Origin of the sequence: Nostoc sp. (assembly GCF_036917465.1) — a bacterium.
Classification (GTDB): domain Bacteria; phylum Cyanobacteriota; class Cyanobacteriia; order Cyanobacteriales; family Nostocaceae; genus Nostoc.
The window spans coordinates 57,672-100,744 of record NZ_JBALDL010000079.1 but is presented as its reverse complement, the minus strand read 5'-3'; the positions used below and the strand labels follow the sequence as shown (position 1 = coordinate 100,744).

At 41.4% G+C, this 43,073-nt stretch carries 36 protein-coding genes (1 of these 36 only partly in view); 19 read left to right on the top strand and 17 right to left on the bottom strand.

What is annotated here, in order from left to right:
• Positions 1–46: 46 nt before the first annotated feature.
• From V7K38_RS19255 to V7K38_RS19225, 7 genes are all read right to left on the bottom strand, one after another.
• Positions 47–730, bottom strand: a complete 684-nt coding sequence (locus tag V7K38_RS19255; RefSeq protein ID WP_334859995.1) for a hypothetical protein — start codon at positions 728–730, stop codon at positions 47–49.
• Positions 727–1,545, bottom strand: coding sequence for a PD-(D/E)XK nuclease family protein (locus tag V7K38_RS19250; protein ID WP_334859994.1), 819 nt, complete (start codon positions 1,543–1,545; stop codon positions 727–729). Before V7K38_RS19250 ends, V7K38_RS19255 begins: the two co-directional genes overlap by 4 nt.
• 529 nt (positions 1,546–2,074) lie before the next feature.
• Positions 2,075–3,082: a phycobilisome rod-core linker polypeptide gene (locus V7K38_RS19245; RefSeq protein ID WP_334859993.1), complete on the bottom strand. Its 1,008-nt coding sequence runs from the start codon at positions 3,080–3,082 to the stop codon at positions 2,075–2,077.
• A gap of 516 nt (positions 3,083–3,598) precedes the next feature.
• Entirely contained in the window at positions 3,599–3,937 is a 339-nt protein-coding gene (locus V7K38_RS19240; protein WP_334859992.1) for a CpeR family transcriptional regulator, read from the bottom strand.
• Complete coding sequence (locus V7K38_RS19235) at positions 3,931–4,560, bottom strand: chromophore lyase CpcT/CpeT (RefSeq protein WP_334859991.1); 630 nt, start codon at positions 4,558–4,560, stop codon at positions 3,931–3,933. Before V7K38_RS19235 ends, V7K38_RS19240 begins: the two co-directional genes overlap by 7 nt.
• A 58-nt stretch (positions 4,561–4,618) precedes the next feature.
• Positions 4,619–5,155, bottom strand: coding sequence for a phycobiliprotein lyase (locus V7K38_RS19230; protein ID WP_334859990.1), 537 nt, complete (start codon positions 5,153–5,155; stop codon positions 4,619–4,621).
• Between the two features lie 474 nt (positions 5,156–5,629).
• On the bottom strand, positions 5,630–6,223 hold the full coding sequence (locus V7K38_RS19225) for a phycobilisome protein (protein ID WP_334859989.1): 594 nt from the start codon (positions 6,221–6,223) through the stop codon (positions 5,630–5,632).
• Between the two features lie 99 nt (positions 6,224–6,322).
• Here V7K38_RS19225 and V7K38_RS19220 point away from each other — a divergent pair, with 99 nt between their 5' ends.
• Together V7K38_RS19220 and V7K38_RS19215 are read left to right on the top strand one after the other, a co-directional pair.
• On the top strand, positions 6,323–6,985 hold the full coding sequence (locus tag V7K38_RS19220; RefSeq protein ID WP_334859988.1) for a HEAT repeat domain-containing protein: 663 nt from the start codon (positions 6,323–6,325) through the stop codon (positions 6,983–6,985).
• Between the two features lie 139 nt (positions 6,986–7,124).
• Positions 7,125–7,325, top strand: a complete 201-nt coding sequence (locus tag V7K38_RS19215) for a hypothetical protein (RefSeq protein ID WP_334859987.1) — start codon at positions 7,125–7,127, stop codon at positions 7,323–7,325.
• A 159-nt stretch (positions 7,326–7,484) separates the two neighbouring features.
• Here the strand turns inward: V7K38_RS19215 and V7K38_RS19210 are convergent, their stop codons facing one another.
• A complete protein-coding gene (locus V7K38_RS19210; protein ID WP_334859986.1) occupies positions 7,485–8,324 on the bottom strand; it encodes a pentapeptide repeat-containing protein in 840 nt (279 codons plus the stop codon).
• Positions 8,325–8,464: 140 nt separating this feature from the next.
• On the opposite strand from V7K38_RS19210, the gene V7K38_RS19205 reads away from it, so the two are divergent.
• The 8 genes from V7K38_RS19205 to V7K38_RS19170 all read left to right on the top strand — a co-directional run bounded on the left by V7K38_RS19205 (position 8,465) and on the right by V7K38_RS19170 (position 18,165).
• Positions 8,465–9,016: a phycobiliprotein lyase gene (locus tag V7K38_RS19205; RefSeq protein WP_334859985.1), complete on the top strand. Its 552-nt coding sequence runs from the start codon at positions 8,465–8,467 to the stop codon at positions 9,014–9,016.
• A 162-nt stretch (positions 9,017–9,178) separates the two neighbouring features.
• Positions 9,179–9,913 carry a 15,16-dihydrobiliverdin:ferredoxin oxidoreductase gene (locus V7K38_RS19200; protein ID WP_334859983.1) on the top strand — a complete coding sequence of 245 codons (735 nt, stop codon included), beginning with the start codon at positions 9,179–9,181 and terminating at the stop codon, positions 9,911–9,913.
• Positions 9,914–9,975: 62 nt separating this feature from the next.
• A complete protein-coding gene (locus V7K38_RS19195) occupies positions 9,976–10,722 on the top strand; it encodes a phycoerythrobilin:ferredoxin oxidoreductase (RefSeq protein WP_334859982.1) in 747 nt (248 codons plus the stop codon).
• A gap of 1,197 nt (positions 10,723–11,919) precedes the next feature.
• Positions 11,920–13,149: a sedoheptulose 7-phosphate cyclase gene (locus tag V7K38_RS19190; protein WP_334859981.1), complete on the top strand. Its 1,230-nt coding sequence runs from the start codon at positions 11,920–11,922 to the stop codon at positions 13,147–13,149.
• A 4-nt stretch (positions 13,150–13,153) separates the two neighbouring features.
• The gene (locus V7K38_RS19185; protein ID WP_334859980.1) at positions 13,154–13,987 is read left to right on the top strand and encodes an O-methyltransferase; all 834 of its coding nucleotides are present in this window, start codon (positions 13,154–13,156) and stop codon (positions 13,985–13,987) included.
• 114 nt (positions 13,988–14,101) lie between these two features.
• On the top strand, positions 14,102–15,130 hold the full coding sequence (locus V7K38_RS19180; protein ID WP_334859979.1) for a D-alanine--D-alanine ligase family protein: 1,029 nt from the start codon (positions 14,102–14,104) through the stop codon (positions 15,128–15,130).
• A gap of 10 nt (positions 15,131–15,140) precedes the next feature.
• The gene (locus V7K38_RS19175) at positions 15,141–16,574 is read left to right on the top strand and encodes an ATP-grasp enzyme (RefSeq protein ID WP_442940785.1); all 1,434 of its coding nucleotides are present in this window, start codon (positions 15,141–15,143) and stop codon (positions 16,572–16,574) included.
• Positions 16,575–16,818: 244 nt separating this feature from the next.
• The gene (locus V7K38_RS19170) at positions 16,819–18,165 is read left to right on the top strand and encodes an ATP-grasp domain-containing protein (RefSeq protein ID WP_334859978.1); all 1,347 of its coding nucleotides are present in this window, start codon (positions 16,819–16,821) and stop codon (positions 18,163–18,165) included.
• 300 nt (positions 18,166–18,465) lie between these two features.
• Here the strand turns inward: V7K38_RS19170 and V7K38_RS19165 are convergent, their stop codons facing one another.
• Together V7K38_RS19165 and V7K38_RS19160 are read right to left on the bottom strand one after the other, a co-directional pair.
• Positions 18,466–18,822 carry a hypothetical protein gene (locus V7K38_RS19165; protein ID WP_334859977.1) on the bottom strand — a complete coding sequence of 119 codons (357 nt, stop codon included), beginning with the start codon at positions 18,820–18,822 and terminating at the stop codon, positions 18,466–18,468.
• Positions 18,823–18,905: 83 nt separating this feature from the next.
• The gene (locus V7K38_RS19160) at positions 18,906–19,802 is read right to left on the bottom strand and encodes an ATP adenylyltransferase family protein (RefSeq protein WP_334859976.1); all 897 of its coding nucleotides are present in this window, start codon (positions 19,800–19,802) and stop codon (positions 18,906–18,908) included.
• A gap of 238 nt (positions 19,803–20,040) precedes the next feature.
• On the opposite strand from V7K38_RS19160, the gene V7K38_RS19155 reads away from it, so the two are divergent.
• Together V7K38_RS19155 and V7K38_RS19150 are read left to right on the top strand one after the other, a co-directional pair.
• Positions 20,041–21,306 (top strand): HhoA/HhoB/HtrA family serine endopeptidase, encoded by a 1,266-nt coding sequence (locus tag V7K38_RS19155; protein ID WP_334859975.1) that lies wholly within the window; start codon positions 20,041–20,043, stop codon positions 21,304–21,306.
• A 384-nt stretch (positions 21,307–21,690) separates the two neighbouring features.
• Complete coding sequence (locus V7K38_RS19150) at positions 21,691–22,053, top strand: hypothetical protein (protein ID WP_334859974.1); 363 nt, start codon at positions 21,691–21,693, stop codon at positions 22,051–22,053.
• 303 nt (positions 22,054–22,356) lie between these two features.
• On the opposite strand, the gene aroF is transcribed toward V7K38_RS19150, so the two are convergent.
• From aroF to rpsO, 3 genes are all read right to left on the bottom strand, one after another.
• A complete protein-coding gene (gene aroF, locus V7K38_RS19145; protein WP_334859973.1) occupies positions 22,357–23,415 on the bottom strand; it encodes a 3-deoxy-7-phosphoheptulonate synthase in 1,059 nt (352 codons plus the stop codon).
• A gap of 477 nt (positions 23,416–23,892) precedes the next feature.
• The gene (locus V7K38_RS19140) at positions 23,893–24,363 is read right to left on the bottom strand and encodes a PAM68 family protein (RefSeq protein WP_094331028.1); all 471 of its coding nucleotides are present in this window, start codon (positions 24,361–24,363) and stop codon (positions 23,893–23,895) included.
• Between the two features lie 12 nt (positions 24,364–24,375).
• Positions 24,376–24,645 (bottom strand): 30S ribosomal protein S15, encoded by a 270-nt coding sequence (gene rpsO / locus V7K38_RS19135; RefSeq protein WP_196526018.1) that lies wholly within the window; start codon positions 24,643–24,645, stop codon positions 24,376–24,378.
• Positions 24,646–24,901: 256 nt separating this feature from the next.
• On the opposite strand from rpsO, the gene V7K38_RS19130 reads away from it, so the two are divergent.
• Complete coding sequence (locus V7K38_RS19130) at positions 24,902–28,492, top strand: AAA-like domain-containing protein (protein ID WP_334859972.1); 3,591 nt, start codon at positions 24,902–24,904, stop codon at positions 28,490–28,492.
• Between the two features lie 114 nt (positions 28,493–28,606).
• On the opposite strand, the gene V7K38_RS19125 is transcribed toward V7K38_RS19130, so the two are convergent.
• Positions 28,607–30,271: an alpha-amylase family glycosyl hydrolase gene (locus tag V7K38_RS19125; protein WP_334859971.1), complete on the bottom strand. Its 1,665-nt coding sequence runs from the start codon at positions 30,269–30,271 to the stop codon at positions 28,607–28,609.
• 481 nt (positions 30,272–30,752) lie between these two features.
• A complete protein-coding gene (locus V7K38_RS19120) occupies positions 30,753–33,107 on the bottom strand; it encodes a ComEC/Rec2 family competence protein (protein ID WP_334859970.1) in 2,355 nt (784 codons plus the stop codon).
• Positions 33,108–33,256: 149 nt separating this feature from the next.
• Here V7K38_RS19120 and V7K38_RS19115 point away from each other — a divergent pair, with 149 nt between their 5' ends.
• On the top strand, positions 33,257–33,454 hold the full coding sequence (locus V7K38_RS19115; RefSeq protein ID WP_334859969.1) for a hypothetical protein: 198 nt from the start codon (positions 33,257–33,259) through the stop codon (positions 33,452–33,454).
• Positions 33,455–33,679: 225 nt separating this feature from the next.
• Here the strand turns inward: V7K38_RS19115 and V7K38_RS19110 are convergent, their stop codons facing one another.
• Positions 33,680–34,633, bottom strand: a complete 954-nt coding sequence (locus V7K38_RS19110) for a heme o synthase (protein WP_334859968.1) — start codon at positions 34,631–34,633, stop codon at positions 33,680–33,682.
• Positions 34,634–34,835: 202 nt separating this feature from the next.
• The gene (locus tag V7K38_RS19105) at positions 34,836–35,750 is read right to left on the bottom strand and encodes a COX15/CtaA family protein (RefSeq protein WP_334859967.1); all 915 of its coding nucleotides are present in this window, start codon (positions 35,748–35,750) and stop codon (positions 34,836–34,838) included.
• Positions 35,751–36,271: 521 nt separating this feature from the next.
• Here V7K38_RS19105 and V7K38_RS19100 point away from each other — a divergent pair.
• The 5 genes from V7K38_RS19100 to V7K38_RS19080 all read left to right on the top strand — a co-directional run.
• Entirely contained in the window at positions 36,272–37,363 is a 1,092-nt protein-coding gene (locus V7K38_RS19100; protein ID WP_334859966.1) for a cytochrome c oxidase subunit II, read from the top strand.
• Between the two features lie 88 nt (positions 37,364–37,451).
• Complete coding sequence (ctaD, locus tag V7K38_RS19095) at positions 37,452–39,188, top strand: cytochrome c oxidase subunit I (protein ID WP_334859965.1); 1,737 nt, start codon at positions 37,452–37,454, stop codon at positions 39,186–39,188.
• Positions 39,189–39,345: 157 nt separating this feature from the next.
• Entirely contained in the window at positions 39,346–39,972 is a 627-nt protein-coding gene (locus V7K38_RS19090; protein ID WP_334859964.1) for a cytochrome c oxidase subunit 3, read from the top strand.
• A 1,008-nt stretch (positions 39,973–40,980) separates the two neighbouring features.
• Positions 40,981–42,255 carry a serine/threonine-protein kinase gene (locus V7K38_RS19085; RefSeq protein ID WP_334859963.1) on the top strand — a complete coding sequence of 425 codons (1,275 nt, stop codon included), beginning with the start codon at positions 40,981–40,983 and terminating at the stop codon, positions 42,253–42,255.
• 254 nt (positions 42,256–42,509) lie between these two features.
• Positions 42,510–43,073 carry the 5' portion of a PstS family phosphate ABC transporter substrate-binding protein gene (locus V7K38_RS19080; protein ID WP_334859962.1) on the top strand. Its footprint extends 513 nt past the window's final position, so only the first 564 of its 1,077 coding nucleotides appear in the window; it begins with the start codon at positions 42,510–42,512; its stop codon lies off the right edge, out of view.

The window sequence follows — 43,073 nt, the reverse complement described above, 5'->3', positions numbered from 1 at the left end:
GATGCGGCATTTGCAGAAGTGACGATAGAAAATTTAGTGGGTTGGTTTACTCACTGCTGCTACTGTACTTCATAAGACTGATAATTGCTATATCACCAGAAAGAGAGCGAACATTCAGATCAATTAAAAGCTTCTCTGGATTATCCTTTTCGGGATGATTAAGATAAAAATCAGCCAAGCTTTTTGTTAACAAAAACTTACTTTTAAAGGTTAAAGTAATAGCAGCTTGTAAAGTTCCATCTATTTCGATAGTTTCTGCCCAGAATTTTGCCTCACGTCTTACTTGCACACCATTTTTAGACAAAGCAGTTATGGATGAAAAGGGATATGGTTTAGATGTCTTTAATACCTGATAAGCGAATAGAGAAATAACATTTGCTGAGACTGTTTTAGTAAGTGGAACTTCTTGAAACTGCCAAGTGCGATCGCTAAAGTCTTTTATTCCTTCCACAGCAATTTGTTCTAGTATAGATTCCCAGTCTCTCCCAAAACACTGCAAATACTGCATAGACTTCTTGCATTGATCAAGAGCATAAAAATATGGCTTATCCCAAACAACGACTATGTGAGGTAAAATCCGACTAAGATGGAAGCTCAAACTAATGCCTTCCTCCTGTTCAATATCAGGTTTAAGCTGAAAGCATATAATATTAAGATTTGAAAAATTTAAACGGAAAATCTCGCTAGAGGAAAGAGTTTTTATTTCACGAATAGTTGTGGTAGCAATCACCTAGAAACCTCACTTACAGAAAATTCACAAACTGAATTAAAGGTACAGTACCTACAGGCAATACCAGGATTAGGAGGGAATATTGTGGCAAAATCATTTGGGTTTTTGCCATGATGCATTTTTTCTATCTCATACCGTTTTGCTATATCTGCTAACTCTATCTGCACAAATTTAAGTTGTTCAGGAGTGGCTGTAATGATGTCAGATGCCAAGTCAGTTTCTAAGTTGTAGAAAGACGCAACAGATGGTTGTTGCGGATAGAGATAGCTAGCTGCTAATAGGTAGACGTAAGCCTGTCGTCGGTCAAAGTCTGATTTACCTGTCTTGAAATCTAAAATATGAATAGTACCATCTTGCTGTTTCAAAGTGCAGTCAGTTGGTGCATATAAAGCGAAAGAATAATTACCTTCTTCGATAGTGATCGGTATAGGAAATCCCTCATCACCTTTGCTAAACTGAATAATTTGCTTGCCAACTAAAATAGGTTTTTTATAATAGTTGTTCAGAATGCCAATGATCCGCTCTTGAACTTCCTCTGACTCCTGATTTAATTTTAGAATAGCTGCAACTTGTTCCACACCCTCAGACTGTGACAAAAGTTGGGGGTCTTGATAAAATTCATAAATTCCCGCTTGTGCTAATTTACCAATTCGCTGATGTTTGTTGTCTTCCAACAGAGCTTTAACTTGAGGTTCTTTCTGACGAACCTTGTTAAAGCCTCGCTTCATATCACAAAACAAGGATTCTTTACCTACTCGTGAATCTGATAAAGACCAAAGATTATAACTTGCAGATGGTAGCCAAACTTGTCCCATAAGTTTCAATTTCCTATGATGAAAGCTGGCATTTGGTGTACCTGGTCTAAATCTCGAATCATAGACAGAATTTCTCTGTTTTTAATTAACAAGAGACTATACACCATCTTATGGTTAGTGGTCAAAGCTTTTAGGAAAAAAACTATATGCTATATCTGTAAATAGACTTTTTACCAATAATTATTTATATAATTCCATCGCTCATACTATGCCTGTGTATGTTCGTACTTTACGTTTTGTTGCAACTTGTGGGGTGGCGCTCCTTATCATTTCATCATGCGATCGCACCCCATAACTAAACTAGAAAGTAAGATGCTCAGAATAGCTTGTAAACGCCACAATAACTACAGGTAAATTAAAAATCGACTTGACTGATGAGCAATTTTCCAGATGTGTCAGAAAAACCGCGATTATCGATTTGAGCATACACCATCAGGGAATTATTGATTTTATGCGATCGCTACATTGTTAACTTTTGGTGCGCTAGCCTTTGGCATAACGCACCCCAGAAAACTAAACAGTAAAGAAATCAACCATTAAAAACGCGACTGCGCCACTTATTCAACCGGGCTTCCCCAATTATGGCAGACCGTCGAGCATCAGCAACTTGCTCTTGCAAACAGGCAATATGTTTTGCTTGCGCGTCAGTTTGCTGTTGCAAAGATGTATATTCACCTGTACTACTTACGTAACTTGAAGTCTGCCAACTACTACTGAATTTTGTTGTCCCGATGTTGGCAAAGGGTCTTAAGTCTGCTAGTTGTTGTTGCAAAGTTGCAATCTGGCTTTCTTGCTCTTGAATTTTTTGCCGCAAGCCTTGTTCAGCTTCTGTGCGAGCAGCAATAAACGTATTCACTGGAGCAGCAGTTTCTGGTCTTGGCTTGAATACTTCAGCAAGTATTGCACTCACATCCGTAGGTTTCAGTTTACCGTAAGGAGTGTTCGTAATTAGCGATCGCACCAGTTGAGGTTCATTATTTGTTGCTAGGTTCTTATCACTGCTGGAATTGCTCCGCAATAGTTGCAGCATATTGCTAAATTCCAGTATCTTTTTGCCCGTCTGGGTTTTGTAACCCCGGTAATATGGCACTATATTCTCCCCAAAGGCATCTAAATACTCGTCGCTATCTAGATAAGAATCAATATCTGCCTCAAAACCCTGTTCATCAAGAATATTACTGTGATCTATAGTCTCAGAATAGTCATCGGGAGCGCGACCTAGCAAGTGTTTGAAGTTTAGTTCAATGGCACGGTAGCGGTAAACGTTATTAAAAAATCTGGAGCGATACAACTCTGATTTGGCAAGCTGACGGACAAACTCACGAACATCAATTATAGCTTGCTTGAGTTGAGATTCAGGAACGATCAGCCGTTCACTTTCCATTATGTAGGCATTACCCAACACTTGCCGATAAACTGCCCTAATGATGATTTCAATGTCATCAGGTGAAGCATTAGTCCACAGTTCAATGGGTTCTGCTTGAGGAAAGGCTTGATATTGGCGTTGTCTGGTTTGGTCATCTACGAAAGTCTGCATAGGGTTTATGTGGGTAGGAAGAACTAATGGTTTTGAGGACGTTTGCTAGAAATCTATATTTTTAAAGGTAATGGGAACTAAGTATTTGTTAATGCTTGCGTGGTAAAGCTAATACCAAGTTCTTTCTGAAATCGCACTACGTAAAATTACAGGCTGTAGAGGTAGTTCAGGAATTACCCTAAGAAGAAAATCTTTTTTCGGCTATTGTTGGCGTAATACCAATTTGGAAAATTATTGCAATAGATGGAATTATAGAACTCTTTCAGAAAAATAATTTTCAATCCAAAATGGTATAAGTCCTGAAATTTGAATTACTTTTACAGTCAAGATTAATTTATCAAGTTTTGGAGACTTTTTTAGTTACATTTTCTAACAAACTTAGACGGCTAACTGTTAATAAGTAACAGCTAATTATCGTGAACAATTAGCAATTAAACATTAACAATTAGCCGTCAACCCCCTTAAGGAGTATTTAAAATTCAAAATGTCAAAAGGATGTCCGCAGTATATTAACTCTCAAGCCCGCTCATCAAATCTAGTATAGAAACCACCGTATTTTATCCAGTATTGTTTCAAAGTATGATGCGGGGTATGTAAACTAGCTTTTGCCTGATATAAAATTACTTGGCGATGATCGCCCATCCAGATTTTATTAATGGGGTCAACGGATATTACTGTTCCTCCTAAAGAAGCAACACATTCAGAAAATCTCTCAATCGTTGTATACTCTAATGTCTCGAATATAAAAAAGTTACCCGAACAAATTAAGTGGCGGCTGCGAATCCAGCAACGCATCTTTTTTTCAGCCTGTGGAGGTAACATTTTATATTTAACAGATTCAAGATGAATCAACATAATGCTTTCACTGCAAGTAATTCATCAGCAAAACTTTCCCTTTTTTCAAACTGCAAAGGGCCAGCAGTTGAACCCCATATTTGCTTATGAGTTTCAATATCTATACCTTTATCTAGACTTATCCAAGTATGCTCGGTTATTTCTACTTCGCTAACCAGATATGTCTGGCATCCATTACGGTTAATCAGACATTGATTACCAGGTTCCACGCTACCCCGAAAAATTTCACCCTCTCGTTGGAAAACCATTGAACAGTTATAACGCCGTTCGATACACTCTGGGGTGATGGTTTTGAGGATATCTAATTCACGAGCAGCACCTGCATAAAGCATCTGGTCTTTCAATCTGTAGTTTTCGATATAAATGCGATCACCACAATCGACTAGTCTATGTACTCCCTGGCGATAGGGTGTCCATAAATCGTGGTCATAAGCCTGTTCTGAATAAAAACCGATGGCAGAAAAAAATTCAATCGGTAAAGGACGGAAAAAAATGTGAATGTGGGCGTAAAGTTGCGGATTTGCAAAAGATTGCTTGTAGTTGCTAAAATCTCCCGCCATCCAACAGGCTAAGGTGAGCAAATCGCTAGCGTTGGTGCTAGATTCACTGGGCGCTATTGTCATCTTCAACCTCAGTAGTGACAAAACTAGATGATTACTTCTATGTTGTAACTTGATATTGTTAATTGGTTGAATTAGACAAAGAGCGAATCTCTGAAGAAAAAGAAGCTGTTGTCACGCCTTTACCATCACCGGTTTTAATTGTCGCTACCCGAAATCGCAGGTTTGGGGTAGCAAACCAAATTCGTTCCTCAGCAGCAGCAAGTTCATACTCTGTCACCAGGGTAAAAATACCATCTTCACTTAAATGATATTTAGCCATTGCGGGAATTGTTTCGGCATACCCTTTGTCACGTAAAAGTTTGCCTCTATAAGGATTTTCTCTATCTGGAATTGGTACTAATACGGTACTACCAGAGATTGGTTTATCGTCCCAGTCTGACTCACCCTCCCAAGTCATCCGAAAGGGATGGGTAATACTGCCGGGGTCAGTGTTATACAATTGGCAGATTGCTAGTACAGCCGGATCGTCGTTAGATAAAGGCTCAATGTCAATGTTAGACAGTACTTGTTCAAAGTGGGCGAATGCTAAATGATGACCACTACGCTGCGATCGCCATCGTCCAATTGAAAGTTCAAAAAATTCAGTAATTTCCATTAGAAAAGTGATTTTAAAAAGTAGCTTACAACCCAAGATATCTCTTGGTTAAATAGTTATTCTCCCAGTCTATATACTAGCTTTCTTGACCACAATTGCATTTGAGCAATTGGGAATTGACAAAATTCCCTCCTGTCTATGACTAAGGAGTGGACATGGAGATTTTAAATCTTTATTAGTCTTAATGATTTAAGTTTTTAAATCGTTAATGCCTTTATATATTCTGATACGATGCTGAAACCATATTTGTTAAAATTTGTTAAGTAAAATAAGACTTTAGAGAAATTTCAGCTTGTTTTTAGTATTTTATTTGCCATTGAAATACAGGTGATGATATTCCTGTTTTCCCTTGAGCAAAAGTATTAATCGTACTGAGTCATCAAGTTTATCTTGGTAAGTGGGCAAGAATAAATCAAACTATGTTACGTAATGCAAAGTTAATTAAGTTGGCTTTTAGTAAGCGTATTGAATTGCTTACGACAAACCTGATCGAATTTGGAAAATAGCCAGTTGGCTGATTAAATGGTCAAAATGGGGAGCAAGAGTTTCCTGCTGATTGGCTGGACACCGCTTCAAACTAGCAGCCTTGATGCTTTTTAAGCCTAATAGCATTGCATTTAGTGGAACGTGTAACTCCTGATAAAGCAAGTTCATATAGTGCAGTCCTGTGGGATTCGTATACTCAGCGTGTCCACCTGCTATGCCATAAGTAATGCAGCGAAGAAAATGCCAAAAATCGCGCCAGCAAGCTTGAGCGCGCTCAGGCGGGTAAAGTCCACCTCCAGGCTGAATAATTTCAGGATAGGTTGCTAAAACCTGCTCTCTAGCTTCATCAACGATTTCGGCGGCGCGATCGCGTAACAATACAGCAACAGGAATAAACTCAGAATTATCTGGTGACAAGGTTGTAATCTGCAATAAATCTTCGTCACTCAGATAGCGGAAAGCATCATCCGCAGCTTGGAATATGGCGATCGCTGCTGTTGAATGGGACTGTTTCCACTCAGCAAAGCTGATAATTCTCGCTTTGGCGATTAATTCTTTGGCGGTTTCGCTTAATTGAGTCATTAGTTTTGGGAATTGGGAATTGATTAAATCTTCCCAAATGCGATCGCCATTTCTTGGCATCTGTAAAATAAAGTAAAGATAGCTCTACCAAATGCACCTATGGAAATCGATCAAATCCAAACTGAACTGAAGAACCCAGATTTTCACAATCGTTTGAAGGCGATCGCAGCCCTCAATGATTATGAATCAGAAGTTGCAGTTCCTCTGCTAACAACTAAACTTCATGACTCAGAATTTTTGGTGCGTTCTTTTGTAGCCAGGGGTTTGGGTAATCAACAATCAGCAGATTCTTTTGCTGCTTTGATGCAAATTATGAAATTTGACGATACTCCTAATGTACGGGCTGAGGCGGCAAATTCGTTATCGCTATTTGGCAGAGTCGCAGTTTCTCATCTAGTTGTGGCATTTTATCAGGATGACCACTGGCTAGTTAAGCGGAGTATTTTAGGTGCGATCGCCGAAATGGATTGCCCTGAAGAACTATTTGATATCTGCGTTCAAGGTTTAAAAGATGAAGATTTCACAGTTCAGGAATCTTCTGTTGATGGACTCGGCTTGCTAGCTAATTCGAGCCAACACAGTGCAGCACTATTCCAAATACTAACCTTAGTGAATGATGAATCTTGGCGAATGCGCGTGCGAGTTAGCTATGCCCTCAAACGCTTTGATGAGCCAGAAGCAAAAGCAGCCTTGAACCAACTCAGACAGGATCAAGATCACCGAGTTGTCGGAGCAGCTTTAGAAGACTTGTTACCACAATAGCGATTTGGGTTTGTTTTAAAATATTGTGATAAAACTTATTTTAACATATATGATCTTACCTTGAATTTGACCAAAATATCCGGTTAATCTGCCAAAATCTGGAAGAAAAGATCAACTTTTTCGAGATGAGGAGGCATTTGTGACTAATATACAAACTGGTCAAATGACTTGGCGACTACCAGGTTCCTCAGAATGTGCTTTACATTTGCGGCATAATGCTTCGGAACCTTGGCGATCGTATAAAGAATTTCCTCAATATGTTCTACCCGATCCGCCGGGTTTTTCAGAAGGATACGCTACATTTTTAGCGCTTCTAAAAAAGAACTGGAAGCCTGTATAAAGAGTGCTGAGTTAAAAGTGCTGAGTGCCTAGTACAAGTCGGCGGAAATAAACCCACTATTACGAACCTTGAAAAAATCATCATTTGCAGTCTTTAAAAAAGGTAGGCGTATTTACGCCACACGGTACTAGCAATTACTTTTGAACTCATACTCAAAAATCAGGACTCAATTGGTGAAGCACTCAAACTGTCACGAGTTGTTTTACGAGTGTAGGCATTCCAAACGTCGAGTTCTGAATATGGACGACTTTTAAGCATGGCTTTAGTTGCTTCTGTGAGTCCTTGGGCTAAAGTAAAATCTGCCCCAGCAATACTTTGAAGATGTTCCATCTCTACATTATGGAGGTCAGTTGCTCGCAGGTCTGCATCCCGCAAATCGGCTCCAGTCAATCGAGCATTCCGCAAGCAAGCCCCAGTCAAATAAGCTTTCGTCAGATCAGCGCCACTTAAAGCCGCACCTTGCAAATTTGCTCCTGTCAAATCAGCACCACTCAGGTAGGCTCCACGCAGATTAGCACCTTGTAAATCTGCATTTCGTAAAGAAGCTGTATTCAGAAAAGCACCATTGAGATTAGCACCCGGCCCCACCGCTCCCGAAGCTTTGTAGTTATATTCTTGGGGCCATTTTGTTTGCGTATCATAACGCGCTACTTGCAGTTTAGCTTCATCCAAATTTGCGCCGCTGAGATTTGCTTGTTGGAGGTTAGCACGGTTTAAATAGGCTCCCTGCAAATTAGCCCGACTCAAATCGGCTCCTTGCAGATTAGCGCCTCGCAAATCAGCCCCACTCAAATCAGCATTAGTCAAAACTAGCCCACTCAGGTCAGTTCCTAGTAGCTTGGCTTTACTCAAGTTAGCTTGTTGTAAATCAACTTCTCTAAGATTGAATTGATACAAATCGGCCCAATCTAGGGGGATTCCAGCTTTCAGTGCTGTTAATATTTCTGGAGTCAGACTGGGGCGTTCGCTAGTAATAAGTTGAATTTCACTATTTGTCATCAGTTGATAAAAATATAACTTTTGGAGTTATTCTACACTTTAGCGAAATTGGGACTTCATCTCATTAGTCAGTATTCAAGAACGCCAAAATTTGATAAAACGAGGTTTTAAATCAGATGCATCTAATACCGCCCTTGTCAATGATCGACTTCTTTCGTAAAAGTGAGGGGACATGGTTTACAGAACGCTCCGTTCATCATTTTGACTCGGCGGCGGATGAGTCGGGGCAGTCGAATTTGATTATTAAAGTCATGGAAAAGGACGATCCGAAAGTCCAAGAAGTCTGTAAAGCCCAAGGGATAGATCATACTAAAGCAACAGGTGGTGCTAGCTTTGCATGGCAGGCTAACCTAGATACCAGGCTACCTAATAGCGATAATGCTGCAATTTTGGTTGATGTTCCCGACGAAACGAGGCGTTTTGGAAAACTGATCCGCAACCAAGGCTATGTTGAAAGCATTCCCGTTGTGAGTCGGTATCGGTTTGCTGATGATGGAGTGCTGACCATTAATACTGACTATGACAATAATCAAGGTCAAGAGCGTTGTTGGTTTGTTACGGATGATTTTCGTGTCAGAGTTAGTACCGTGCGAATGATGAACGGTGTCAACCTAATGACTTATTGTTCTGAGCGTCGTTGTGTTTCCCAAGAACTGCTAGAGCAAATGATCGCTCTGAATCATGCTATGTAGGCAGTTTTGAGTACAGACGCGATTCATCGCGTCTGTACAAGAGATTAATGCCCAATTCCCAATTCCCAATTCCCATTAAGGAATGTTGCTTTGTTTCTCATAAATGAGACGTGCATGATTGTCATCATTTATTTTCATGCAAGGGTTAACAAATCATGCTCCATGTATAAGCCTTTCCTGGAATTTTTAGAAAAAGAGCTATTTCAGCGCTTTGATTTACAAAGTAGGGTCATTCCCCCTGGTTTGGAATTCAAAGTTAGCGATCGCGGCAGAAACCCTGCAACTATTCAGAGTTGGTGTTACCAATCTCAAGAGTTGCGGAAAATTCGCTATACCTATATTGATGCCGGAGAAAGCGCCCAAATTTTTAACAGCGTGGTTTATCCCAGTCATAACTACGATTTACCTCTGTTAGGGATTGATTTTTTATCTTTTGGCAAAGTCAAAAATCTTATTGTGCTTGACTTTCAGCCTTTGTTTCAGGATGAAGATTATCAAAATAAATATATAGCTCCGCTAAAATATCTCCATAATAAATACCCGGATTTGGCACAAAACTTAGAAATGAAGTTTTACGACGCGAACCAGTATTTTTCTAAATACCTATTGTTTGCCAAAACAGACCCTGAAACAGTTGCAACGCGAGTCTTTGAAGCTTTTCAAGATTATTTAAACTTGTATTGGCAAATGCTAGCAGATGCCCAAGCGATTCAAGATCCAGAAGATATCCAACGGATTGTCAAAGCTCAAAAAGACTATGACCAATATAGTGCAGACCGCGATCCAGCATCTGGTCTGTTTAGTAGTTACTTTGGTCATGAATGGTCAGAGCGTTTTCTCCATGAGTTCTTATTTGAAGATGCTGTTCCCCTGGCACTTAGTGCCAGCAAAAGATGACCGATTGGGGATTATTAATTATGAATTTTGAATTTTGAATTTTGAATTTGGAGCGAAGCGACGTGACACTATATCAGCCATTTCTTGATCATGCGATCGCCTATATGCGATCGCGCTTGGATTTACAACCCTACCCGATTCCCACTGGGTTTGAGTCTAAGAGCGCTGTTGTGGGCAAAGGCAAAAATCAGGAAGAGGTTATTACCACAAGTTACGCCTTTCAAACCGCAAAATTGCGGCAAATTCGTGCTGCTCATGTTCAGGGTGGTAATTCGCTGCAAGTACTGAATTTTGTGATTTTCCCTCACCTCAACTACGATTTACCCTTTTTTGGGGCGGATTTGGTGACATTGCCAGGAGGACACTTAATTGCTTTGGATATGCAGCCTCTATTTCGGGACGATCCAGCATATCAAGCAAAATATACCGAACCAATTCTGCCCATTTTCCATACTCATCAACAGCATCTATCTTGGGGAGGAGATTTTCCTGAAGAAGCACAGCCATTTTTCTCTCCCGCTTTTCTGTGGACTCGCCCCCAAGAAACGGCTGTAGTAGAAACTCAGGTATTTGCCGCTTTCCAAGACTATTTAAAAGCTTATCTGGATTTCGTAGAACAAGCGGAAGCTGTAACAGATTCTCAAAATTTAGCAGCCATTGAACAAGCCCAACTACGATACCTGCGATATCGGGCTGAAAAAGATCCAGCACGAGGAATGTTCAAACGCTTCTATGGTGCCGAATGGACTGAAGAGTATATCCACGGCTTCTTATTTGACCTAGAAAGAAAATTAACACCCATTAACTAAATTTGACCTGAAACTCTTATTCAGTCTCAAACTTAATGTATAAATATTTATTTTCTATTACTTAGAAGCTCTCGTAAGCGATCGAGAGAAATTCCCACTAGTACAGCACGGCGTAAATAAACCACCCATTCCAAATCAATAGAACGCTCACCCTGTATTCATTTTGAATTTTGAATTTTGAATTCCGCCTTGCGGTACTAGCCTTTACGAGTGACGCTTTCACAAGAGAAGGTTTTTATCAACGACCGAACATCGTATTACTACTAGTGCTATGCAGACTATATAAGATATCTATCTTTAGATATATTTTATGAGAAATTTCTGGTTGCTCGGTACACTTCGTATGGTGGATTGACTTAAATCCATTAGTTTATGTTATGATTTGTATACTTCTAATGTTATGATTTGTGTTGTGGTTTTAAGTTACCAACCAGTGAGTTCTTTGCTGATTTAATCTAAAATAACCTAATTTAGAACTTAAAAGCCAATTCAAGCAAACTTAGAGATTTTTTAACATCCAGCCGTTCCTTAATAAAGTTAAAGTTGTGTTACTAGTAACTCAGATATATTTAAATTCTGAATTTTCAACAGTTACTGAGGTAGGTATGTCGAATACTGGACATTAACTTTAATAAATGCAAAAGGAATTTTACTGTCATTCTGAAGCAAACAGAATGTAGCGAATTTAGGGATATAAGGTACGATACTAATGCTAAAAAACAGCGAACTAACGATTAATCAGGGTTCTAATCTCAAATTAAAGCTTGGAGAGCAAGGATACGAGCATTTTTCTTCTAGAGTAGAAGTTGTGCGGGATCGTGCAGTTGGAAAGCCATTAGAGTTAAAAAATAGGGGAATAAATCTTAATTAGTTAAGATTTATTCCCAAATTTAAAATCAACATCCCGGAAGAAACAGGCAAGTATTATGCCAATATTATTGCTAGTGGGACTAGTTGATTAATTTGAGGTTATGCCGAATGTAAAGGTTAACCCACATCCAGAATTTACTTAAATGAATGGCGTTGTTTAATAACATTGCCAGTCAGCAATAACTATGAGCTTTTTATTGAAAGCTAATTTTGTAGCGACTTTTATCTAATAAAGATAAAAAGCGCAATTTATTGCCGGTCTGCATTTAGGTAAATCGCAATTATTACCGAAATATCCCAATTTTCTGCAATATAAGGTCAACAGAGATGAATAAGGTTCAAGCATCCTTTGAAGCTACAGAAACTGCATTTCACGTACAAGGTTACGAAAAAATCGATTTTAGTCTTGTCTATGTAAATGGTGCATTTGATATTGAAAACAGAGAAATAGCAGATAGCTATGCTAAATTTGGTCGCTGTCTGACTGTAATTGATGCCAATGTTTATGAACTTTATGGACAACAGATTAAGTCATATTTTAGACACTATGACATCGATCTGACAGTATTTCCCATCATCATTACAGAGCCAGCTAAAACCCTTGCAAGCTTTGAGAAAATTGTTGACGCTTTTTCCGACTTTGGCTTAGTTCGTAAGGAACCGGTCTTAGTCGTTGGTGGTGGTCTAATTACTGATGTGGCTGGGTTTGCTTGCGCTGCTTACCGTCGCAAGAGTAACTTCATTCGGGTTCCTACTACATTGATTGGTTTAATCGATGCAGGTGTAGCGATTAAGGTAGCAGTTAATCATCGCAAGTTAAAAAATCGCTTGGGAGCATATCATGCACCTTTGAAAGTGATCCTCGATTTTTCATTTTTGAAAACCCTACCAACGGCTCAAGTTCGGAATGGGATGGCAGAGTTGGTAAAAATCGCTGTAGTTTCTAACTCGCAAGTGTTTGAGATGCTATACGAATATGGCGAAGAACTACTTTCCACTCACTTTGGACAGGTGAATGGGACACCGGAACTTAAAGAGATTGCTCATAAACTCAACTACGAAGCAATCAAAACCATGCTGGAGTTAGAAACTCCCAACTTGCATGAAATCGACCTCGATCGCGTCATAGCCTACGGCCATACTTGGAGTCCTACCTTAGAGTTAGCGCCTCACGTACCCCTATATCATGGTCACGCTGTCAATATAGATATGGCTTTATCTGCAACCATAGCAGCACAACGAGGTTATATTCCAACAGAAGAGCGCGATCGCATTCTAGACTTAATGAGTCGCATCGGTCTATCACTAGATCATCCTCTACTAGATGGGGATTTATTGTGGGATGCTACCGAGTCTATAAGCTTGACACGAGACGGCAAACAACGCGCAGCCATGCCTCGGCCTATTGGTGAGTGCTTCTTTGTCAACGATTTGACTCGTGAAGAACTTGATGCTGCCGTAGCTGAACATAAACATCTTTGTGCTAAATACCCTCGTGGCGGTGAAGGCGTTGATGCCTACATCGAAAGTCAAGAAGCTCAACTCTTGGGGGTGTGAAGACATGACAAGTGTTTTAGGACGAGAAACAGCTAGACCGATAACGCCACACAGTATTTTAGTAGTGCAGCTACAGCAAACTCTGAAATTAGCAGAAGCAAACAATATTCCCATAGAGATATTAGATTCTCTGCGTCAGGGAGTTCAATTGGCGGCGGGTTTAGATCCCTATCTGGATGATTACACCACTCCAGAATCGAGTGCATTGACAGCATTGGCGCAAAGAACAAGCATTGAAGACTGGAGTAAACGTTTCAGCGATGGCGAAACAGTGCGTCAATTAGAACAAGAAATGCTCTCAGGGCATTTGGAAGGACAGACATTAAAAATGTTTGTTCACATGACCAAGGCAAAGCGCATCCTAGAAGTAGGAATGTTCACAGGATATTCAGCCTTGGCAATGGCAGAGGCACTACCAAGCGATGGGCAACTTATCGGTTGTGAGGTTGACTCCTATGTAGCTCAATTTGCTCAAGCTTGCTTTAGTGAATCTGCACACGGTAATAAAATCGTTGTGGAAGTAGCACCTGCTTTAGAGACACTCCACAAGTTGGCAGCAAGAAAAGAATCATTTGATTTAATCTTCATTGATGCCGATAAAAAGGAGTATGTAGAGTACTTCCAGACTATCTTAGATAGTGACTTGCTAGCTCCTGACGGGTTAATCTGCGTGGATAACACTTTGTTGCAGGGACAGGTTTACCTACCACCAGAACAACGCACCGCCAATGGTGAAGCGATCGCTCAGTTCAACCGTGCTGTTGCTGCCGATCCTCGTGTAGAGCAAGTTCTGTTACCCATCCGAGATGGTATAACTCTGATTAGACGCGTGGCGTAATCGCAGGATAAAAGCAAGGGGACAAGGGGACAATTCTTTCTCTCCCTGCCTCCCCTGCTCCCTCATATTTCCCTACTTTCAAAGACTTATGGCAAAATCAATGGAGGATGAATCATGCCAGTACTTCGTATCCTTCATTTAGTCGGATCTGCATACAATGATTTTTACTGTGAGTTGTCACGCAATTACGCCCAAAGCTGTCTGGTAGCTACAGCAAATCCATCGCTCTATGACTTTCTGATTGCATACATTACACCCGATCGCAAGTGGCGATTTCCTTCCTCTCTCAGTCCTGAAGATATAGCTGTCGCCAAACCGATGACGCTGTTAGATGCGATACAGTTTATAACAGCGCAAAACATTGACCTGATGTTGCCACAAATGTTTTGTATCCCTGGAATGACGCATTACCGCGCCCTATTCGACCTACTTAAGATCCCTTACATAGGTAATACTCCAGATGTCATGGCAATAACGGCCCACAAAGCCAAAACTAAAGCAATTGTCGCAGCCGCAGGGGTGAAAGTACCTCGTGGAGAACTGCTCCGTCAAGGAGACGTGCCGACAATTACACCTCCGGCAGTCATCAAACCCGCAAATGCTGACAACTCTTTAGGGGTGTCCTTAGTTAAAGAGGCTAGTGAGTATGATGCTGCCCTGAAGAAAGCATTTGAATTTGCTTCGGAAGTGATCGTAGAAACATTCATTGAAGCCGGTCGAGAAGTCAGATGCGGTGCCATTGTCAAAGATGGGGAGCTAATCAGTTTACCCCCTGAAGAGTATCAGATAGACCCCAAAGTAAGACCTATCCGCAGCTATACTGACAAATTCAAAATACCAATCGAGGGCGACTTGGATTCAACTGCTAAAAATTATGTCCCAGGTTGGATTGTAGATATTAATGACCCGATCGTCCAAAAGGTTCAGCAAGAAGTTAAGAAGTGTCATTTGGCTTTGGGCTGTCGTCATTATAGTTTATTTGACTTCCGAATCGATCCACAGGGAGAACCTTGGTTCTTAGAAGCCGGGTTGTTTTGTATTTTTGACCACAAAGCGGTGATTGCCTCTACAGCGAACGCAGTGGGAATTCCTTTAAATGAGTTATTTATGACGGCAATCAATGAAGCGTTGGGTACGATTTGATGAATAGAAGATGAAACAATCCTCAGTGGTTGATAGGTTCCAGTATGATGTCATAATTACAACTATGAGAAAGCAGATTTTTGCAGTGTTCCAAAACTTGGGCGCTCTTGGATTATTGGCGATCGTATTTCCCTTCAACTTCATCGTCGTACTCATATTGCTGCTGTGGAATTTTTTCAAGCGATCGTTAAGCAAGCAAGTGGTTTTGAACGAGAATCCCAAAAATATCTTGATCGGTGGTGGTAGAATGACCAAAACCCTTCAGCTTGCACGATCGTTTCACGCTGCTGGGCATCGAGTCATTTTATTTGATCTTGACAAATACTGGTTCAGTGGTTATCGATTTTCTAACGCTGTGGCTGGCTTTTATACAGTTCCTGACTCGCAAGAAGATTTAGAAGGCTATACTCAAGCCGTGCGTGCGATCGCCAAAAAAGAAAACATAGACTTTTTTGTTCCGGTAGGCATTTTCGCTGGCAGCTACTTTGACTCCGAGGGTAAACCAGTGTTATCAAGCTGTTGCGAGAATTTTCACTTCGATGCTGATACAATGAAGCTACTGGATAACAAGTTTACCTTTGCAGAAATTGCCCGTTCGCTCTCGCTATCTGTCCCGAAAACCTTCCTAATTACAGATTCAGAGCAAGTTCTTAAATTCGATTTTGCCAACGAAAAGCGCAAATATATTCTCAAAACTATTGTCTATGACTCTGTTTTACGCTTGGATCTGACCAAGCTACCAATGGAGTCTCACGAAAAAATGGCGCTTCACGTTAAAAGTAAGCCAATTAGTAAAGATAACCCTTGGATATTGCAAGAGTTTATTCCCGGAACAGAATACTGTACTCATAGTACAGTGAGAAATGGTGAATTAACAGTACACTGCTGCTGCAAATCATCTGCTTTTCAAGTCAATTACGAAAACGTTGATCACCCAAAAATTAAGGAGTGGGTGAGTAATTTTGTCAAAGAATTACAACTGACTGGACAAATCTCTTTTGACTTCATTCAGGCGGAAGATGGGGCGATTTATGCGATCGAGTGCAACGCTCGGACTCACTCTGCAATTACAATGTATTACAACCATCCAGGTTTAGCGGATGCCTATCTTAGTAAAGACCCTCCGATTGAAATTCTGCAACCTCTGAGTGATAGTAAGCCCACTTATTGGCTTTATCATGAACTTTGGAGACTTAATGAAATTAGATCGTTAAAGCACTTGCAGAAGTGGGTTAAAAATATTTGGCGAGGAAAAGATGCAATTTTTGAAGTTAACGATCCACTACCGTTTTTAATGGTACATCACTGGCACATTCCTTTACTATTACTCGATAGTTTGCGCTCCTTAAGAACGTGGGTGAGAATTGATTTTTGCATCGGGAAACTCATACAGTTTGGAGAAGACGTAAAATACAAAACCTTTACCTCTGCAATCCCTAAATGATAGTAAAAGGGACTGGGGACTGGGGATTAGGGATTGGGGACTGGGTGTAAAATCGAAAAATTATGGTGGGGGCTTTTACCCACCACCAAATTTTAAAAACCTTTTCCCAGTACCCAGTACCTCTGTTAATGTAAATCAATGGCACATTCTTTTACTCTTATACGAAAGCATGGAAGGTAGGGAAGGATCGTATCTGCTTGTCCCCTTAACTTTTTCCTATCAATCAGCGAATGATTCCACTATTATGTCAACAATTATAATTATGAGAAAGCATATTTTTGTAGTGTTCCAAAACTTGGGCACTCTTGTATTACTGGCGTTAGCATTTCCCTTAAACTGCATCGTCGTCTTAACTTCCTTACTGTGGAACTTTCTTAAGCAACCATTCAGTAAGTCAATTGTTGTTAACCCGAATTCCAAAAATATCTTGATCGCTGGCGCTAGAATGACTAAAACGCTTCAGCTAGCGCGTTCATTTCATGCTGCTGGGCATCGGGTTATTATAATTGACATTGAAAAATTCTGGTCAAGTGGTAATAAATATTCCAACTCTGTTGCAGGCTTTTATACCGTTCCCGATCCAAGCAAAGATTTAGAAGGCTACGTTGAAACCCTACACGCGATCGCCAAAACAGAAAAGATCGACTTTTTTATCCCAGTAGCGATTTTTTCTGTCATCCACTACGATCGCGGCAAGCCACCATTACCAGACTTTTGTGAATTTTTCCACTTCGATGCTGATGTCACCAAGAGCCTGGATGACAAGTTTGCCTTTGCCGAAACAGCGCGATCGTTCGGTTTATCTGTCCCCAAATCCTTCAAAATTACCAATCCCGAACAAGTCCTCAACTTCGACTTTTCTCAGGAGAAGCGCAAATACATTCTTAAAAGCATCCCCTACGATCAAATACGTCGCTTGAATCTCACTAAGCTACCTTGCGATACACAATCAGAAACAGCAGCATTTGTCAAGAGTCTGCCCATAAGTGAGGAGAATCCCTGGATTATGCAGGAATTCATTCCTGGAAAGGAATACTGCACTCACACTACCGCGCGAGATGGAGAGTCACGAATGTACTGCTGCTGTGAGTCATCCGCCTTTCAAGTCAACTACGAAAATGTTGATCGGCTAGAAATTATGAAATGGGCGAGTCATTTTACCAAAGAACTAGGAAAAACCGGGCAACTTTCCTTTGACTTCATCCAGGCAGAAGACGGAACTGTTTACGCGATTGAGTGTAACCCCCGGACTCATTCCGCCATTACTATGTTTTACAATCATCCAGGAGTAGCGGATGCCTATCTTGGTAAAGAGCCTCTGGCTGAATCTTTTCAGCCTCTTGGTGATAGTAAGCCAACCTATTGGCTGTACCACGAAGTTTGGCGGCTGAATGAGATTAGAAATTTTAAGCAACTGCAAACCTGGGTAAGAAACATCAGGCGGGGGAAAGAAGCAATGTTTGAGGTGAGCGATCCCTTACCATTCCTGATGGTACATCACTGGCAGATTCCTTTACTCATTCTCGACAATTTACGAAGACTCAAAGGTTGGATAAGAATAGATTTTAATATGGGCGAGCTTATAGAGTAATACCAATCTGCCATCACAGGTTAATACCCCCGCTACCATTAGCGCAGCATTAGCGACTGTGCGTAGCGTCTGATTTTTATCTGTACCTAATTTTACAGCCTTAAAGCTTTACTATAAGGATTTGTGATGAGGTTAGTGAATTATACTTCGTTAATGCACCCTACAAGATCGGCTGACCTTTATCCTCGATCGACAAGACAGATGAAAAACAAATAAGGTGCGTTACATTCTATTAACGCACCCTACAAGATCGGCGATCGCACTACGAAGTTGCAAGGCGAGAAGCAGATACGTACAGCCTTACTCTTCCCAGAGATTTGGATCAGGAATACTATCTAAATCGTGATTACCTAATGAAGGTCTACGATGTACCTGCTGACCTTGCGATTTTAGATAGTCGTCGTATTCTGTAGCTACTTGCTTTCTCAACGCGATGCAAAACTCAATCTCATTTTTAATCTCGATATATTTTGGCAACTTCTTCTTAAGAATATCTTTTCTTGAGGAAAAGCTATCAAGCTCAAATAGTTCATCTGATGTTGCCTCTATCACATTCTCTTGTAAGTAATCTTGCTCAAGACTATCAATTCTGCCTTTGAGCCAGTCTAAGAGAGATTCAAACCTTTCATCTATACTTTGCTTACTTTTTTGCGACATTTGCAAACCTCGCCACAGAAATCAACGTTTGGCATATATTTTGCATGAATCTTGAACACCTAAAATGGTACAAAGTTAACACATTAGGATAGAGCAACATTTTTGAGGATGGTCATTGGCCCTTGTTCCTTGAGAATCTCCATTTCTGCTGCGTTTCGCACCAGCAAAGCACCAGCGAATCCTAATGAATTCACAGAGATAGATTGGAAATGCTCCTGCCTTCGCGGTACGATTAACATCCATTCTCGTGTCGCTAGCATATTGTAAGCACCCAATTGCCTTGCATCTAAACCTACAGCCCCTAGCAAACTGTGATAAACTTCTAGGGTTGCTTGGGCTGCTGTAAATGGCGATCGCATCAAATCAGGATTTAGTGGCGCAAAAGCGTGTACAAAAGGAAGCTTTGTTAAAGTTGCCTTCGAGTCTTTAAATTGTGCTGCTGTCAGTAGAGGTTCAGTAGGTATCTGTAACCCTGAAGATGCAAGCGGTAGTGGTACTAATTGCAAGTGTTTGTGTCGCTGACTAGCACCTGCGCTTTTGCCACTGTTGTAAAATGCTAAACCATCAAAATCAGCTAAACACGCCCACATAGCTGCAAAATCTTCCAAATTTAGCAAACTTTCCTGTTCCTCGAAGGCACGGGTAATGATTAGCAGGTGATAATCGACAACATTGTATTTATTAAAGATACATACATGAGTATCGGAGATATCCGCCACAAATAAATCTTCTTCATAAGGCAAAAAAGGGTTAAACTCTTCACCAGAGAGAACAGATTGTTTTTCTTGCTTTTCCTTAGCTGCTTTTTTGCGATTCAGATTAGACAAAATCCGCACCAAAAAGCGCACGCCATCCTGTTCGACAAATTCAAATTCTGTCGGTATCGACAGTAGCGCCCCGCATTGCAAAGCATATTCAGTTCGTTCTTTAACACTTGTCCATAAAGTGCCAGGTTTCAGTAAGATTTTCCCCTGTGGCATTTTTATTCCTTCAGACATGGTATGCAACACGCAGTCAAGTTAACGTTATATTGGCGAATATAAATCTTTCTGGCTCTAAGTTTACACGGATGACAACTGTGTGCCTCTACGGAGGAGTATATTCTAATAACGTTTAGTTAAATACCAAACCTTTCACAAAAACGCAATACCTCCGCAACAAAACTGTCACAAATCATATCTACATTAGTAATACATCTAAATATCTTTCCAGACAGCAATGCAAAACCAACCTCGTGATGGAGAACACCCATCAAATAGCATTTTATCCAACACTGCTGACACCAAATATCATAATCAAGCACCCTGGAAAAAGGCTGCCGCCTCTCTATCGCTAGTGCTGCTGGGATCGGGTATGACATTGGCAGGTGGCTACATGGCTGGACATTCTCAGCAGGTGTCTGAAAGTGCATCGAATTTAGCAGTAAGTCGAGTAAGTGCCGCCCCCCCATTAGCAGCTGGCACAGATCCTAACTTTGTTACCCAGGTGGTGCAAAGAGTTGGCCCGGCTGTGGTGCGAATTGATTCTTCCCGAACCGTAAAAGCCCAGATACCAGATGAATTTAACGATCCATTTTTTCAACGCTTCTTTGGCTCTCAAATGCCACAACAACAGAATCGGGTAGAACGGGGTACTGGTTCAGGTTTTATTATTAGTGCTGATGGTCGTATTCTCACCAATGCTCACGTAGTTGATGGTGCTGATACGGTGACAGTCACACTTAAAGATGGACGTAGTTTTAAAGGAAAGGTTTTAGGAAAAGACGAGTTGACTGATGTTGCTGTTATTAAAATTCAGGCGGATAATCTACCGTTAGTAGCCATAGGTAATTCAGATAAACTGCAAGCAGGAGAATGGGCGATAGCGATCGGCAACCCCCTTGGATTAGATAATACAGTAACTACCGGAATCATCAGTGCTACCGGACGCAGTAGCAATCTAATTGGCGCTGCCGATAAGCGAGTAGAGTATATTCAAACTGATGCAGCCATTAATCCCGGTAACTCCGGCGGGCCACTGCTAAATTATCGTGGCGAAGTGATTGCCATGAATACAGCCATTATCCAAGGCGCACAAGGATTAGGTTTTGCTATTCCCATTAACACAGCACAACACATTTCCAGTCAAATAATAGCTACAGGCAAAGTAGAACATCCTTACCTGGGAATTCAAATGATAGGGTTAACGCCTCAGCTAAAACAAAATATCAACTCAGATCCCAATAGTGGTTTGAGTGTGAATGAAGATAAAGGTGTCTTAGTTCTGAAAGTTATGCCAAATTCGCCCGCAGCTAAAGCCGGGATACGTGCTGGTGATGTTATCCAAAAACTCGGTGGGCAATCAGTCACAGATCCGAGCAGTGTCCAAAAAGTAGTAGAAAATAGCCAAGTCGGTGGTGATTTGCGCTTAGAATTACGTCGCAATGGACAAAATCTTAACGTAGGCGTACAACCTGCGGCTTTCCCCACCCAACCAGTACAATAAAAGTTTTTCTATTGAGTCAAAGTGAATTTTTTGGGATGGGTATTTTGCCCGTCCCTTTTTTTAGGTGGCAAAGTTGAGTTGCAGCATCAGTGAGAGGTTAAGGATAAATCATTAATTTATTAATTCTCAGTAGATCGCAAACTTTCAGAAACTGACGCAATAATAAGGGTTTCAGCCATCATTAATTGGGTGGAAGCGGCGTTTGTTTCAGTCCGATCGCTTTGTGTTAACTCAGGGTGTCGCCTGAAACGCTGATTAATGGGTTATTTTCTAGTGTCTGGGTGTTTTGTTGAAACGCCTATGTGGTAGGGGTTATAAAAAACTTTATGAGCTACTGATTTTTGTAGTACACTGCAAATACAGTGTTGAAAATAAAAAAATGCTATGTCTATAATAAAAAGTATCGTAGAAGCTGCTGGTGGCGCTGAAAATGTGAGTAAGGTCGTAGGTCAAGCTGGTGGTGTTGCTGGTGCTGCTGCTGGTGCTGCTGCTGGTAGTGCTGCTAGTGGTGCTATAGCATCAGCTGCAACATCAGCTATTGTAGCATCAATCGCGCCAACAATGGCTATAAATAGTATTCTGGCTACTGTAGGTGCATCTACAGGAGTAGCGATAGGAGGAATCTCAGCACCTTTAGGCGTACTAGTAGCTGTATCTCCTGCTATAGTTGTTGCTGCTCCAGTAGTAGGTACAATAGTGGGCGGAATTGCTGCGTTTGCAGCTTTTAAAGCTATCTTTAAAAAATAAAGAGAATTGAAAAGTTAATCACGACTTATGTTGTAATGCTTTACACTTGGTTAGAGTTGTAGCTCACACGTTAGGCTCTCTCACTTATAAAAGTATTGTTTTGACTGTTTAAAAGTCCCCTTTAGAAATATTCTAAAGGGGCATTATTTTTATACTTACAATAAATAGTTAGGCATAATTCAAAGATACAAAAAAACTTTGATTTGTAGTGAGCTATTTATCGCTTCTCCAGATTTATCAGAACTAAACTCCTGACTACAAACTTAAATTTATTTATGCCTAGCAAGAAGTTGCAAGTAAATTTTAAGCTAGAGGGACTGCTGGTTGCGGCCAGCGTCCTACTGCCTTACCAATTATTGCTAATTCTTGCATCAATTTATCAAAACGCTCTGGTGTCACAGATTGAGGCCCGTCAGATAAAGCTTTGGCAGGGTTGGGGTGAACTTCTATCATCAGAGAATCTGTACCAGCTGCCAAGGCAGCCATTGCCATTGACGGCACAAACTCAGACCAGCCTACACCGTGGCTGGGGTCAATCATAATTGGCAGGTGAGTCAGCTTTCGCAACACTGGCACTACTGATAAATCCAGCGTATTTCGCGTATACTGACGGTCAAAGGTGCGTATTCCCCTTTCACACAAAATCACATTGGGATTACCAGATGCCAAAATATACTCAGCAGCCATCAACCAATCTTCAATAGTAGCCGCCATTCCCCGCTTTAAAAGAACTGGTTTCGGCTGCGCTCCTACTTTTTTGAGCAAGGAGAAATTCTGCATATTCCTTGCTCCCACCTGAATCACGTCAGCAACTTCGACAATCTTATCCAGGTCGGCTGCATCCATTACTTCTGTAATAATACCTAGTCCACTAACTTCTCGCGCCTTCGCTAATAAATCCAAAGCACTCTCGCCGTGTCCTTGAAAGGCGTAAGGTGAAGTCCTTGGTTTGTATGCCCCGCCGCGCAAAAACTTGGCTCCAGCCGTCTTAACACGCCGGGCTGTCTCCACAATCATTTCTTCATTTTCTACGGAGCAGGGGCCAGCAACTACTACCAAAGGCTGGTGTTCACCAAATATCACATCTCCATTGGGAGTATTAACTACTACTTCCGACGCTTCACCGTGACGGTATTGGCGGCTGGCTCGTTTGTAAGGCTGCTCTACCCGTAATACCTGCTCAATCCAGGGGCTAAGTTCCTGAATTTGTAGTGGATCTAAGCTAGCAGTTTCACCAACAAGACCAATAACTACTTTGTGTTGACCAACAATTTTTTCTGGAGTTAGCCCCCAGCTAGTTAATTCCTGATCAATGCGGTTTATTTCCGCCTCTGGGGAACCACTTTTCATTACTATAATCATGTAAAACTTCCTGATTAATTGAGTATAGGACTTAGGCACTGTACAAATTAGTCATAGTATGCTTTTACCGAAATAGCTTGTTTCAGACTTTGACTAATTATATTTTTACCGATAAATTAACCGTGGAGTAGGGGTTTAGCAATGCTAAACCCCTACGAGAAATATGGTTTTTCCTCGGTATATATTTATTGTTTTCTGTCAATGCGTAAGTCCTAGAGTAATATTTTTTTGTAAATGGCCTAACCTTATTCTTGCCTATTGGCCTAATTATGAATAGTTAAAAACAAAATTTATTTACAAAATAAATAGACAAAATTATAGCGCTCAGTCAGTAGTTTTACTACTGGGTAGCTGGATGTAGGTATAAAAAGATTATATAATTTTAATTAGCAATGTTGAAGTTATAAAATTTTAACTTCAACATTTACTTCTTCTTTTACCCAATATCACAGTTACCTAATACCTGAGCGCCGTTTATTATGAGTTTTTTTGCCGAGTTTCGCGCCAAACTTCCACCATTCGTCCCCAATTGGTGTTGAACTCACCCAAACCTAGCAAACTTCCAACTCTTTCTTCATCCCAAGAGGCAGAAAGAACGCCATAAGTTATCCCTAAGACTCCCAAACCAAATAATCCCATGTTCACCAATAACACAGCGATGGGAGGTAGTTGGATGTCGGAGTAGATAGCAAGTAAATAGCTTACAACCAGGGCGCTAATGCCCAAAGCTGTTGGTACGCCACAGAACACAGCTACCCGTCGGATCATGCGCTGGCTGACTACTTGGGGAATAGCCATCTCTTGTTTGGTGTAAGTCTGTTTTTTATCAGCCTGTTTGCCTGATTCTTGTGGCTGTGCTGCTGGTTTACTTTGAGTTTTTGCGGGTTTTTGGCGCTTTTTGTTTGGTTCAAAGGGCAGACGACTGCGTTCAGATTCTTCAGCAGACATAAGCTTTAGTCCCTATCCACGAATACCGAGGCGAGCGATCAAAGCTTGATACTTTTCGCGGCTTTCCTGCGATATGTACGCTAGAAGGCGCTTGCGCTGACCAATTAGCTTCAACAGTCCCCGGCGAGAAGAATGGTCTTTTTTATTTGCCTGGAGATGTTCGCTGAGGCGGTTAATGCGCTCAGTTAGCATGGCAACTTGGACATCGGACGATCCCGTGTCGGTTTCGTGAACTTGGTAATTGGAAATGATTTCTTGTTTCCGCAGTTGCGTCAGGGCCATGATTGATTCAATTTCTAGTTTTTCTAAATGTATCTAGCAGTCTCCCATAATATCACAGCCCTTAAGCTGGATGTCGAATCATCTTTGCTGCTACACGTTGCAATCTAGAATACTAAGTAAAAAATAGCGATCGCATCTTAACCGCCTTGCGAACTCCACCGCCCTAATTTTGCCAAACAATTATAGTTTCACAGAATTCTACAATTCAATTACTATTCGTTGTGTTAATCTCTTTGTTTGATAATCGTACTTCAATATGAGATACCAGGTAGGGGGTAGTCTCCGCAGTGACGATCCCACTTATGTTATCCGTCAGGCAGATGAAAAGCTTTATACAAGCCTGAAGGCTGGTGATTTTTGTTACGTCTTCAATTCTCGACAGATGGGCAAGTCATCGCTATTACAGCGCACAAGTTATCGTCTCAGAGAGGAAGGCTATAGCTGTGTTTACTTAGATGTGACTACATTGGGTAGCGAAGATACTACACCAGAGCAATGGTACAAAGGCGTTATTATCAGCTTATTTTATGCCTTAAATCTGGTGGAAAAAGTCAAATTTAAGCAATGGTGGGAGATGCAAGCGGGTCTTTCCTCAGTGCAAAAACTACACCAGTTTATAGAAGAAGTCTTGCTGCCAAACACCAAAGCCGAACGTATTTTCATCTTCATTGATGAGATTGATAGTTTGTTAAGTTTAAATTTTCCTGCTAGTGACTTTTTTGCCTGGATTCGTCATTGTTATAACCAACAGGCACACGATCCGAATTTTCAACGCTTGGGATTTACACTATTTGGGGTAGCTAGTCCATCTGACCTAATTTCTGACAAACGTCGCACACCTTTTAATATTGGTACAGCAATAGATTTACATGGCTTTCAACTCCATGAAACCACGCCATTGTTAAAGGGATTAGAGGAAGTTATCACTCAGCCGGAAGCAATACTTCAAGAGATTCTTTGCTGGAGTGGGGGACAACCATTTCTTACCCAAAAACTCTGTCAGTTAATTGTCCACACAGCTTTACAGACATCTAATAGAAAAATTGATTTACCACCAGGAACAGAAGAATTTTGGATAGAACAATTTGTGCGATCGCAGATTATTCAACACTGGGAAGCCAAGGACGATCCCGAACACCTCCGTACAATTCGCGATCGCCTACTTTTTAACGAACACCGAGCCGGAAGATTACTAGAGCTTTACCAACGAGTGTTGCAAGCAGAAGAAGCAGGGGAGCAGGGGAGCAGGGGAGCAGGGGAGAAAAGTTTTCCTCTTCGCGTGTTTCCCCGTATGCCCGATCTTTGTGTGCCGACAGATGATAGTCAAGAACAGACAGAACTGTTGTTATCTGGTTTAGTTGAGAAACACAACGGCTATCTCAAAATTAAAAATCTTATCTATCAGAATGTTTTTAATGCAGAATGGGTGAGCAAGCACTTAGACAATCTTCGCCCCTACTCCCAAACATTTAATTCTTGGGTAGCTTCTTCCTTTCAAGATGAATCACGTCTTTTGCGAGGACAGGCTCTAAAAGACATTCAAAACTGGGCACAGAGCAAAAGTTTGAGCGATTTGGATTATCAATTTTTAACTGCAAGTCTTGAATCCGAACAGCGCGAAGTGCAAACCGCATTAGAGGCAGCCCGCGCCAAAGAAGTAGAAGCACGACTAGCCCAAGAGAAAAAAACTGCTAAACTGCAAAGATTTTTGCTAATTGCAGTGTGTATTGGGTTGCTCGTTTCTTCCTCTCTGGGAATAGGAAGTTTCATTTTGTACCGTAAAGCTCTTAAAAGCGCAAGTCAAGCCAGAAGCAGCGAAATTCGAGCGCTTGTATCCTCTTCTGAAGGATTATTTGCCTCAAATCGCAGATTGGATGCACTCATAGAAGCAATTAAAGCCAAACATCGGTTGCAACGACTAGGTAAACCAAACACAAGTATTCAGCTTCAGGTTGACAACGTATTACGTCAGGCTGTTTATGGAGCAGACGAGTACAATCGTTTTTCGGGTCATACAGCAGCTGTTTTAGGAGTAGATGTCAGTCCAGACAGTTCTCTGATTGCCTCAGCAAGTATAGATAAAACGATCAAGCTTTGGCGACGTGATGGTACAAAAGTTGCAACTCTCAAAGGTCATCAGGCAGCAGTTAGGGCAATCGATTTTAGCTCTGACGGCCAGATACTCGCCTCGGCGAGCGAAGATGGCACTATTAAAATCTGGAAGCGAAACGGCACTTTGCTAAACACATTCAAAGGTCATACTGCTTCGGTCTGGGGAGTAGCGTTTAGTCCCGATGGTCAGTTCCTTGCCTCTGCCAGTTTCGACAGAACTGTGAAACTCTGGAAGCGAGATGGAACCTTGCTGAAAACGTTTCAAGGTTACACAGTAGGATTTTGGGGAATCACCTTTAGTCCTGATGGTCAAATAGTTGCGGCGGCAAGTCTCGACAAGACAGTAAAACTCTGGAAACGTAACGGTTCCGGCGGGTGGCAAAACGCCAAGCCTTTACAACCTCTCCAAGGTCATACCGGTTGGGTTGTAGGAGTAGCTTTCAGCCCTGATGGTCAGACTATTGCTTCAGCGAGTGAAGATGCCACTGTCAAACTTTGGCAGCGAAACAGCACAGGCGAAAGCTACCACCTTGATAAAACTCTTAAAGGTCATAGCGCTGGGATTTCGGGAGTCGCCTTTAGTCCCGATGGTCAAACTATTGCTTCTGCCAGTCTCGACAAAACAATTAAACTTTGGAACATTGATGGTACAGAATTGAGAACGCTTAAAGGACACACTGCATCCGTTTGGGGAATCACTTTTAGTCCAGACGGCAGCTTTATTGCTTCAGCAGGCGCAGAAAACGTTGTTAGACTCTGGCAAAGTCAAAACCCATTCCAGAAGCCGCTCATTGCCCATAAAGCGGGGATTTGGTCAATAGCTATTACCTCCGACAGTTCAGCGATCGCTACAGCTAGCCACGAAAACACTGCTAAAATTTGGAGTCGCCAAGGTAAATTGCTCAAAACTTTTACTGAATCTGGGGGCGCAATCTTTGACGTTTCATTCAGTGAAGACGGCAAATTAATTGCGCTTCGCACTTACGATGATAAGGTAAAACTCAAGAAGCGAGACGGCACTCTAGTCGCTACTTACAAAGATCCTCTCGGTAAACTCTTAGCAGCAGTGTTGAGTCCCGATGGACAAGCGATCGCAATGGCAAATGTTGATAAAATTGCTCAAATATGGAAACGCGATCGCCTTGCACCACAGATTCTCAAAGGACATCAGGCGGAAGTATGGCACGTCCTATTTAGTCCAGACGGGCGACTTGTTGGTTCAGCTAGTGGCGATAGTACCGCTAAATTGTGGACGCTTGATGGTAAGTTATTCAAAACCCTTGTAGGTCATTCCGCGACAGTATGGAGAATAGCCTTTAGCCCTGACAGTAAAATGGTAGCTACTGGAAGTGGCGACAATACTGTTAAGTTATGGACAGTTGAAGGCAAGTTGCTGAAAACTTTTAAAGGTCATACGGCTGCAATTTGGGGAGTTGAGTTTAGTCCCGATGGAAAAATTGTTGCTTCTGGGAGTGTGGATGCTACCGTCAAACTTTGGAAGTTAGACGGTACAGAAATCACTACTCTGAGAGGACATACCGCAGCAATTAGGGAAATTGCCATCAGCCGGGACGGGACAATGCTTGTCTCAGGGGGTGATGATAACACGCTCATTCTCTGGAATTTGCCGCGAATTCTCAACTTAAATGCACCAGCTTATGCTTGCGCCTTAGTGCAAGATTATTTGAAAACTAACACAGCATTAGAGGAGAGCGAACGCACTCTTTGCAATTAACTTGTCTTCTGTCATTCTGAGAAAAGAAAAATAATTATAAGTTTGTAGATTAGGCTAAAGCGCAAACAACAAATAATCCATATCTATCAATGGTTTTTTCACAGATTACAATTACTAAAAAAATATTTTAGCTGTATAGCTTGGCAAGTCAGTGACTAAACCATCTTCTCCAACTTGTACCTCCCGATTCGTGAGCCAATCTCGCCAATATTCAGCAGATGGGAGTCCTGAAATTTTATATTTATTTAGATTCTGCTCGGAGAAATTTGCCACGACAACTACACGAGAATTCTGTTCATCCCATCGGATATAAGCCAGCACTTTATCATCGGCATTTTCGTAGAAAAACTCGATATTGTCACTTTGCAAGGCTAGATTCTGTTTGCGTAGAGCAATGAGTTTTTGATAATACTCAAATAAATTATGATTTTGATCGCCTGACAACAAAGACCAATTAATCTTCTGTGGCTTAGTTACATCTTTGCTTTTTTGCTGATATTCGCCAAACTCTTCTCCCATCCACAGCATTGGTATACCCATCGCTGTGATTAAGAGAATGCCTCCTAACTTCGCTCGCTTAAAAGCGTCTGCGTCAAAGATACCGCGATCGCCTAATTCTCGCAATAGATGTTCGCGATCATGGGTTGCCAAATAATTTATCACATTGGTAGCGATCGCATAACCCTGCCGCCTGGGATCTAAAATTTGTTTTAGTTGTTCTAATTCAAATGTTTCTCCACAAATATATGGAACTATAAAGTACCGAAAACTCTCATGCCAACAAGCATCTAATGGCCCATCTGGCTTAACTACAGTCTTTGTATCAGGAATATGTTCAGCAATATTGTAAAACTCCTTAGGTGCAGCATATTTTTTCCCTTGCTTCGCCAGCCAGTCTAGAAATTCTAAGTTAGCTAACTGGCGCACCGCATCAAATCTAATTCCATCAATGTGATACTCCTGTATCCAAAACTGTACCACATCTCCAACGTATTTCCATGCAGGTTTAACATCTAATTTTTCATCATAATTATCATAATTAAACTCTGGCCCCCAGTAATTATTTGGGTCTTCAGGATAATGCATATATTCGTAATACCAGTAATTCCGGTCAATTAGCATTAACGGACATTCTTCATCTGTGTGGTTATAAATTCCATCCATAAAAACGCGAATGCCTCTAGCATGACACTCATCTATTAATCGTTTTAAATCTTCTGTCGAACCATAACTAGATTCTGTCGCAAAGAAGTGGCGGACTTTATAGCCCCAATTATAGTTGCCTGGGTACTCATTAACTGGCATTAATTCGATTGCATTAACTCCCAATTCAACCAGATAATCTAACTTGGTAATTATCCCTAGATACTTGCCTCGTTTGTCAAGCTCAACCTCATCACCAGTAAAATCTGCAACGTGCATTTCATATATGACTAATTCACGATTATCGGGCAAAGGTTTTTCATCATGTTGCCAAACATAAGTATCAATAATGCGTTGCCCATTTGTAATCCGCACCATGCTGGATTTTTCTGTTTCATTAACATTTGTTGCATTAGGGTCAATAACATCTACCCATTCATCAAGTCCAAATTTTGGGCTTTTGCTTTGAACGCGAAATTTATATTGATAAATGCCATCTTCGAGTTTTACTTGAGTGCGAAAATAACCATTTTCACTTTTTACCATTGGAATTTCTTTCCACTCATAAAAAGAACCAATTAAAGCCGCTCTTTCGTTACGAGGAGCAAACAACGTAAATTCAATTAAATTTCCCACTTCCATTTTTTTAAATCGATCTTCTCGTAATTAAACTGTGGCAACACCCATGAAAATACAAACATTAAGTAAGTGGGCAAGAATAAATCAAACTATCTTATGCAATGTTAGGACTTACGCAAAATTATCTCAAAAACCTGATTCATCGTAGCGGTAATTCCTGAATTACCGCTACTTCAGAAGTTTTTGCATAAGTTCTGAATGTAAAAGTAATTAAATATAAGATCAAACCTCACCCTCAATCCCTCTCCTTACTAAGGAGAGGGAAGCCAGAGGCAGGGTGAGGTTTTATATTGAATTTGACCCACTTACTTACTAAAAACCTTGAATTCTCCATGACGACTTACACCAAGAAGAGAATTATATTATTTATGATATCTTTTCAAAGGATACTTCCTTCCAAAAGACTATACATCTATCTTTAGTTAGTCTTGTTTACAAAGAAATATCTGGCTTTTCTTTTTGCTTATTCGTGAGTTTTTTATAAGATAGAAGACTTATTTTCTCCTGCTTCAATAAACGCCTCAAACTGACCATCAGGAGTCCATTGAATAGCCCCATCCCGTCCTGTAAAAAATAGTTTCGTTTTGCTTTGATTTAATTCAGATAAAACTTTTGGATCAAAATTAGCAGAAGACGCGATCGCTACTTGTGGTTGCAGAGCAATAACCAAATCTTTTAATGACTGAGGAGAACACCAAAGCACTTGTGGCCGAGATAAACTCCCATTTTTAACTAATTGTTGTACCTCTTTAGACTTGACATTACCAACTAATAACCAATTCTGATCTAAAATTTGCAATTGTAAAATAGGTAATTGATCGTTGATTAACTGTACCACTATTGAACCTGTTTTTACAGCTTGACCAACTGCCATCGGTTGGTAAGAACCCTGATATTTTTGTAATTCTTGTTGAATTGCCTGAGTCGCAATAGAATTTTTTGGATTAGGAGAATATTCATAAAAATTCTTTATTGGTAAACGTTGCATTAATTCCAACCAAGCATTACTTTCATTGCCTTGAAAATCAGTTGCGATCGCCCAATTGATTTGATTTACACCCTGCTGTTGTAAAAACGGTAAAATTGTGAAACGTCCAGTTCCTTCATCGCCACTATTAATTACAGTTACAGTCCCTCTATCTTGAACAACTACAATTGGTTCCGTACCAGATTCTAATACCGTTATTCTAAATAATGTATTTGTAGAATGCCAAAGGGGGATGAATACTAAACCGATTGCCATCACATTAGCAACCCACCACCGACGTTGCCACCAAGGGACTAGCCAAACCAGTATAATCAGTGCGTAAATCACTAAAAGCTGCCAACTAGATATACTACCGACAGCAACAGAATTTCCTGGCAACTTGCTAAAAAATTCCACTAGTTTAATTAGCCAGTCTGTCGGGTAATGTAACACCGCAGCTAAGAAACTTCCTGCGGGAGTCCAAATTAAACCCACTAAGGCACTAATGATACCACCGATACTAATAATCGAAATTAATGGGGTACTAACCACATTCAGCAACAGACTATAAGATGGTACAACTCCAAACACAAAAAGTTGTACAGGTAAAGTCCAAAGAGTCGCAGCGAGGGGAACGGCAATCAAAGAAGCGATCGCAGGTGGTAGCCATGCTAGGCGGTTGACTAATGGAGGTACTGTTACAATTAATCCCAGTGTTGCTAAAAAACTTAATTGAAAGCCTAAATCCCAAATCCATAGAGGATTAAACACTAATAACAGAGTTGCTGCTAATAGTAATGAGCCAAACTGTTTTACCTTCCTTTTTAATAGCAGCCCAACTAATGCCGCAAAACCCATAATTACGGCTCTGAGAACCGCAGGCTGAAAACCTGTTAAACTCAGAAAAATAATTAAAGCCAAAAACCCAAGGGTAAATTGTGTTCCCTTTTTTGCCCGCCTCGTTAACTGTAAGATCACACTCAAAATCAAAGAAGTTTGGAACCCGGAAGCTGCCAAAGCATGAGCTAATCCTGCTTGTACAAACAAATCGCGGATATCGTAGGGTAAATCAACAGCTTTGCTACCTAAAACCATTGCACTCACAAGAGGCCCTTCAGGGATACCCAACCACCGAACTTGCGATCGCACAATTCGCTCTCGAATTTGCCACCATCCCCATTTACGTTCCTGATCCAAAACATTTATTTGTCGCCCAATCAAACCAGCAAACGTTCCTTCTTGCTTGAGAAACTTCTGAAAATCGAAACCACCAGGATTGGAAGCCGCCTTTGGTTTGTATAAAATCCCAGTCACAGCAATTTGTTGACTAGGGTATAACCCAGTAGCCTGAAGTATAGGCACTGTCACATACAATTTGCCCGTTACACCTTTTGGCACACCTACTGAACCGTTTTCATTTTTGACTTCATCTATCTGAGTCGCTTCCAGCCAAAATTGTCCTCGCTGACTGCGAGTTAATCGGGGATTACTCGCCACTTCCCCACGAACAATCACAAGTTGTTCTTGATTATTGCTATTTCCAGGTGGGACGAACTGACTAATATCTTTTGCATCTGGTTGCGGCACTCGCCATTGAAAATATACAGTTGCCAATAATCCCACCAAACCAGCAGCTAGCCATATTCGAGGATGGGAATTAGTTTGCCAAGTGTTAGATACAGCCTTATTTTTGCTTCCAGCATTTTCTGCTTTCTGATCGAGTTGCCGTGGGCTGGTACGTCTTCTAAAAACAATTGCTCCCACTATCCCCAAAACCAAAATCCACACACCACCCCAAGGAACTGCTGTAAACAGCAACCCAAAAATGTAGCCAAGACAAATAATTACACCACTGGTTTGAATCATAAGATTTTTTGTAAAAGCACCTGAGAGTCTGAATTTGCAGCTGGCTTAAAAATAGCTAGGGGAGCAATAAGTAAGTGGGTCAAATTAAATACCTCACCCTGCCTCCGGCTTCCCTCTCCAAAGTATCGGAGAGGGATTGAGGGTGAGGTTTGATCTTATATTTAATTACGCCTACCTACTTAGAGAAAAACCCACGCGGAGCAACCCACGCTGCTGAAATTGGTTATGAAATTCAAAAATCAAATATTCTAAACTCTTATTATCTGCACCTAGAACGCTTCTACATAAGCTTTTCATCTGTTTTTATCAGCAACGCCGAAAAATTTTATGCTTGTGGTGAAGTATAGTCCATCAAGTTTATACAAACAAAGCCCGCCTGTGCGGGCTTGATCCTTATAGCCTTAATGTTCGTTCTAGATTCAAGATTTAATTTTTAATCAATTTGGTTACAACTGAAATTTTATTTTTAATCGCAAATCCGCCAAACTCTAATTATTATGTATAGTTTTTAATTCCTGAAAATGCGATCGCGCCCTTTTACCAACGCGATCGCTAAATTTTCTCTCCCTCCACTAACCAATAAAATGCAGATGATTGATCGCCGCACTAATTAGATTATGGGTAACAGGAAGACTATCCACGACCATTCCCAGACACAACAGCATCATGTAGGAGATGGAAAAGAGAAACAACTCTTTAGCTACAGCGCGATCCTCTGGATTGTGCAACAACCGCCAAGATTTGTGGATAAATAATCCTCCCAGACTTACGGCGATCGCAGCATAAAGAATTCCACTCGCACCCAAGGGATAAAACAATAACACGGTTGCAACTACAGTTAACAGCGTATAGTACCAAATCTGACGTACTGTTGCTGCATCACCTTCAATTACAGGTAGCATTGGTATGCCAACCTTTGCGTAATCATCCCGAATCATCAGAGCTAGCGCCCAGAAATGGGGTGGTGTCCACAAAAAGACGATGCCAAAAATTAACCATGCTGACCAGCTTAAAGTCCCTGTGACAGCAGCCCAACCCACTAACGCCGGAATTGCCCCCGCTGCCCCACCAACAACGATATTCTGGGGGGTGTGGCGTTTTAGCCAGTGGGTATAGACCAAAATATAAAAGACGATACCAGAGAAAGCTAGCAGTGCGGCTAACAGGTTGGCAAATACTGCCAAGAGTGTAAAGGAAATCGTTGCTAGTGCGATCGCAAAAATTAGAGCATCGCGCGGCTGAACTTTACCGGAAGGCATGGGACGATGGCGCGTCCGCTCCATGTCATAATCAATATCCCGGTCATAGATACAATTAATCGTCTGGGCGCTTGCAGCAGCCATTGTGCCACCAGTGAGAGTTACTAGCAACAGCAATGGGTCTACTTCTCCCTTAGCAGCAATCCACATACTCCCAGCCGTAGTAATCAAAAGCAACGGAATAATCCGAGGCTTCGTTAGCTGGTAATAACTTTGAACTACCTGGAGAAATGTTTCGTGGTGGCGAGAGACATTAGTCTCAATCATTTTGGCTCTGGTTCCTTATTTTTCAACAACTTATATACAGCCCCGCTCAAACTGGCTCTTTCAGACAAACAAAACACAGATTTTCTCCACCTGCGTGCATAGATCGCAATACTCGCCGTTGCGTCCTTCATCGTTTAGTAGGCAGTGGGGAGATGAGGGAGAAGGATCAATGCCCAATGCCCCATTCTCAATGCCCCATTCCCTATTCAGCACTAACTGAATCACGTAATGCAAGAACTGTGAAAGCTACCAAAGTACCCAGTAAAGCTGCTCCTATAGCTTGGTGAGAGACGGTGAGAGGCTCGACTTGGAGATGTAATTTGAAAGTGGCGAATCCCAACAAGATTTGTAAGCTCAACAACCCCCCAGCTATATTTGCCAGTCGCCGCAAGGCTGGATGTAGCGCTGGTGTACGCCAACAGATAAATACCATTGTCAAGGTTGTCACTGTTGGCGGCACCAAACCAGCAATATGGCTGTACATCACAGTACAAAGTTGAGAATCGCCGAGGCATTGGTGTAGCGCCCAGCGAGAGCCTACCAAAGCACCCAAGAGACTTTGCAGGTAAACCAGAACAGCAGCAGTTAAACCTACCCAAGGCAACTTCCCAACGGTTCCATTGCCCTTATAGGGAGTAAGTGCCGTGCCGATAATCAGCAGGGTGCTAAAAAATAACAGCGCCGTTCCTAAATGAGCGGTAACGATATCAAACCGCAACAGTTCGGTAACGGTGAGTCCTCCCAAGATGCCTTGGAAGACGATGAGAAACAGAGCGAATGTGGATGCCCAAGGCAGCCAAGAGGGTAAGACACGACGATGCCACCAGGATAAGCCGAAGAGTGCGATCGCGCTTAAACCAATTAAAGCTGCATCCAATCTGTGAAACCACTCCAGAAACACCTGGAGGTTCATTTGCTTGGCTGGTACGAGTTCGCCATAGCACAAGGGCCAGTCTGGGCAAGCAAGTCCAGCATTCATCACGCGGGTGGCACTGCCTATTGCCATCAAAATTAAGGTGGCTATGCATATTTTCCACACCAAGCGCCGAATCATTTCCTTGGGCTTTTGCTGCTCAACCGCCGCTTCATTTTGTTGTTGTAGGACAAATTCGCTCATGAAGGATACCTTCTGCCCGCTCTTGGTGGATATCTTAAAATTTTCAATTGTTCTTTTAGCGTGCTATCTTCACCCTAGCGTATAGGCTTAGGGTTTATAGATTAGCACTCACTTATACTTTCAATCACTCCAGAAAGGTTTTGCCTGAAGCTTTAGGTATTTTTCAAGATGTGAAAAATTGATTGATGACAATTAATTTAAGCATTCTAAATTTTTCCTTAAATTTTTTCATTGATTTTGAGAGAAGGCAGAGGACAGGAGGAAATAATCATGAATTAAAACTTTAGTTTTGGGTATAAAATCCAGTAGTTCAATCCCACGGTTTTAAATGGCTCTAGGTTAGTCCTACTTCTTGCCCCCTGCCTTCTGCCTTCCGATAGTCACCTTGTACCCAAAATTAGTAAAATAGTTAAAAAAATTAATAAAAATTTCAGACCTTTCGACTCTACGCCTTCCAGCCTAGACTACCTTAGATAAGTGGGCAGCTTTAAGATAACGTAGTAAATTCAATTAAGTAAGCCGTGAAGATTCCAAGTTCAATCTGGACATTACTCATTGGCATCGTGCTAACCCTAGCCAGCCTTTGGTACGGTCAAAATCACGGTCTGTTGCCAACAGCAGCAACAGATGAAGCCGTATTAGTGGATGGTCTGTTCAACGCGATGATGATCGTTTCTACAGGTATATTCCTGTTAGTTGAAGGTATTTTAATTTACTCTGCATTTAAATACCGTCGGCGTGCAGGTGACAATGAAGACGGCCCGCCAGTTGAGGGCAATGTACCTCTAGAAATTCTCTGGACGGCGATCCCAGCAATTATCGTTTTTGGCATTTCTGTTTACAGCTTTGATGTTTACAACGAAATCGGTGGCTTTGATCCCCATGCGATCCATGCAGCAGCACCGATGAATCAGGAATCAATGGCAATGTCTGGCAGTGCTATGGCTGCAACTTTAAGCGATACTACTCCTAGCAGCGAACCGAACCTCAATCAAGAAAAATCTGATGAGGCAATGCAAGACCCAGCTACAGCAGAAGTTCGTAATGCTGACCAAATTCCCCAAAAGCGGGATGCCCCTGGTGTAGGGGTTGTTTCTCCCACGATTGGGGCAGGGGCAACTCCTGATAAAGCAGGCAAACCAGCAGGATTACAGGTCAACATCACTGGTTTACAATATGCCTGGATTTTCACCTATCCTGAAACTGGTATAACTACAGGTGAAATGCACGTCCCCATCGGGCGAGAAGTGCAAATCAGTATGACAGCCAACGATGTCATCCATGCCTTTTGGGTTCCAGAGTTCCGCCTGAAACAAGATGCGATCCCAGGTAGACAAAGCGAGATTCGCTTTACCCCCAATAAAGCAGGAGATTATACCCTGATCTGTGCTGAACTTTGTGGCCCCTACCACGGTGCAATGAGAGCGCCAGTAGTTGTTGAGTCAGAAGAAGCCTTTGACAAATGGGTTCAAGAACAGCTAGTTGCCAGCAAAGAAATACTCAATCAAGCCGTTGCTGTTAACCCTGCGAATCTATCCCCAAATGAATTTCTTGCTCCTTACACCAAGGACATGGGAATTAAGCCAGAAATCCTCCATCAAGTTCACCATTAGTCAATATATTATCTAGTCAAAATCCAATGACTAATGACCAATGACCAATGACCAATGACCAATGACTAATGACTAATGACTAACGACTATGACACAAGCTCAGTTGCAAGAAACTGCCAATATCCCCGCCCTTGCTGAGGAACCAGGGATCAGAAAATGGCAAGATTACTTTGGCTTCAACACCGACCATAAGGTGATTGGAATTCAATATCTAGTCACTACGTTCATTTTTTACTGTATTGGTGGGGTGATGGCTGACTTGGTTCGTACAGAACTGCGAACCCCAGAAGTCGATTTTGTCACCCCTGAAGTCTATAACAGCTTATTTACGCTGCACGCCACAATCATGATTTTCTTGTGGATTGTGCCAGCTGGTGCGGGTTTTGCAAACTTCCTCATTCCCTTGATGATTGGGGCAAGGGATATGGCATTTCCGCGCTTGAATGCTGTTGCCTTTTGGATGATTCCCCCTGCGGGTTTATTGTTGATCGCTAGTTTATTGGTAGGCGATGCACCGGATGCGGGTTGGACTTCCTACCCTCCCCTGAGCTTGGTAACAGGCCAAGTGGGTGAGGGAATTTGGATTATGAGCGTCCTTTTACTAGGTACGTCATCGATTTTAGGGGCAATTAATTTTCTCGTCACATTGCTCAAGATGCGTATCCCCGGTATGGGGGTTCACCAAATGCCCTTGTTCTGCTGGGCGATGTTTGCTACCTCGGCACTGACTTTGGTCTCTACGCCAGTGTTAGCAGCAGGTCTAATTCTGCTTGCCTTTGACTTAATTGCTGGGACAACATTTTTTAACCCAACTGGCGGCGGCGACCCGGTTGTATACCAGCACATGTTCTGGTTTTACTCTCACCCAGCCGTTTACATCATGATTTTGCCATTTTTTGGGGCAATTTCAGAAATTATCCCCGTCCATTCCCGCAAGCCGATTTTTGGCTATAAAGCGATCGCTTATTCGTCTCTAGCCATCAGCTTTTTGGGGCTAATCGTCTGGGCACACCACATGTTTACCAGTGGTATCCCCGGTTGGTTGCGGATGTTCTTTATGATCACCACCATGATCATTGCCGTACCTACGGGAATTAAAATTTTCAGTTGGTTAGCAACGATGTGGGGCGGAAAAATCCGACTTAACAGTGCCATGCTGTTCGCCATTGGCTTTGTTGGTACCTTTGTGATTGGCGGGATCAGTGGTGTAATGTTGGCATCAGTGCCTTTTGATATTCACGTTCACGACACCTATTTTGTGGTAGCACACCTACACTACGTCCTATTTGGCGGTAGTGTTCTCGGCATTTATGCGGCGATTTACCACTGGTTCCCAAAAATGACGGGACGGATGGTGAACGAATTTTGGGGTAAGGTTCACTTTGCCTTAACAATAGTTGGTCTAAACATGACCTTCTTACCCATGCACAAGCTGGGATTAATGGGCATGAATCGCCGCATCGCTCAATATGACCCCAAATTTACCTTTCTCAATGAAATCTGCACTTATGGCGCTTACATCCTAGCAATTTCGACATTCCCCTTCATCTTTAATGCGATTTGGAGTTGGTTATACGGCGAGAAAGCTGGTAATAATCCCTGGAGGGCGCTTACCTTAGAGTGGATGACAACCTCACCACCTGCGATCGAGAATTTTGATCAAACCCCAGTACTGGCCACAGGCCCCTACGACTACGGTTTGGAAAGGGCTAACGAAGATGTACCTTTATCTGATCCCAATCCAATCTTGTCTGGAGGGCCAAACTCAGTATTAAGAGCAGAACCCGATCCAGCCGTTGCTGCTAATCCCGAAGACAGGAAATAAATAGAGGACTGGGGACTGGGGACTGGGGGCTGGGGACTATGGACTAGTTAATCAATTCTCTTACCAATGCCCAATGCCCAATGCCCAATGCCCAATGCCCAATGCCCAATGCCCAATGCCCAATGCCCAATGCCCAATTCTCCACTTATAAAAATTCATGCAAAGTCAAACTATTGACCCAGCTAAAACCGAACTAAATCATCACCACGCGGCAGAAGCGTCTGTTAGTCATCACGAAGAACATCCAGACCATCGCCTGTTTGGTCTATATGTCTTCCTGATTGCTGAAGGGATGATTTTTATGGGCTTATTCGGAGCCTACTTAGCTTTCCGTGCTACCTTACCTGCGTGGCCTCCAGCCGGTACCCCAGAGTTAGAACTATTATTACCTGGAGTAAACACCATCAATCTGATTTCTAGTAGTTTTATCATGCACAATGCTGACACTGCTATTAAAAAGAACGATACGCGGGGGGCACAAATCTGGTTAGCAATTACGGCGGCAATGGGTGCTATCTTCTTGGTAGGGCAAGTATATGAATATACCCATTTAGAATTTGGTTTAACTACCAATTTATTTGCCAGTGCATTTTACGTTTTGACCGGTTTCCACGGATTGCACGTTACCATCGGCGTTTTAGCAATTGTTGCCGTGTTATGGCGATCGCGCCAACCGGGTCACTACAGTAACGAAAAGCACTTCGGCATTGAAGCAGCTGAAATCTACTGGCACTTCGTTGACGTGATTTGGATTATTTTGTTCGGATTACTGTATCTACTGTGAGTATTAATTATTAGTTGTTTATTCCACGCGAACAACTTAATCGGCCCCCTATTGGGGGCTTTTTTAATTAATAGTTTTATTCTTTACCTAATAATGTTTCCAGAAAATATATTAAAACAAGTATAGGCTAATCCCTTTGTTACTTTTGCTAAATACAATAAGACTTACGCATTGGTAGAGAAGACCTAATATAGATGATTTTAAAATCACATCTATCGTAGGGGCAATTCATGAATTACCCCTACTGGGAAATTAAGGTTTAGGCTATCTTTTGCGTAAGTCCTGACTAAGTTTATAGTGAGCGATTCATATCGCAAAACAAAGATTGTTAAGACTAAGTAAGTCGGCGTAAATAATTAAAGGTTTGTAGTCAAGGCTTCAGCCCTCACTACGAAACGCTACGCGAACGCTAAGAACTAATTTCAATATTTTTTACATTAGTTAATATAGTTTGAGGTATTCTCACCGACTTACTTAAAGTCCTTACTAAATAAGTGGGTCAAATTGAGTATAAAACCTCACTCTACCTGCGGCTTCCCTCTCCGATACTTTGGAGAGGGATTGAGGGTGAGGTTTGATCTTATATTTAATTACGCCTACCTACTTACAAACTTTAATTGATTTACACCTCACTACTTAAGTTATCTCTAAAGCAGAGTAGCAAAACTGTTGCGTATGTAGTAAGAATATTTGTGCTTTTAAATTTCACTCTCCAAGGTTTTATCAGTAAACAGGCTCAAAGTTAATATAAATTGTCTTAACTCCAGAATATTTACTTCTGCCTACAGTTCTAAATAGTCTGAACTAGTGTTACATTTACTTAAGTGAGAAAATTACTTAAGTATTCACAGAAATAAATTTTATATTAAAATACTAATGAAGGTATTAAATTAACCAAATCAAGGGGCTAGCTATAAAAATGATCCAAAGCATAGGTTGCCTGAGAAGCTGACTAGCCTCAAATACCAACAATCTAGCGACAAGTATTTATATAATCTCAGCCAAGCAATGAGCCAGAACCCTCTAGTAAGAAAAACACTTCGCAGTCGCTTTGAGACTGTCAAACTGCTGAGAAGCGGAGGATCTAGTAATACTTACTTATTGGCAGGTGCTAGACGTAACAGACATCAAAACTCCCTTACCAGAAAGATACTTCGGAATCGCTTTGAGATTGTCAAGCACCTAGGAAGTGGAGGCTCAGGTGATACTTACTTAGCCTTAGACCTAGATTTACCAGGACAACCCCATTGTGTTGTCAAACATTTCCATCCAAAAGATTCCAATCCTGCTGTTCTACCCATTGCAAAGAAGCTATTTGAACGGGAAGCGGAAGTTTTATATCAATTAGGCAACGACCACGATCAAATTCCTAGACTGTTTGCTCATTTTGATGAGGATGGAGATTTCTATTTAGTCCAGGAGTTTATTGATGGTCATGCCTTAACTCAAGAAATTATACCAGGTCAGCATCTGAGCGAGAATGCAGTTTTAAATTTATTAAAAGATATCCTGGAAGTGCTGGCATTTGTCCACCAAAATAACATTATTCACAGGGATATTAAGCCCCAGAATTTAATGCGGCGGTATTCAGATCAGAAAATTGTGCTAATTGACTTTGGAAGTATTAAGAAAATTGGTGCTTTGGGAGCAGGCTTAACAATTTCTGTTGGAACCCCTGGCTATATGCCAAGCGAACAGGCTAAAGGAAAGCCAAAACTTTGCAGCGATATCTATGCAGTAGGGATGATTGGCATTCAAGCTTTGACAGGTTTAATACCTGAGCAACTACAAGAAGATCCCACTACTGGAGGAGTTATTTGGCGCGATCTGGTAGAGGTAAGTGATGCTCTTGCAAACATTTTAGATACAATGGTCAGCGATCGCTACAACCAACGTTATCAATCTGCCACAGAAGCTTTACAAGCACTTAATTACGATCTGGCGTTATCAGAATCTTCAGAATCTGCTGGCATCAAGTCAAACACGGATAATACTTATTTACTGAGTTATAAAAACTTTATTTTGCTTTTGGGAATAGGACTTGGTGCTACCACTAGTTTGATAGTGATAGTGTTAATTTATATGTTTATTAATACAGGTACATCGTCTCCAAACCAACCTACTCAATTAAATAATTTTATAGAAAGACTGGTTGAGCCACGCTTCACGAATGTCAATGTTAATAGCCTAATACCGAAATCATTAGCAAAAAGAGGAGTTTGTAAAAGCAATTGCACCATTGCAAATACTACTAAAAAGCAAATTACATCTCACGGACGATAGAAATCTGCTTTAATGTATGAAGTTATTCTGTAGACAAGCAAGGGGAAAGAAGACAATTTGAATTGTCCTAAGTTTGTTAAACAATAAAATATTAATCTTAGCTATAAGAAAAATCCATAATTTAATAGGAGTCAGAAAAACGGCTATTAACTAACTAATACAACTTGCTTTAATCCTAAATATTCTAAAATTTATTTTAGGATAAATAGTTATAGATTCCTGTAAGATACTTATAATAAACAATATTTAAAAATATGGACAATACAAATCAAAAAAAAGCTTTAATTAACAGCGAAATAGCCCTCTTTCTTAGAGGTTTGATTATTGGGAAAGTGCTGACACTTATGGTTATTGGCGGATTGCTTTGGTGGTTACTGAAGCCGAATTTATTGTCCCGTAACAGCATTGACTCTTCTTCTAATCAAAGTTTTAAGACCGTCTCTAATACTGCATCCAGTTTTCAGACAGTTGCAGATGTCCCCAATGCCTCATTTAACTATGGAGGAAGTACAGCTTGGGCATCTATCCGGCAATTGGTAGATTCTCAGATCCAGAGCGATCGCCCGGAACTACAATTACGTTATGTAGACCCTACTAATGCTAGCCCTGGTTCTAGCTCAGGCATTCGGATGTTACTTGATGGGAAAATAGACTTTGCTCAGTCTTCTCGTCCCCTTACAGATGAAGAACAAGCTATGGCAAAAGAGCGAGGCTTCACCCTTGAGCAACGTCAGGTAGGTATGGATGCGATCGCAGTGGTAGTCAACCCATCACTGAATGTGTCAGGTTTAACTGTTGACCAATTGCAGCAGATTTAT

Bases quoted from the DNA above. Each gene is read 5' to 3' on its own strand.
- V7K38_RS19250 (WP_334859994.1), bottom strand. From the start codon at position 1,545: ATGGGACAAGTTTGGCTACCATCTGCAAGTTATAATCTTTGGTCTTTA.
- V7K38_RS19245 (WP_334859993.1), bottom strand. From the start codon at position 3,082: ATGCAGACTTTCGTAGATGACCAAACCAGACAACGCCAATATCAAGCC.
- V7K38_RS19240 (WP_334859992.1), bottom strand. From the start codon at position 3,937: ATGTTGATTCATCTTGAATCTGTTAAATATAAAATGTTACCTCCACAG.
- V7K38_RS19235 (WP_334859991.1), bottom strand. From the start codon at position 4,560: ATGACAATAGCGCCCAGTGAATCTAGCACCAACGCTAGCGATTTGCTC.
- V7K38_RS19230 (WP_334859990.1), bottom strand. From the start codon at position 5,155: ATGGAAATTACTGAATTTTTTGAACTTTCAATTGGACGATGGCGATCG.
- V7K38_RS19225 (WP_334859989.1), bottom strand. From the start codon at position 6,223: ATGACTCAATTAAGCGAAACCGCCAAAGAATTAATCGCCAAAGCGAGA.
- V7K38_RS19220 (WP_334859988.1), top strand. From the start codon at position 6,323: ATGGAAATCGATCAAATCCAAACTGAACTGAAGAACCCAGATTTTCAC.
- V7K38_RS19210 (WP_334859986.1), bottom strand. From the start codon at position 8,324: ATGACAAATAGTGAAATTCAACTTATTACTAGCGAACGCCCCAGTCTG.
- V7K38_RS19205 (WP_334859985.1), top strand. From the start codon at position 8,465: ATGATCGACTTCTTTCGTAAAAGTGAGGGGACATGGTTTACAGAACGC.
- V7K38_RS19200 (WP_334859983.1), top strand. From the start codon at position 9,179: ATGTATAAGCCTTTCCTGGAATTTTTAGAAAAAGAGCTATTTCAGCGC.
- V7K38_RS19190 (WP_334859981.1), top strand. From the start codon at position 11,920: ATGAATAAGGTTCAAGCATCCTTTGAAGCTACAGAAACTGCATTTCAC.
- V7K38_RS19185 (WP_334859980.1), top strand. From the start codon at position 13,154: ATGACAAGTGTTTTAGGACGAGAAACAGCTAGACCGATAACGCCACAC.
- V7K38_RS19180 (WP_334859979.1), top strand. From the start codon at position 14,102: ATGCCAGTACTTCGTATCCTTCATTTAGTCGGATCTGCATACAATGAT.
- V7K38_RS19175 (WP_442940785.1), top strand. From the start codon at position 15,141: ATGAAACAATCCTCAGTGGTTGATAGGTTCCAGTATGATGTCATAATT.
- V7K38_RS19170 (WP_334859978.1), top strand. From the start codon at position 16,819: ATGTCAACAATTATAATTATGAGAAAGCATATTTTTGTAGTGTTCCAA.
- V7K38_RS19165 (WP_334859977.1), bottom strand. From the start codon at position 18,822: ATGTCGCAAAAAAGTAAGCAAAGTATAGATGAAAGGTTTGAATCTCTC.
- V7K38_RS19160 (WP_334859976.1), bottom strand. From the start codon at position 19,802: ATGCCACAGGGGAAAATCTTACTGAAACCTGGCACTTTATGGACAAGT.
- V7K38_RS19155 (WP_334859975.1), top strand. From the start codon at position 20,041: ATGCAAAACCAACCTCGTGATGGAGAACACCCATCAAATAGCATTTTA.
- V7K38_RS19150 (WP_334859974.1), top strand. From the start codon at position 21,691: ATGTCTATAATAAAAAGTATCGTAGAAGCTGCTGGTGGCGCTGAAAAT.
- aroF (WP_334859973.1), bottom strand. From the start codon at position 23,415: ATGATTATAGTAATGAAAAGTGGTTCCCCAGAGGCGGAAATAAACCGC.
- V7K38_RS19140 (WP_094331028.1), bottom strand. From the start codon at position 24,363: ATGTCTGCTGAAGAATCTGAACGCAGTCGTCTGCCCTTTGAACCAAAC.
- rpsO (WP_196526018.1), bottom strand. From the start codon at position 24,645: ATGGCCCTGACGCAACTGCGGAAACAAGAAATCATTTCCAATTACCAA.
- V7K38_RS19130 (WP_334859972.1), top strand. From the start codon at position 24,902: ATGAGATACCAGGTAGGGGGTAGTCTCCGCAGTGACGATCCCACTTAT.
- V7K38_RS19120 (WP_334859970.1), bottom strand. From the start codon at position 33,107: ATGATTCAAACCAGTGGTGTAATTATTTGTCTTGGCTACATTTTTGGG.
- V7K38_RS19110 (WP_334859968.1), bottom strand. From the start codon at position 34,633: ATGATTGAGACTAATGTCTCTCGCCACCACGAAACATTTCTCCAGGTA.
- V7K38_RS19105 (WP_334859967.1), bottom strand. From the start codon at position 35,750: ATGAGCGAATTTGTCCTACAACAACAAAATGAAGCGGCGGTTGAGCAG.
- ctaD (WP_334859965.1), top strand. From the start codon at position 37,452: ATGACACAAGCTCAGTTGCAAGAAACTGCCAATATCCCCGCCCTTGCT.
- V7K38_RS19090 (WP_334859964.1), top strand. From the start codon at position 39,346: ATGCAAAGTCAAACTATTGACCCAGCTAAAACCGAACTAAATCATCAC.
- V7K38_RS19085 (WP_334859963.1), top strand. From the start codon at position 40,981: ATGAGCCAGAACCCTCTAGTAAGAAAAACACTTCGCAGTCGCTTTGAG.